The 57671-nt window shown below is 67.1% G+C and carries 43 protein-coding genes, 1 tRNA gene and 1 pseudogene (1 of these 45 running past the window's edge); 21 read left to right on the top strand and 24 right to left on the bottom strand.

Annotated features, from left to right (window positions below; all coding sequences use genetic code 11):
• The 7 genes from guaB to ACFQ4E_RS08705 form a co-directional block, all read right to left on the bottom strand.
• On the bottom strand, positions 1–256 hold the beginning of the coding sequence (gene guaB, locus ACFQ4E_RS08735) for an IMP dehydrogenase (RefSeq protein ID WP_386802625.1). It extends 1193 nt beyond the left edge of the window; 256 of the gene's 1449 nt are visible here — the first part of the coding sequence; the start codon lies at positions 254–256; its stop codon lies off the left edge, out of view.
• Between the two features lie 274 nt (positions 257–530).
• Positions 531–3419 carry an excinuclease ABC subunit UvrA gene (uvrA, locus tag ACFQ4E_RS08730; RefSeq protein WP_386802623.1) on the bottom strand — a complete coding sequence of 963 codons (2889 nt, stop codon included), beginning with the start codon at positions 3417–3419 and terminating at the stop codon, positions 531–533.
• 185 nt (positions 3420–3604) lie between these two features.
• Entirely contained in the window at positions 3605–4696 is a 1092-nt protein-coding gene (locus tag ACFQ4E_RS08725; RefSeq protein WP_386802621.1) for an ABC transporter ATP-binding protein, read from the bottom strand.
• Positions 4697–4726: 30 nt separating this feature from the next.
• Complete coding sequence (locus ACFQ4E_RS08720; RefSeq protein ID WP_386802619.1) at positions 4727–6382, bottom strand: alpha-amylase family glycosyl hydrolase; 1656 nt, start codon at positions 6380–6382, stop codon at positions 4727–4729.
• A gap of 7 nt (positions 6383–6389) precedes the next feature.
• The gene (locus tag ACFQ4E_RS08715) at positions 6390–7658 is read right to left on the bottom strand and encodes a carbohydrate ABC transporter permease (protein WP_386802617.1); all 1269 of its coding nucleotides are present in this window, start codon (positions 7656–7658) and stop codon (positions 6390–6392) included.
• Between the two features lie 14 nt (positions 7659–7672).
• The gene (locus ACFQ4E_RS08710) at positions 7673–8650 is read right to left on the bottom strand and encodes a carbohydrate ABC transporter permease (protein WP_386802615.1); all 978 of its coding nucleotides are present in this window, start codon (positions 8648–8650) and stop codon (positions 7673–7675) included.
• 96 nt (positions 8651–8746) lie between these two features.
• Positions 8747–10102 carry an ABC transporter substrate-binding protein gene (locus ACFQ4E_RS08705; RefSeq protein WP_386802612.1) on the bottom strand — a complete coding sequence of 452 codons (1356 nt, stop codon included), beginning with the start codon at positions 10100–10102 and terminating at the stop codon, positions 8747–8749.
• A gap of 265 nt (positions 10103–10367) precedes the next feature.
• Here ACFQ4E_RS08705 and ACFQ4E_RS08700 point away from each other — a divergent pair, with 265 nt between their 5' ends.
• From ACFQ4E_RS08700 to gghA, 11 genes are all read left to right on the top strand, one after another.
• Complete coding sequence (locus ACFQ4E_RS08700) at positions 10368–11411, top strand: LacI family DNA-binding transcriptional regulator (protein WP_386802610.1); 1044 nt, start codon at positions 10368–10370, stop codon at positions 11409–11411.
• Positions 11408–12733, top strand: coding sequence for a GH1 family beta-glucosidase (locus ACFQ4E_RS08695; protein WP_386802608.1), 1326 nt, complete (start codon positions 11408–11410; stop codon positions 12731–12733). Before ACFQ4E_RS08700 ends, ACFQ4E_RS08695 begins: the two co-directional genes overlap by 4 nt.
• Positions 12733–13701: a glucokinase gene (locus ACFQ4E_RS08690; RefSeq protein WP_386802606.1), complete on the top strand. Its 969-nt coding sequence runs from the start codon at positions 12733–12735 to the stop codon at positions 13699–13701. Before ACFQ4E_RS08695 ends, ACFQ4E_RS08690 begins: the two co-directional genes overlap by 1 nt.
• A 114-nt stretch (positions 13702–13815) precedes the next feature.
• Positions 13816–16218 carry a glycogen/starch/alpha-glucan phosphorylase gene (locus tag ACFQ4E_RS08685; RefSeq protein WP_386802604.1) on the top strand — a complete coding sequence of 801 codons (2403 nt, stop codon included), beginning with the start codon at positions 13816–13818 and terminating at the stop codon, positions 16216–16218.
• Between the two features lie 50 nt (positions 16219–16268).
• Positions 16269–18452, top strand: coding sequence for a 1,4-alpha-glucan branching protein GlgB (glgB, locus tag ACFQ4E_RS08680; RefSeq protein ID WP_386802603.1), 2184 nt, complete (start codon positions 16269–16271; stop codon positions 18450–18452).
• A 77-nt stretch (positions 18453–18529) separates the two neighbouring features.
• Positions 18530–19795, top strand: coding sequence for a glucose-1-phosphate adenylyltransferase (gene glgC / locus ACFQ4E_RS08675; RefSeq protein ID WP_386802601.1), 1266 nt, complete (start codon positions 18530–18532; stop codon positions 19793–19795).
• On the top strand, positions 19792–21195 hold the full coding sequence (gene glgA / locus ACFQ4E_RS08670; protein ID WP_386802599.1) for a glycogen synthase GlgA: 1404 nt from the start codon (positions 19792–19794) through the stop codon (positions 21193–21195). The genes glgC and glgA overlap by 4 nt, the downstream gene beginning before the upstream one ends.
• Positions 21192–23276, top strand: coding sequence for a glycogen debranching protein GlgX (gene glgX / locus ACFQ4E_RS08665; RefSeq protein WP_386802597.1), 2085 nt, complete (start codon positions 21192–21194; stop codon positions 23274–23276). The genes glgA and glgX overlap by 4 nt, the downstream gene beginning before the upstream one ends.
• A complete protein-coding gene (gene malQ, locus ACFQ4E_RS08660) occupies positions 23273–25156 on the top strand; it encodes a 4-alpha-glucanotransferase (protein WP_386802595.1) in 1884 nt (627 codons plus the stop codon). Before glgX ends, malQ begins: the two co-directional genes overlap by 4 nt.
• A gap of 10 nt (positions 25157–25166) precedes the next feature.
• A complete protein-coding gene (locus ACFQ4E_RS08655; protein WP_386802593.1) occupies positions 25167–26798 on the top strand; it encodes an alpha-D-glucose phosphate-specific phosphoglucomutase in 1632 nt (543 codons plus the stop codon).
• Between the two features lie 49 nt (positions 26799–26847).
• Complete coding sequence (gene gghA / locus ACFQ4E_RS08650; protein ID WP_386802591.1) at positions 26848–29217, top strand: glucosylglycerol hydrolase; 2370 nt, start codon at positions 26848–26850, stop codon at positions 29215–29217.
• A gap of 221 nt (positions 29218–29438) precedes the next feature.
• On the opposite strand, the gene ACFQ4E_RS08645 is transcribed toward gghA, so the two are convergent.
• From ACFQ4E_RS08645 to yajC, 6 genes are all read right to left on the bottom strand, one after another.
• The gene (locus tag ACFQ4E_RS08645) at positions 29439–31994 is read right to left on the bottom strand and encodes a penicillin-binding protein 1A (RefSeq protein WP_386802589.1); all 2556 of its coding nucleotides are present in this window, start codon (positions 31992–31994) and stop codon (positions 29439–29441) included.
• A 91-nt stretch (positions 31995–32085) separates the two neighbouring features.
• Positions 32086–33303, bottom strand: coding sequence for an N-acetylmuramoyl-L-alanine amidase (locus ACFQ4E_RS08640; RefSeq protein WP_386802587.1), 1218 nt, complete (start codon positions 33301–33303; stop codon positions 32086–32088).
• Positions 33304–33460: 157 nt separating this feature from the next.
• A complete protein-coding gene (locus ACFQ4E_RS08635; protein WP_386802585.1) occupies positions 33461–33814 on the bottom strand; it encodes an Mth938-like domain-containing protein in 354 nt (117 codons plus the stop codon).
• A gap of 119 nt (positions 33815–33933) precedes the next feature.
• Positions 33934–34905, bottom strand: a complete 972-nt coding sequence (secF, locus tag ACFQ4E_RS08630; protein WP_386802583.1) for a protein translocase subunit SecF — start codon at positions 34903–34905, stop codon at positions 33934–33936.
• Between the two features lie 13 nt (positions 34906–34918).
• Positions 34919–36577: a protein translocase subunit SecD gene (gene secD, locus ACFQ4E_RS08625; RefSeq protein ID WP_386802581.1), complete on the bottom strand. Its 1659-nt coding sequence runs from the start codon at positions 36575–36577 to the stop codon at positions 34919–34921.
• 36 nt (positions 36578–36613) lie between these two features.
• Complete coding sequence (gene yajC, locus ACFQ4E_RS08620) at positions 36614–36910, bottom strand: preprotein translocase subunit YajC (protein WP_386802579.1); 297 nt, start codon at positions 36908–36910, stop codon at positions 36614–36616.
• Between the two features lie 100 nt (positions 36911–37010).
• Between yajC and ACFQ4E_RS08615 the strand changes: the two genes are divergently transcribed.
• The 4 genes from ACFQ4E_RS08615 to ACFQ4E_RS08600 are packed head-to-tail and all read left to right on the top strand — an operon-like array spanning position 37011 to position 40701.
• Entirely contained in the window at positions 37011–37808 is a 798-nt protein-coding gene (locus ACFQ4E_RS08615; RefSeq protein ID WP_386802577.1) for a trypsin-like serine peptidase, read from the top strand.
• A gap of 54 nt (positions 37809–37862) precedes the next feature.
• Complete coding sequence (gene serS / locus ACFQ4E_RS08610) at positions 37863–39155, top strand: serine--tRNA ligase (RefSeq protein WP_386802575.1); 1293 nt, start codon at positions 37863–37865, stop codon at positions 39153–39155.
• A gap of 2 nt (positions 39156–39157) precedes the next feature.
• Complete coding sequence (locus tag ACFQ4E_RS08605; RefSeq protein WP_386802574.1) at positions 39158–40000, top strand: glycosyltransferase family A protein; 843 nt, start codon at positions 39158–39160, stop codon at positions 39998–40000.
• Positions 39997–40701 carry a hypothetical protein gene (locus ACFQ4E_RS08600; RefSeq protein WP_386802573.1) on the top strand — a complete coding sequence of 235 codons (705 nt, stop codon included), beginning with the start codon at positions 39997–39999 and terminating at the stop codon, positions 40699–40701. The genes ACFQ4E_RS08605 and ACFQ4E_RS08600 overlap by 4 nt, the downstream gene beginning before the upstream one ends.
• Before the next feature lie 4 nt (positions 40702–40705).
• On the opposite strand, the gene ACFQ4E_RS08595 is transcribed toward ACFQ4E_RS08600, so the two are convergent.
• Together ACFQ4E_RS08595 and ACFQ4E_RS08590 are read right to left on the bottom strand one after the other, a co-directional pair.
• A complete protein-coding gene (locus tag ACFQ4E_RS08595) occupies positions 40706–41608 on the bottom strand; it encodes an EamA family transporter (protein WP_386802572.1) in 903 nt (300 codons plus the stop codon).
• Positions 41609–41615: 7 nt separating this feature from the next.
• Complete coding sequence (locus ACFQ4E_RS08590) at positions 41616–42659, bottom strand: aldo/keto reductase (RefSeq protein WP_386802570.1); 1044 nt, start codon at positions 42657–42659, stop codon at positions 41616–41618.
• Positions 42660–43132: 473 nt separating this feature from the next.
• Between ACFQ4E_RS08590 and ACFQ4E_RS08585 the strand changes: the two genes are divergently transcribed.
• Both ACFQ4E_RS08585 and ilvN read left to right on the top strand, forming a co-directional pair.
• Complete coding sequence (locus tag ACFQ4E_RS08585) at positions 43133–44887, top strand: acetolactate synthase 3 large subunit (RefSeq protein WP_386802568.1); 1755 nt, start codon at positions 43133–43135, stop codon at positions 44885–44887.
• A 78-nt stretch (positions 44888–44965) separates the two neighbouring features.
• Complete coding sequence (ilvN, locus tag ACFQ4E_RS08580; RefSeq protein ID WP_386802566.1) at positions 44966–45526, top strand: acetolactate synthase small subunit; 561 nt, start codon at positions 44966–44968, stop codon at positions 45524–45526.
• A 169-nt stretch (positions 45527–45695) separates the two neighbouring features.
• On the opposite strand, the gene ACFQ4E_RS08575 is transcribed toward ilvN, so the two are convergent.
• Positions 45696–46757, bottom strand: coding sequence for a hypothetical protein (locus ACFQ4E_RS08575; protein WP_386802564.1), 1062 nt, complete (start codon positions 46755–46757; stop codon positions 45696–45698).
• Positions 46758–47069: 312 nt separating this feature from the next.
• Positions 47070–47399: a hypothetical protein gene (locus tag ACFQ4E_RS08570; RefSeq protein WP_386802563.1), complete on the bottom strand. Its 330-nt coding sequence runs from the start codon at positions 47397–47399 to the stop codon at positions 47070–47072.
• Positions 47400–47650: 251 nt separating this feature from the next.
• Between ACFQ4E_RS08570 and ACFQ4E_RS08565 the strand changes: the two genes are divergently transcribed.
• Positions 47651–48472 carry a helix-turn-helix domain-containing protein gene (locus ACFQ4E_RS08565; protein ID WP_386802561.1) on the top strand — a complete coding sequence of 274 codons (822 nt, stop codon included), beginning with the start codon at positions 47651–47653 and terminating at the stop codon, positions 48470–48472.
• 3 nt (positions 48473–48475) lie between these two features.
• On the opposite strand, the gene prfB is transcribed toward ACFQ4E_RS08565, so the two are convergent.
• The 3 genes from prfB to ACFQ4E_RS08550 all read right to left on the bottom strand — a co-directional run bounded on the left by prfB (position 48476) and on the right by ACFQ4E_RS08550 (position 50732).
• Entirely contained in the window at positions 48476–49597 is a 1122-nt protein-coding gene (prfB, locus tag ACFQ4E_RS08560) for a peptide chain release factor 2 (RefSeq protein WP_386802559.1), read from the bottom strand.
• A 73-nt stretch (positions 49598–49670) separates the two neighbouring features.
• Positions 49671–50519: an SMP-30/gluconolactonase/LRE family protein gene (locus tag ACFQ4E_RS08555; protein WP_386802557.1), complete on the bottom strand. Its 849-nt coding sequence runs from the start codon at positions 50517–50519 to the stop codon at positions 49671–49673.
• Positions 50520–50576: 57 nt separating this feature from the next.
• On the bottom strand, positions 50577–50732 hold the full coding sequence (locus tag ACFQ4E_RS08550) for a hypothetical protein (protein ID WP_386802555.1): 156 nt from the start codon (positions 50730–50732) through the stop codon (positions 50577–50579).
• Positions 50733–50997: 265 nt separating this feature from the next.
• Between ACFQ4E_RS08550 and ACFQ4E_RS08545 the strand changes: the two genes are divergently transcribed.
• Positions 50998–51071 (top strand) — tRNA-Gly (locus ACFQ4E_RS08545).
• Positions 51072–51087: 16 nt separating this feature from the next.
• Here the strand turns inward: ACFQ4E_RS08545 and ACFQ4E_RS08540 are convergent.
• A complete protein-coding gene (locus tag ACFQ4E_RS08540) occupies positions 51088–52203 on the bottom strand; it encodes an acetoin utilization protein AcuC (protein ID WP_386802553.1) in 1116 nt (371 codons plus the stop codon).
• A 76-nt stretch (positions 52204–52279) separates the two neighbouring features.
• Here ACFQ4E_RS08540 and ACFQ4E_RS08535 point away from each other — a divergent pair, with 76 nt between their 5' ends.
• Positions 52280–53350, top strand: a complete 1071-nt coding sequence (locus ACFQ4E_RS08535; protein ID WP_386802551.1) for an AbrB family transcriptional regulator — start codon at positions 52280–52282, stop codon at positions 53348–53350.
• Between the two features lie 15 nt (positions 53351–53365).
• Here the strand turns inward: ACFQ4E_RS08535 and der are convergent, their stop codons facing one another.
• From der to ACFQ4E_RS08520, 3 genes are all read right to left on the bottom strand, one after another.
• Positions 53366–54832 (bottom strand): ribosome biogenesis GTPase Der, encoded by a 1467-nt coding sequence (gene der / locus ACFQ4E_RS08530; protein ID WP_386802549.1) that lies wholly within the window; start codon positions 54830–54832, stop codon positions 53366–53368.
• Between the two features lie 92 nt (positions 54833–54924).
• Positions 54925–56244 carry an outer membrane protein assembly factor BamB family protein gene (locus tag ACFQ4E_RS08525; protein WP_386802713.1) on the bottom strand — a complete coding sequence of 440 codons (1320 nt, stop codon included), beginning with the start codon at positions 56242–56244 and terminating at the stop codon, positions 54925–54927.
• Between the two features lie 50 nt (positions 56245–56294).
• Positions 56295–56945: a tetratricopeptide repeat protein gene (locus ACFQ4E_RS08520; protein WP_386802547.1), complete on the bottom strand. Its 651-nt coding sequence runs from the start codon at positions 56943–56945 to the stop codon at positions 56295–56297.
• 263 nt (positions 56946–57208) lie between these two features.
• Between ACFQ4E_RS08520 and ACFQ4E_RS08515 the strand changes: the two are divergent.
• Positions 57209–57671 (top strand): annotated as a pseudogene (locus ACFQ4E_RS08515) (efflux RND transporter periplasmic adaptor subunit); the annotation flags it as partial.

Raw genomic sequence — 57671 nt, 5'->3', positions numbered from 1 at the left:
GCTTGACGCGGCGGACCTCGCGGGCCTGCTCTTCGACCGAGAGGTTCTTGTGGATCACGCCGATCCCGCCGGCCTGCGCCATGGTGATCGCCATCCGCGCCTCGGTGACGGTGTCCATGGCCGAGGACAGAAGCGGGATGTTCAGCGCGATGGACCGTGTGACCCGGGTCCGCGTGTCCGCGGTCGACGGGAGCACGCCGGATTCGGCGGGAACCAGTAGCACGTCGTCGAAGGTCAGCGCCTCGCGAATCTCCATGGGGGTCTCCTCGGGAGCGGTTCGGTTGGCGCGTCCCTATCGCATGGGTGAGCGGGATTGGAAAGACCGGTTCGGGGAAATGCGGCGCGCGCGGGCTGTGGCGGTCTGTCGCTGCGTCAGACGTGGGTGATCTTGTGAGCGGATGCGCCTTGGATCGCTGCGCGATGCGAGAGGCGCTGCCTCTCGCGCTCTCCGGGATATTTCCGGACAGATGAAACTCTGTGCGGGGTCGCCCGGCGCGTCGAGGTGGGACGCGCCGGGTGACATCGGGGTGTTATTCGGCGGCGACGGGGCGCGCGCGGAGCATGGGCGCGAGGTAGCGGCCGGTATGGCTTTCCGCGACCTCGGCCACATCCTCGGGCGTTCCCGTGGCGACGATCCGGCCGCCGCCATCGCCGCCTTCGGGGCCGATATCGATGAGCCAGTCGGCGGTCTTGATGACGTCGAGATTGTGCTCGATCACCACGACGGAATTGCCCTGCTCCACCAGCTCGTGCAGCACTTCGAGAAGCTTGCGCACGTCTTCGAAATGCAGGCCCGTCGTCGGCTCGTCGAGGATGTAGAGCGTGCGCCCCGTGGAGCGCTTGGCAAGCTCCTTCGAGAGCTTCACCCGCTGCGCCTCGCCGCCCGAGAGGGTCGTCGCCTGCTGGCCGACCTTGATATAGCCGAGACCCACGCGCATCAGCGCATCCATCTTCTCGCGGATCGAGGGCACGGCGGCGAAGAACTCCTGCGCATCCTCGACCGTCATGTCGAGCACATCGGCGATGCTCTTCCCCTTGAACCGGATCTCCAGCGTCTCGCGGTTGTAGCGCGCGCCCTTGCAGGTCTCGCAGGTCACGTAGACATCCGGCAGGAAATGCATCTCGATCTTGATGACGCCGTCACCCTGGCAGGCCTCGCAGCGGCCGCCCTTGACGTTGAAGCTGAAGCGGCCGGGCTTGTAGCCGCGCGCCTTGGCTTCGGGGAGGCCCGCGAACCAGTCGCGGATCGGCGTGAAGGCGCCGGTATAGGTGGCCGGGTTCGAGCGCGGCGTGCGTCCGATCGGGCGCTGGTCGATGTCGATCACCTTGTCGAGATGCTCGAGCCCCTTGATCGTCTCGCAGGGCGCGGGCGTCTGCCGCGCGCCGTTCAGCCTCATCGAGGCGGTCTTGAACAAGGTCTCGATGGTCAGGGTCGACTTGCCGCCGCCCGAGACGCCAGTCACGCAGACGAACTTGCCCAGCGGGAACTCGGCGGTGACATCGTGGAGGTTGTTGCCGCTGGCCTTGACCACGGTGATCTTCTTCTTGTTGCCCTTGCGGCGGGTCGTGGGCACGGCGATCTCGCGCGTGCCCGCAAGATACTGTCCGGTCACCGAGTTCGTGTCCGCTGCGATCTCCTCGGGCGTGCCGTGGCTGACCACCTGGCCGCCATGGACGCCCGCGCCGGGGCCGATGTCGAAGACGTAATCGGACTGGCGGATCATGTCCTCGTCATGTTCGACGACGATCACCGTGTTGCCCTGGTCGCGGAGGTTCTTGAGCGTGCCGATCAGCCGGTCGTTGTCGCGCTGGTGGAGACCGATCGAGGGCTCGTCGAGCACGTAGAGCACGCCGGTCAGGCCCGAGCCGATCTGGCTCGCCAGCCGGATCCGTTGGCTCTCGCCACCGGACAGCGTGCCCGCGTTGCGCGACATGGTCAGGTATTCGAGACCAACATTGTTCAGAAAGCCCAGCCGCTCGCGGATCTCCTTGAGGATGGCGCGCGCGATCTCGTTCTTCTGTGCCGACAGGCTGTCGGGCACGGATTGCGTCCAGGCATAGGCTTCGCGGATCGACATCTCGACGATCTGGCCGATATGGAGCCGGTCTTCGGGCGCGCCCTTGGCCGGGCCGATCTTGACCGCCAGCGCCTCTTCCCGCAGGCGGTAGCCGCCGCAGGTGCCGCAGGAGCGGTTGTTCTGGTAGCGCTCGAACTCTTCGCGGACCCAGCTGGAATCGGTTTCGCGGTAGCGGCGCTCCATGTTCGGGATCACGCCCTCGAAGCTGCGCGAGACATTGTAGACGCGGCCGCCTTCGTCGTAGCGGAAGGGGATCTCCTCGTCGCCGGAGCCGTAGAGGAACACCTGCTGGATATGGGCCGGTAGGTCCTTCCACTTGGTCGCGGCTTTGAACTCGTAATGGCGCGCGAGCGACTGGATGGTCTGGGTGAAATAGGGCGACTTGCCCTTGCGCCAGGGCGCGATGGCGCCGTCGCCGATCTTGAGGTTCTGGTCGGGCACGACGAGGCGCTCGTCGAAGAAGAGCTCGACGCCGAGACCGTCGCAATCCGGGCAGGCCCCGAAGGGCGCGTTGAACGAGAAGAGCCGCGGCTCGATCTCGGGGATGGTGAAGCCCGAGACCGGACAGGCGAAGTTCTCCGAGAAGGTGATGCGCTCGGGCTCGCCCTCATCGTCGCGCGGGGCGGTTTCGAGGATGGCGATGCCGGAGGCGAGATCGAGCGCGGTGCGGAAACTGTCGGCGAGGCGGGTCTCGAGCCCTTCGCGGACGACGATCCGGTCGACCACGACGTCGATGTCGTGGCGGAACTTCTTGTCGAGCGTCGGCGGCTCGTCGAGCTCGTAGAACTGGCCGTCGACCTTGACGCGCTGGAAGCCCTGCTTGCGCAGCTCCAGGAATTCCTTGCGATACTCGCCCTTGCGGTCGCGCACGATGGGCGCGAGGAGATAGCCGCGCGTGCCCTCCTCCATCTCCATCACGCGGTCGACCATGTCCTGCACCTGCTGCGCCTCGATGGGTTTGCCGGTCGCGGGACTGTAGGGGGTGCCGGCCCGGGCGAAGAGCAGGCGGAGATAGTCGTAGATCTCGGTGACGGTGCCGACGGTCGAGCGCGGGTTTTTCGAGGTGGTCTTCTGCTCGATGGAGATCGCGGGCGAGAGGCCCGAGATATGGTCGACATCGGGCTTTTCCATCATGTCGAGGAACTGCCGCGCATAGGCGCTAAGCGACTCGACATAGCGGCGCTGCCCCTCTGCATAGATCGTGTCGAAGGCCAGGGACGACTTGCCCGAGCCCGACAGGCCGGTGATCACCACCAGCTCGTCGCGGGGGATGTCGACATCGATGGACTTGAGGTTGTGCTCGCGCGCGCCGCGCACCTCGATCTTCTTCAGCTCGGCCATGATACCCCCGCTCACGAATGGTCAACAGATAGGGGATCGGCCCGGTTCCTCCAAGAGCGAAAAGAGAACGAAAGGGAAACGTGACCGGGCTTGCCCGGTTCTGCGGCACCGCGTCGCGGGCGGTGGCGGAAACCGGACCGGTTTCCGCGCGAATTCCGGTTCGGAATTCGGGGCAGAACGACCGATCAGCGGTATTTCAGCGAGACCCCGTCATGGAAGAGATGCACCTTCTCCGGCTCGGCGCCGAGCTTCACGGTCTTGCCGCGCAGGTCCTTATGGATGCCGGGCAGCTTGCCGATCACCGGCTCGCCCTTGTCGGCCTCGAAATAGAGCAGCGTCACCTCGCCGAGCGCCTCGATGATGTCCACCCGGCCCTCGTAGAGATACTCGTCCCCCGCCGCCTCGACCAGATCCTCGGGCCGGACGCCGACATTGACCTTGAGCCCCTTGTCGGCCTCGGTCGTCGGATAGAGCGACACCGCGGTGCCGCCGTCATGGTCCATCTTCACCACCGTGCGTTCGCCGGTCTCGGTGATCGTGCCGGGCAAAAGGTTCATCGCCGGAGAGCCGATGAACTGCGCCACGAACTCGCTGTTGGGCGTCTCGTAGAGCTCCAGCGGCGAGCCGACCTGCGCGATGCCCTTGTTGGCCAGCACCACGATCCGGGTCGCCAGCGTCATCGCCTCGACCTGGTCATGGGTCACGTAGATCATCGTCGAGTTCGGCATCTTCTCCTTGAGCTGCGCGATCTCGATCCGGGTCGCCACCCGCAGCGCCGCGTCGAGATTCGAGAGCGGCTCGTCGAAGAGATAGACCTTGGGGTCGCGCACGATGGAGCGGCCGATGGCGACGCGCTGGCGCTGACCGCCCGAGAGCGCCTTGGGCAGGCGGTCGAGATAGGGTTCGAGCTGCAGCATCTTAGCGGCGCGGTTCACCGCCTCGTCGATCTCGGACTGGCTCTTCTTGGCGATCTTCAGCGCGAAGCTCATGTTGTCGCGCACCGTCATGTGCGGATAGAGCGCGTAGCTCTGGAACACCATCGCGATGCCGCGCTGCGCGGGCGGCACGTCGTTGACGATCTGCCCGTCGATCTCGAGCGTGCCGCCGGTGATCTGCTCGAGCCCCGCGATCATCCGCAGAAGCGTCGACTTCCCGCAGCCCGAAGGACCGACGAACACGATCAGTTCGCCCTGCTTGATGTCGAGATTGATGTCGTTGAGCACGTTGACCGTGCCCCCGTAGGTCTTCTCGACATCGGTCAGTTTCAGGTTCGCCATATGTCCTCGTCCTTCCCCTAGTCGTTCGTCTCAGCCCGCGCGGACCATCAAGGCCGGCTGCCAGGGCCCCAGATGGAGCCGCCCGTCCGGCGCGGGGCCGGTGCTGCCCAGTTCCTGCCCGATCACCGTCCAGCGGCCCTCGGGCGCGTCGATGGCGCCGGGTTCTCCGCTCAGGTTGAAGGCGCAGAAGATCGTGTCGCCGCCGAGGCTCCGGCGGAAGCTGACGATGGTGCCCGAAGCCTGCATCCGCTCCTGGTCGCCCTGCATCAGCGCCGGGTGGGCGTGACGGAAGGCGATGGCGCGGCGGTAATGCTGCAGGATCGCGCCCGGATCGGCATCCTGCTCGTTGACCGCGCGGTGCAGATGCTGGTGGCTGACCGGAAGCCAGGGCCGGACCTCGGAGAAGCCACCATTATAGGCATCGCCATCCCAGACCATCGGCGTCCGGCAGCCGTCGCGGCCCTTGAAGGCCGGCCAGAACCGCTTGCCATAGGGGTCCTGCAGATCCTCGAAGGCGACCTCGGCCTCGTTCAGGCCCAACTCCTCGCCCTGGTAGAGGCAGCACGAGCCCTTGAGGCACATCATCAGCGTGGTGAAGGCGCGGGCGCCGTTTTCGGGCAGGTTCCAGCGCGAGATATGCCGCGGCACGTCGTGGTTCGAGAACGCCCAGCAGGGCCAGCCCTGCGCGGCCTTGTCCTCGACCATGTCGAAGACTTTCTTGACGTAAGCCGCGGTCGGCATCTTGTCGGACAAAAGCTCGAAGGCGTAGCTCATGTGGATGTAGTCCGAGCCGCCGGTATATTCGCCCAGCACCTCGAGCCCGCGCTGGTCCTCGCCGATCTCGCCGACCGCGGCGGCGTTGTAGCGGTTCATCAGCGTGCGGAGCTTCTTCAGGAACAGAAGATTCTCGGGCTGGGTCTTGTCGTAGAGATGGTTCTGCCAGGTATAGGGGTTCACCGCGGGCGCGGTGATCGGGTTGCGCTCTTCGGGCGGCAGGGCCGGGTTGTCGCGCAACTCCTTGTCATGGACATAGAAGTTGATCGTATCGAGCCGGAAGCCGTCGACGCCGCGGTCGAGCCAGAACTCGGCGGTGTCCAGAAGCGTCTTCTGCACCTCGGGTTCGTGAAAGTTCAGGTCGGGCTGCTCGGCCAGGAAATTGTGCAGGTAATACTGGCAGCGGCCCGGATCCCATTGCCAGGACGAGCCACCGAAGATCGACAGCCAGTTATTGGGCGGCGTGCCGTCGGGCTTGGCATCGGCCCAGACATACCAGTTGGACCTGGGATTGTCCTTGGACTGGCGGCTCTCGACGAACCAGGGATGGTCGATCGAAGTATGCGACAGCACGAGGTCGATCAGCACCTTCAGGCCCAGCCGGTGCGCCTCGGCGATCACCGTGTCGAAATCACCCAGCGTGCCGAACATCGGGTCGACATCGCAGTAATCCGACACGTCATAGCCGAAATCGCGCATCGGCGACTTGAAGAAGGGCGAGATCCAGATCGCGTCCACGCCGAGCGAGGCGACATGCTCGAGCCTCCGGGCGATGCCCAGAAGGTCGCCGACGCCGTCGCCGTTGCTGTCCTGGAAGCTCCGCGGATAGATCTGGTAGATCACCGCGCCGCGCCACCAGTCGGCGTGTTTGTCGAGCCCCGCCGGAACGGGACGCTTGGCCGTCTTGTTCATGATCGTCTCACTTGACCGAGCCGGCCAGAAGGCCGCGCACGAGATAGCGTTGCATCGCGAAGAACACGAAAAGCGGAACCGCGATGGAGATGAAGGCCGCGGCCGCCAGGATGCCCCAGTCGCCGCCGCGCGAGCCCAGAAGGTCGTCGGCGATCTTGACCGTCATCACCCAGCTCTCCGAGTTGGACGGCAGGAACACCTTGGCCACGAGAAGGTCGTTCCAGGTCCAGAGGAACTGGAAGATCGCGAAGCTCGCCAGCGCCGGGAAGGACAAGGGCAGGACGATCTTGGTGAAGACCTGGAAATCCGTGGCCCCGTCGACCTTGGCGCTCTCGATGATGTCGCGTGGCAGTCCGACCATGTAGTTGCGCAAGAGATAGATCGCGAGCGGCATGCCGAAGGCCGTATGCGCCAGCCATATCCCGAGGAAACTCTGTCCGATCCCGACCGCGTTGTGCAGTTGCAGGAGTGGCACGAGCGCGAGCTGCAAGGGCACCACCAGAAGACCCACCACCATCGCGATCAGGAACCCCCTGCCCGCGAAATCCATCCAGGCGAGCGCATAGGCCGCGAAGGCCGCGACGAGGATCGGGATGATCGTGGCCGGGATCGTCACCGTCAGCGTGTTGATGAAGGCCCGGTCCATGTTGTCCGAGGTCAGGATCTGCTCGTAGTTCTGCAAGGTGAACTCGGGCGGCGTCTCGGCGGTGATGTAGACGGACGGGTCGCGGCTGATCTCGTCCGCGTCGCGATAGACGAAATCGCCATTGGCCGCGATGCTGAGTGATCGGTCGAAGACCTCGGTGCCGGGGATGATCTCGTTGCCGTCCTCGTCGGTCTCGGGGAAGCTTGCCGCCTCGCCCAGGGGATGCTGGACCTCGATGCGGGTGTCGTCGATCTTGCCGTCTTCCTCGCGCACGTCGATGCGGTAGCGGGCATAGACCGTGCCCGGCTCCGCCGCGCCCGGCGCGGTGGCGGCGATCCCGAAGCCCGAGACCGTGCCGGAACCCGCGACATCGGGCGAGGAGAAGACATTGCCCTCGAGCACGAAGATGTCGCCATCGGGCCGCGCATCGGCGGCCGAAGGGTTGATGCGATAGGCCTGCTCGACCGGGAACATCGCGCTCCACCAGCCGGATTCCGAGATCTGTTCGCGCTCCCGGAACGACGAGACCAGAAGGCCCACGGTCGGGATCAGCCAGATCAGCACCAGAGCGATCACGCTCAGGTTGGTGACGATGGAAAGGCCCGATTTCTGTCCTGCGATATTGTCCATGTCCCTGCCCTCCCTCAGCGCATTTCTTTCCGCGCCTGGCGGATGTTCCAGACCATCACCGGCAGCACGATGATCATGATCACGAAGGCCACGGCGGTCGCCCGGCCGTCATCGCGGAACATGTAATCCATCATGTAACTCGGCAGGATCTCGGTATCGAAATTGCCCCCCGTCATCGCATAGACGATGTCGAAGACCTTCAGCACGAGGATGGTGATCGTGGTCCACACCACGACGATCGTGCCCATGATCTGCGGGACCTTGATCTTGAAGAAGATCTGGAACGGGTTCGCCCCGTCGATGATCGCGGCCTCGATGGTCTCTTCGGGGATGCCGCGCAGCGCCGCCGAGAGGATCACCATGGCAAAGCCGGTCTGGATCCAGACGAGGATCACCATCAGGAAGAAGTTGTTCCAGAACGGGATCTGCAGCGGGTCGATGGGCCCGAGCCCGATCACGTCGCGCAGCGCGTTGATGATGCCGATATCGGGGTCGTTGGCGTAGACAAACTTCCAGATCAGCGAGGCGCCGACGAAAGAGATCGCCATCGGCATGAAGATCAGCGATTTCGCGATGTTGCCCCATTTCAGCCGGTCGGTGAGCTGCGCCACGAGAAGGCCCAGGAACGTCGCCGCGGCGGGCACGAAGAGCGCCCAGAGCACGTTGTTGAAAAACGCGGTGCGGAAGCCCTCTTCCGAGAACATCTGGGTGTAGTTGCCGAGCCCGATGAACGTGTCGCCCGAGCGGTTGTAGAGCGAGCGCCAGAACGAGCCGACCACCGGGTAGACGAGGTAGAGCCCGAGCGCGAACATCGCCGGAAAGAGGAAGAGCCAGGGCCGGACCATCGTGGCGCGGTTGATGTTGCGCCCGTGGTCGTCGTCGCGGGGCGGGAAGATCACCTTGTCGAGGATCATGTTCGACAGGAAGAAATATCCCACGCATCCGCCGACGCCGATGATGATGGTGATGATGCCCTGAATGATCGGTGACATGGTCGGCCCTCCCCCTGGGACGCGCGCGGCTGGAACCCGCGACGGTCTTGCCGCCGCCCGGAGGGTCTCCGGGCGGCGAAACTGTCTGTCAGGCGATTACTGGATCGAGTCCCAGCGGTCCTGGATGGTCTGGGTGACGTCCTCGGCGGACGCGCCGGTGACGTAGTCGACCATGCCGCTCCAGAAGGCGCCCGCGCCGATCTCCGACGGCATCAGGTCCGAGGCGTCGAAGCGGAAGGTCGAGGCATCCTGGAGGATCTCGCCCATCGCGCGCTGGGTGTCGGTGGCATAGGCCTCGAGATTGACGCCCGCATGCGCCGTCAGGAAGCCGTCCTGCGCCATCCAGAGCTCATGCGCGATCGGGGTCTTCAGGTATTCCAGCACCGCGGTCGCACCCTCGGAGGGGTTGGTGATGCCGAAGAGCGTGCCAGCCCCCAGAACCGGGCTGCCCAGGTCCTTTTCCTCGAAGGCCGGGAAGTAGAAGAAGTCCACGTCCTGGCCGAGCTCGGTGCCATCCGGGAAGAAGGCCGGGATGAAGGAGGCCTGACGGTGCATGTAGCACTCGGGCGGGATCGCGAAGAGGCCCGCCGGGCTGTCGCGGAAGTCGGTGGTGGCCACGTTGGCCGCGCCGCCCTGCACGAAATCGTCGTTGCGGGCGAACCAGCCGAACTCCTCGATCGCGCCGATGACGGCCGGATCGGTGAAGGGCAGCTCGTTCGTCACCCACTGGTCATAGACCGACGGGTCCTGCGTGCGCAGCATCATGTCCTCGACCCAGTCGGTCGCGGGCCAGCCGGTCGCCGCACCGGATCCGAGGCCGATGCACCACGGCGTGCCGCCGTCGTCGAAGATCTCCTGTGTCAGTTCCTTCAGCTCTTCCATCGTCTCGGGGATGTCGTAACCTGCCTCGTCGAAGGCGGTCGGCGAGTACCAGACGAGCGATTTCAGGTCGACGCGGTAGAACATGCCGTAGAGCGCCTCGGTCCCGTCCTCGCCCGCATAGGTGCCGAGATCGACCCAGGACTGGCCGGCCGCGAAATTGTCGCGCACCCAGTCCGAGGTGCCCTCGGGCAGCGCGGTCAGAAGACCCTGGCTCGCCATGTCGGCGGCAAGGCCGGGCTGCGGGAAGACCGCGAGGTTCGGGGCCGAGCCCGAGCGCGCGGCGATCACGATGTCCTGCTCGAAGCTGTCCGAGCCCGAGTAGTTCACGGTCGCGCCGGTGGCCTTCTCGAAGAAGTCGAAGACGATGTCGACTTTCTCTTTCTCGTTGCCGGTCCAGGGGCCGGTGATCTCGATGGTCTCGCCGCTCAGGTCATGCGCGTCGGCAAAGGCGGTGTAGCTGTCCCAGTTGAACGGCCCCTCGCCCTCGGTGATCTGCAAATGCTCGGCGGCAAGCACGCCGGTCGCGCTGACGGCGAGCACCGCGGCGGTCGTAAAGAGTGTGTTTTTCATGTGAATTCCTCCCGGTTTCATCTCACGGGATTTGCAACGGCCCCCGCAAGTAAAATTTCGCCCGCACGCAATCCAAAGCGCTTTGGGTGCCGCGAACCTGTCTGGTTCTTCGCCACATGTCAATCGGATCACTCTTGCAAAGCCAGAATTTCATTGCCGCAGCGCGGCGAAGCCCTGCACCACTTGCCCCTTTCCTCGCGGAGCCGCATGCAGTATCCAAATCAATAATTGAAAGCGCTTTGGGCCACAGGGGACGCAAGCAGCGGTGAATCTCAAGCAACTCTCGGAACATCTCGGCCTCAGCCAGACGACGGTGAGCCGCGCGCTCAACGGCTATCCCGAGGTGCGCGAAGAAACACGGCGGCGCATCGTGTCCGTCGCCCGCGAGGTCGGCTATATCCCGAACGCCCGCGCCAAGGGGCTCGCCACCGGGCGGGCCATGTCCATCGGGCACGTGATTCCCGTCTCGAAGGCCCATGAGATGGTGAACCCGGTCTTCGCCGATTTCATCTCGGGCGCCTCCGAGGTCTACACCGCCGCCGGCTACGACCTGACGCTCTCGATGGTCGAGGACGGCGCGCAGGAGGCCCGCTACCGCGACATCCGCGCCAAGGGCAATGTCGACGGGCTGATCCTGCACGGGCCCCACCGCACCGATCACCGGATCGACCTTCTGAGCGAGCTCGGCCTGCCCTTCGTGGTCCATGGCCGTGCCAGCGACATGGACGCGCCCTACTCCTGGATCGACATGAACAACCGCCGCGCCTTCAAGCGCGCGACCCAGCTTCTGATCGAGCTCGGCCATCGCCGCATCGCGCTGATCAACGGACTCGAGACAATGGATTTCGCCTGGCGCCGCCGCGAGGGATACCTCGCCGCGCTCGAGGAGGCCGGGATCGCGCCGAACCCCGAGCTGATGGTCCAGGGCGAGATGACCGAGGAGCTCGGTTATTCGGCGATGCGCAAGATGCGGGGGATGGATGCCCCGCCCACGGCCGTGCTGACCTCGTCGGTGATCACCGCCATCGGCGTCCGGCACGCCCTCGACGAGACCGGGCTGACCCTCGGCCGCGACATCAGCCTCGTCACCCATGATGACGACCTGGGCTACCTGCGCAACCGCGCCGCCGTCCCGGTCTTCACCGCCACGCGCTCCTCGGTCCGCGAGCACGGCAAGCGCGCCGCGGAAATGCTTCTGAGCCTCATTGCAGATCCCGAGACCGGACCGGTACAGGAACTGCTCGAGGCCGACCTGATCATCGGCCGCTCGACCGGACCGGCCCCCGCCCTGGAAGGACCCGTTGTATGAAACACCGCCGCGCCGATTTCCCCGACGGCTTCACCTTCGGCACCGCGACCTCCTCGTATCAGATCGAGGGGCACGGCTTCGGCGGCGCAGGCTCGACCCATTGGGACACCTATGCCGCGACCCCCGGCAACGTGGTCCGGGCCGAGGACGGGCGCGTCGCCTGCGATCATTACCACCGATACGAAGAGGACATGGACCTTGTCGCGGGCGCGGGCTTCGACGCCTATCGCTTCTCGACCTCCTGGGCGCGGGTCCTGCCCGAGGGCAAGGGCCAGCCCAACGAAGAAGGGCTCGATTTCTACGACCGTCTTGTCGACGCGATATGCGAGCGCGGCGTGAAACCGGCGCTGACGCTCTATCACTGGGAACTGCCCTCGGCGCTCTCGGATCTCGGCGGCTGGACCAATCCCGACGTCGCCAAGTGGTTCGCCGATTATGCCGAGGTGATCATGGGCCGCATCGGCGACCGGGTCTGGTCGACGGCCACGATCAACGAGTTCTTCTGCGTCACCTGGCTGAGCCATTTCCTGGGCGCGCAGGCGCCGGGGTTACGGGACATTCGCGCCACCGCAAGGGCGATGCATCACTGCCTTCTGGCCCACGGCACCGCGGCCCAGGCGCTCCGCGCGATGGGCATCGACAATATCGGCGCGGTCTTCAATCTCGAATGGGCCGAACCGGCCGAGCGCGGCGCCAAGGCGCAGCAGGCCGCCGCGATCCATGACGGTTACTACAACCGCTTCTTCATGGACGGGGTCTTCCGCGGCAGCTACCCGCAGGTCATCCTCGACGGGCTCGAAAAACATCTGCCGAAAGGCTGGGAACAGGATTTCCCGACGATCCAGGCGCCGATGGACTGGTGCGGCGTCAATTACTACACCCGTGCGATCCTCGCGCCTTCGGGCGGAGCGTGGCCTGGTCTGACGCCGGTCGAAGGCCCCCTCGAGAAAACGGTGATGGGCTGGGAGGTCTATCCCGAGGGCCTTTACCGCTTCCTCAAGCGCACCGCGCAGGACTATACCGGCGACATGCCGATCTTCGTCACCGAGAACGGCATGGCAGCGCATGATCCGATCGAGAACGGCGCGATCGAGGACCCGCAGCGCATCGCCTATATCGAGGCCCATCTCGACGCGGTTCTGCGCGCCATCGACGAAGGCGTGCCGGTTTCGGGCTATTTCATCTGGTCGCTTCTCGACAATTACGAATGGTCCTTCGGCTACAAGGAACGCTTCGGACTGGTGCATGTGGATTTCGACAGCCTTGAACGCACGCCGAAAGCCTCCTACCACGCGATCAAAGCGGCATTGGGGAGAGCGTGATGGCGGATCAGACGGCGGTTGTCGCGGATATCGGCGGCACCAATACGCGCGTTGCGCTGGCCCACGGCGCCGAGATCGAGACCGGCTCGATCCGGCGCTATCGCAATGCCGAGGTGTCGGGGCTGGGCGAAGTGCTGGAGCATTACCTGGCCGAGATCGGCGCGTCGCCCGAGGCGGCCTGCGTCGCGATGGCAGGCCCGGTGCGCGACGGCATCGGCAAGCTCACCAATCTCAACTGGTCCATCGACCGCAAGGTGATCTCGGAGGCTTCGGGTGCCACCACCGTGGCGGTGCTGAACGACCTGCAGGCGCAGGGCCATGCGCTCGACCGGCTGGGACCTGAAAGCCTGGTCCCGCTCCTGCCCGGCCAGCCCGCAAGTCCGCAGGCCGCGAAGCTCGTTGTCGGCGTCGGCACCGGTCTCAACGCCGCTCCGGTCTACCGGCTGGGCGGCCAGACGCTGGTGCCGCCCTCGGAATCAGGTCACATCACCATGCCCACGCCCGATGCCGAAACCCGGGCGCTGCGCGACTGGATCGCCCAGAAGCATCCCCAGCCCGGGATCGAGGACGCCCTGTCGGGCCGCGGCTTCGAGCGGATCTACGCCTGGCTCGCCGAGGATGCGGGCGCCGCGCCGAAGGACGCCGCCGCGATCATGGAGAGCACCGGCGACGATCCTCTCGCGGACAAGGCGGTGCGCATCTTCACCCGCATGCTCGGGCGTCTCGTCGGAGATCTGGCGCTCGTCAGCCTGCCCTTCGGCGGCATCTATCTCTGCGGCGGGGTCGCGCGCCATTTCGAGCCTCATCTGAAATCGGGCACCTTCGAAGAGGCCCTGACCGACAAGGGGCGGTTCTCCGAGTTCATGCGCCAGTTTCCCGTCCACCTCGTCGCCGACGACTATGCCGCCCTCACCGGCTCCGCCTGCCACCTCGCGGAATTGATGGGCCAGCGCGAAGACGCTGCCTAATTTCGCGCCACCGGGCTGCGACAGCCGCGCGCGGCGCCGTCATTCGCGCTTGCCATTCACATGGGCGCGCTGTTGATAGCGGTAACGCCGCCTCGATTTCGAAAGGCCAGACAGATGAATATCGCGACCCCTCCCCGCACCACCGCCGACGCGTTTCGTGACGATATCCTGCGCCATCTGACCTATGAGATCGGCACCGACCCGTCCCATGCGCAGGTGCAGGACTGGCGGCTGGCGCTGTCCTTCGCGGTCCGCGACCGGATCGTGGATTCGTGGTTCGCGGCCACCCGCAAGACCTACGAGGCCGGGGCCAAGCGCGTCTATTACCTGTCGATGGAGTTCCTGATCGGCCGTCTTCTCGAGGACGGCATCGTCAACCTGCGGCTTCTGGACGAGGCGCGCGGCGCGCTCTCGCAGCTCGGGGTCGATTTCGACACGGTCCTTTCCGACGAGCCCGACGCGGCGCTCGGCAATGGCGGTCTGGGACGGCTCGCGGCCTGTTTCCTCGAAAGCCTCTCGACGCTTGGCTGCCCCGCCTATGGCTACGGCATCCGCTACGAGCACGGGCTTTTCCGCCAGAGCTTCGAGGGCGGCCGCCAGATGGAAGCGCCCGAGACCTGGCTCCTGCAGCGCCACGCCTGGGAGTTCGAGCGCCCCGAGGCGAGCTACCCGATCGGCTTCGGCGGCAGCGTCGAGACGAAGGGCGGAACCACCGTCTGGACGCCCTCGGAATGCGTCTTCGCCGAGGCGTTCGACACGCCCATCGTCGGCTGGCAGGGCCGCTGGGCCAACACGCTGCGGCTCTGGTCGGCCAAGGCCGCGAACCCGTTCGACCTGTCCTCCTTCAACCGCGGCGCCTTTGCCGAGGCCGCCCAGCCCGAGGCGCTGGCGCGCACGATCAGCCGCGTGCTTTATCCCGACGACACCACCGAGCAGGGCAAGGAGCTGCGCCTCAAGCAGGAGTTCTTCCTGACCGCCGCCGCGCTCCGAGACATCCTGCGCCGCTTCGACAGTGAGCATGACGACCTGGGCAAGCTGCCCGCCAAGGTGGCGATCCAGCTCAACGACACCCATCCCGCCATCGCCGGGCCGGAGCTGGTCCGCATCCTGCACGACGAGCGCGGCATGAGCTTCGAGGACGCGATGGCCACCGCTACGGCCTGCCTCAGCTACACCAACCACACGCTCCTGCCCGAGGCGCTGGAAAGCTGGGGCGAAGGTCTCTTCGGCCGCCTCCTGCCGCGGCATCTGCAGATCGTCGACCGGATCGACTCGGCCCATGCCAAGGCCAACCCCTCGCGCAGCCTCTCGGTCCGGGCGGATCACCAGGTGAAGATGGGCGAGCTGTCCTTCGTCATGGCCCACAAGGTCAACGGCGTCTCGGCGCTCCATACCGGGCTGATGAAGGAAACCGTCTTCGAGGAGCTGCACCGGCTCCACCCCGACCGGATCGTGAACCAGACCAACGGCGTCACGCCGCGACGCTGGCTTCTGTCCTGCAACCCGCGGCTCTCCGGCCTGATCACCGAGACCATCGGCGAGGGCTGGGTCGATGACCTGGAGCGGCTGAAGGAGCTGGAGCCCTCGATCGAGGACGCGGGCTGGCGCCAGCGCTATGCCGACGCCAAGCGCGGCAACAAGGCCGATCTCGCGGCCTGGATGGCCGAGGCGCACGGGCTCACCGTTGATCCCGACGCGATGTTCGACGTCCAGATCAAGCGCCTGCACGAGTACAAGCGCCAGCATCTCAACATCCTCGAGGCCATCGCGCTCTGGCAGGAGATCAAGGACGCGCCCTCGGGCAACCATGTCCCGCGCGTCAAGATCTTCGCAGGCAAGGCCGCGCCCGGCTATTTCTTCGCCAAGGACATCATCCGCCTGATCAACGACGTGGCCCAGGTGATCAACGCCGATGCCGCGACCCGCGATTTCTTCCAGGTGGTGTTCCTTCCGAACTACAACGTGACGCTCGCCGAGCGCCTGATCCCGGCCGCCGATCTCTCCGAGCAGATCTCGACCGCCGGCAAGGAAGCCTCGGGCACCGGCAACATGAAATTCGCCCTGAACGGCGCGCTGACCATCGGCACGCTCGACGGCGCCAATGTCGAGATCCGCGAGCATGTCGGTGCGGAGAACTTCTTCCTCTTCGGCATGACCGCGGACGAGGTCGTCGCGCGGCGGAAGGTCGAGAACCACGCCGCCCAGGCCATCGCCGCCGATCCGCGCCTGAAGCGCGCGCTCGACGCGATCAAGGACGGTCTCTTCTCGCCCGACGAGCCGGATCGCTACGTGCATATCGTCGAGAACCTGTCGGGACCGGACTACTTCCTCGTCTCCTCGGACTTCACCGATTACTGGCGCGCCAGCCGCGAGGTCGATGCCGCCTATGCCGATGCGGAGACATGGACGCGCAAAGCCGCTCTCAACACCGCGAGATCGGGTTGGTTCTCGTCGGATCGCACGATCCGTGGTTACATGAGCGACATCTGGAACGCGGAAAGCCTTCTGACAGGCTGAAAATCGGTCGATACGTTGAACGTCGGAAGCGGGGGTCTAAGCTAGGCAGCATGGCACAGAACAAAGACCTCCCCCCGCTCGACCGTCTCCGCAGTGTTTCCGAAGGCACCTGCGACGACGTCTTTTCCCTCCTCGGCCCGCGCGGCGCGGGAGAGACCAGGACCGTGACCGCATTCGATCCCGGAGCGGTTGAGATGTGGGCGGTGATCGGAAACCAGCAATACCCGCTCGCCCCGGTCGAGGGCGTCCCGGGAACCTTCCACGGACCGGTCCCGGGCGACGCGCCCTACGGGCTGCGCGGCGCCAATGCCGGCGGTGTCTGGGACACCGAGGACACCTACCGCTTCGGCCCGGTCCTGGGCGAGATCGACGAGTATCTCCTGGGCGAAGGCACCCATAAGCGGCTCTGGACGGTGCTCGGCGCGCATGTGATGGAGCACGAGGGCGTCTACGGCACGCATTTCGCGGTCTGGGCGCCCAACGCCCGGCGCGTCTCGGTCGTCGGCGATTTCAACCTCTGGGACGGCCGGCGGCATGTCATGCGGCGGCGCGGCGCGACCGGCGTCTGGGAGATCTTCCTGCCCGGTCTCGGCGAAGGCACCGTCTACAAATACGAGATCGTCGGCGCGCATGGCGCGGTCCTGCCGCTCAAGGCCGACCCGGTCGGCTTCGGCTCGCAGCACCCGCCGGAGAACGCCAGCGTCGTGCGCGACATCCGCGGCTATGGCTGGTCGGATCAGGAGTGGATGGAGACCCGCGCCAAGGCCAATGGCCGCGAGGCGCCGATCTCGGTCTACGAGGTGCATCTGGGCTCGTGGCGGCGAAAGGAGAACGGGCGGCGCATCTCCTATGTCGAGGCCGCGACCGAGCTGGTCGAGTATGTCCGCGACATGGGCTTCACCCATATCGAGCTGCTGCCGATCTCGGAATATCCGTTCGACGGCTCCTGGGGCTACCAGCCCGTGGGCATGTTCGCGCCCACCGTCCGCCACGGTCCTCCGCATGAGTTTCGCGATCTGGTCAACGCGGCGCACAAGGCCGGGATCGGCGTCATCCTCGACTGGGTGCCGGGCCATTTCCCGACCGATCCGCACGGGCTCGGCCAGTTCGACGGCACCGCCCTCTACGAGCATGCCGACCCGCGCGAGGGGTTCCACCAGGACTGGAACACGCTGATCTACAATTACGGGCGCACCGAGGTGAAGAACTACCTCGTCTCCAACGCCTTGTACTGGCTCGAGGAATACCACACCGACGGGCTGCGCGTGGATGCGGTCGCCTCGATGCTCTACCGCGACTACTCGCGCAAGGACGGCGAGTGGGTGCCGAACAAGGATGGCGGGCGCGAGAATTACGAGGCCATCGACGTGCTCCGCACGATGAACTCCGAGACCTATGGCGAATGCCCCGGGATCATGACGGTGGCCGAGGAAAGCACCTCGTTCCCCAAGGTCTCGCGGCCGGTCTATGACGGCGGGCTCGGCTTCGGGTTCAAGTGGAACATGGGCTGGATGAACGACACGCTCGAATACATCAAGAAGGACCCGATCTACCGCAAGCATCACCATCACCAGATGACCTTCGGGCTGCACTACGCCTTCTCCGAGAACTTCATCCTGCCGATCAGCCATGACGAGGTCGTGCATGGCAAGGGCTCGATGCTGAACCGGATGCCGGGCGGCGAATGGGAGAAATTCGCCAACCTGCGCGCCTATTACGGGTTCATGTGGGGCCACCCCGGCAAGAAGCTTCTCTTCATGGGACAGGAGTTCGCCCAGGGCCACGAGTGGAACCACAACGCCCAGCTCGACTGGGCGGCGGCCTCGGGCGGCTATCACAAGGGCATCCAGTCCCTCGTGCGCGACCTGAACCGGCTCTATGCCGACACGCCCGCGCTGCACGTCAAGGATTGCGACCCCGAGGGCTTCCAGTGGATCGAGGCCAACGATGCCGAGCGCTCGGTCTATGCCTGGATCCGGCGCGGCCATCCCGGCGACGCCGAGGTGGTGGTGCTCGCGAATTTCACGCCGGTCGAACAGACCGCCTATCGGGTCGGCATGCCGCAGGCCGGCACATGGCGCGAGGCGCTCAACACCGATGCCGGCCTCTACGGGGGCGGCGATCGCGGCAACATGGGCAGCGTGGAGGCCGTGGAGGACGGCTTCAACGGTCAGCCCGCGCAGGCGACGGTGGTGATCCCGCCGCTTTCGGCCGTCTTCCTGGTCAAGGAATGACGGCCCGCCCGCGACACATGCATGGCCGCAGCACCCGCGACAGCGGGCGCGGCGCAATAAGGGGGGGAGGAACCAAAATGAACGTGACCTCGGGACGGCTGACCAGCCGGACGATGGCCTTCGTGCTCGCCGGTGGGCGCGGCTCTCGGCTGAAGGAACTGACCGACCGGCGGGTGAAACCGGCGGTCTATTTCGGTGGCAAGACGCGGATCATCGATTTCGCGCTGTCGAACGCGATGAACTCCGGCATCCGCAAGATGGCCGTGGCCACCCAGTACAAGGCCCACAGCCTGATCCGGCACTGCCAGCGCGGCTGGAACTTCTTCCGCGCCGAGCGGAACGAATTTCTCGACATCCTGCCCGCCTCGCAGCGGGTGGACGAGAGCATGTGGTATCGCGGCACCGCGGATGCCGTCGCGCAGAACATCGACATCATCGACAGCTACGGCGTCGATTACGTGCTGATCCTCGCTGGCGACCACATCTACAAGATGGATTACGAGAAGATGATCCGTCACCATGTCGATGCGGAGGCCGACGTCACCATCGGCTGCCTCACCGTCCCGCGCGAGGAGGCCTCGGCCTTCGGGGTGATGGCGATCGACGAGAAGGACGTGATCACCTCGTTCCTGGAGAAGCCCAAGGACCCGCCGGGCACGCCGGACGACCCGTCCGTGGCGCTGGCGTCGATGGGCATCTACGTCTTCCGCTGGGATTTCCTGCGCGATCTCCTGACCCGCGACGCCGAGGACGACAATTCGAGCCATGATTTCGGCAACGACCTGATCCCCGAGATCGTCAAGAACGGCAAGGCGCAGGCCCATCGCTTCGAGGACAGCTGCGTGCGCTCGGTGCCGGGCGCACCCTCCTACTGGCGCGACGTGGGCACGGTGGACGCCTTCTGGAAGGCCAATATCGACCTAACCGATTTCGATCCCGATCTCGATCTCTGGGACAAGGACTGGCCGATCTGGACCTATTCCGAGCTCTCGCCTCCGGCGAAGTTCATCCATGACGAGGCCAACCGGCGCGGCAACGCGGTCTCGAGCCTCGTCTCGGGTGGCTGCATCATCTCGGGCACCGAGATCCGGCGCTCGCTTCTCTTCACGCAGGTCCACACCAACAGCTTCGCGTCGCTCGAAGGCGCGATCGTGCTGCCCTACGTCACCGTCGGCCGCCACGCGCGGCTGAAAAACGTGGTGATCGACCGGGGCGTCCACATCCCCGAAGGCCTCGTCGTCGGCGAGGACCCGGAAGAGGACGCCAAGTGGTTCCGCGTCTCCGAGGGCGGGATCACCCTGATCACCAGCTCGATGCTCGCCAGGAGAGACGCCGACTCATGACCCGCGTCCTGTCCGTCACTTCCGAATGCGTCCCCCTGGTCAAGACCGGGGGGCTTGCAGACGTGGCGGGCGCCCTGCCCGGCGCCCTGGCGCCTCTGGGCGTCGAGATGCGCACGCTCCTGCCGGGCTATCCGGCGGTGATGGGCGCGATTTCGGGCGGCGAGACGCATGACCTTGGCAAAGTCTTCGGCGCGCCGGCGCGGCTGGTGACGGGGCTTCTGGGCGAAACCAGGCTCTACGCGCTCGACGCGCCGCATCTCTTCGACCGTTCGGGCGGGCCGTATCTCGGACCGAACGGGCGGGACTGGCCGGACAATCCGGTGCGCTATGCCGCGCTCAGCCTTGTCGCGGCGCGGATCGCGACCGAGGGGGTCGGCGACTGGGTGCCGGACGTCCTCCATTGCCATGACTGGCAGGCCGGGATCGCGCCGCTCTACGCCCGCGAAAGCGGCGCCAAGGCCGCGAGCGTTCTGACGATCCACAACGTGGCCTTCCAGGGCCTTGCGCCCGCGGCGATGCGCGAGACGCTGCGCCTGCCCGAGAGCGGCTATACCAGCGAGGGCTTCGAATACTGGGGGCAGATCTCGGCGCTGAAGGCCGGGATGCTCTGGTCCGACGCGATCACCACGGTAAGCCCGACCTACGCCGCCGAGCTTCTGACCCCCGAATTCGGCATGGGCCTCGACGGCGTCCTGCGCGCCCGGGCGAATGTCCTGACCGGCATCCTGAACGGCATCGACCTCGAGGCCTGGTCGCCGCCCTACAAGAGCCCGCGCGGCAAGGCGCGCCACACCGCGGCACTCCGGCAGGAGTTCGACCTGCCCGAGAGCGACGGGCCGCTCTGCGTGGTGATCTCGCGGCTGACCGAGCAGAAGGGTCTCGACATGCTGCTCGACGCCCTGCCCGCACTTCTCGACCAGGGTGGGCAACTGGCGCTTCTGGGCTCGGGCGACGCCCGTCTCGAAGCCGCGTTCCGGCAGGCCGCGCTCCGCCACGCGGGCGTCGCCGTCCGCATCGGTTACGACGAAGCGCTCTCCAAGCGCATGATCGCCGGGGGCGACGCGATCCTCGTGCCCTCGCGCTTCGAGCCCTGCGGGCTGACCCAGCTTTACGGGCTGCGCTACGGCACGCTGCCGGTCGTGGCGATGACCGGAGGACTGGCCGATACGGTGATCAACGCGAGCCCCGCCGGACTGGACGCGGGCTGCGCCACGGGCCTGCAGGTTCTGCCGATCACCACCGCGGCCCTCGCTGGTGCGCTCACCAAGCTCTGCGCGCTCTGGCGCGACAGGACCGTCTGGCAGACGATGATGAAAAATGCCATGGCACAGCCGGTCGGCTGGGATCGTTCCGCCGCCGCTTACCGCGATCTCTACGAGGCGCTTACAGGACCCCGATGACACTCTCCTCCTCTCTCGCTCCGGGGCTTGCCGCGCCCCTGGGCGCTCGTTTCGACGGCGATGGCACCAATTTCGCCGTGTTCTCGCAACATGCGCGACAGATGACGCTCTGCCTCTTCTCGCCCGATGGCCGGACCGAGACCGACCGCATCGTCCTTCCCGAACGCGATGGCGATGTCTGGCACGGATACCTCCCCGGTATCCGTCCGGGACAGCTCTACGGCTACCGGGCCGACGGGCCTTACGCGCCCGAGCACGGCCACCGCTTCAATGCCAACAAGCTCCTGATCGACCCCTATGCCAAGCGCCTGACCGGGCATCCGCGCTGGCATGACGCGCTCTACGGCTACACCGTCGGGCACAAGGACGAGGACCTGAGCTTCGACACCCGCGACAGCGCGCCCTTCATGCCGAAATGCGTCGTGGAGGATCCGAGCTTTTCCTGGGGCGATGATGTGCCGCCCGCCAAGCCGATGGAGGAATCGGTGATCTACGAGGCCCATGTGAAAGGCCTGACGGCGCAGCATCCCGGCACGCAGGGCCTGAGCGGATTTCTCGCGCTCGCCTCCGAGCCGATGCTCGATCACCTGACCTGCCTGGGCGTGACCGCGATCGAGTTGCTGCCGATCCATGCCTTCGTCGACGACCGGTTCCTCGTCGACAAGGGCCTGCGCAATTACTGGGGCTACCAGACGCTCGGCTTCTTCGCGCCCGATCCGCGCTACCTCAGCGAGGGCCGTCTGCGCGAGGTCCAGCACGCGGTCGCCCGCCTCCATTCCGCCGGGATCGAGGTGATCCTCGACGTAGTCTACAACCACACCTGCGAAGGCGACCAGATGGGTCCGACCTTTGCCTACAAGGGGCTCGACAATGCCAGCTATTACCGGCTGGCCGAGGACCGGCGGCACTACATCAACGACACCGGCACCGGCAACACGGTGAACATGGACCATCCGATGGTGATGCGGATGGTGATGGACAGCCTGCGCTACTGGGTCGAGACCTTCCATGTCGACGGCTTCCGCTTCGATCTCTGCGCCACGCTCGGCCGGACCAGCGCGGGCTTCGACCCGGGCTCGGCCTTCTTCGACGCGCTCCGGCAGGACCCGGTCCTGACCCGCGTGAAACTGATCGCGGAGCCCTGGGATATCGGCCCGGGCGGCTACCAGGTGGGCGCGTTCCCGCCGCCCTTTTCCGAGTGGAACGACAAGTATCGCGACGGCGTCCGCCGGTTCTGGCGCGGCGACGACCTGATGGCGCCCGAGCTTGCCAACCGGATCACAGGCTCGGCCCAGCAGTTCGACCATTCGGGCCGTCCCGCGACCGCGAGCGTCAACCTCGTGACCGCCCATGACGGCTTCACCCTGGCCGACGTGACCTCTTACGTGGAGCGCCACAACGAGGCCAATGGCGAGGACAACCGCGACGGCCACGGCGACAATGCCAGCGCCAATTTCGGCGTCGAGGGGCCGACCGACGATCCCGAGGTCATCGCCGCGCGCGCGCTCCGTCGCCGCAACATGCTGGCCACGCTACTGCTGAGCCAGGGCACACCGATGCTCCTGGCCGGGGACGAGTTCGGCAATTCGCAGCACGGCAACAACAACGCCTATTGCCAGGACAACGAGATCGGCTGGCTCGACTGGGCCAATGCCGATTGCGAGATGATGCTCTTCGTCCAGAAGCTCATCGCCTTCCGCAAGGCGCATCCGATCCTGCGCCAGAAGCGGTTCCTGCATTCGCGCGAGCGGATCGTCGACGGGATCGAGGATCTGTTCTGGTGGCGCGAGGATGGCGAGCAGATGACCGATGCCGACTGGCTCGACGCCGACCGGCAGGTGATTTGCGCCGAGATGCGGATGGCCTCGGGCACGCCGCGCTACGCGCAGCGCGAAGAGGCTCTTTTCGTGGTGTTCAATGCCGGGGGCGAGGTCGCGCTGACCATGCCCGCGCCGCCCGAGGGCTGGCACTGGGTCAGCCATATCGACACCGCGCGCCCCAAGCACGGGACCGAGCCCGCAGGCGACACGGTCGCGCTGGCCGGAGCCTCGGTCCGGGTCTTCGTGCTGGAGGCCGCATGAGCGCGCGCTACGCTCTTGCACGGCGGCTCGGCATCCTGCCGGGCTATACCGACGCGACCGGCGCGCGGCATGACACCACGCCCGAGACCCGCGACGGTCTCCTCGCGGCAATGGGCTTCGCGCCTGCCTCCGAGGCCGAGGCGGAAGAGGCGCTGGCCACCCTGCCCGCGCCCGACACCTTGCCCGAATGGGTGATCTCAGAGGCCGGGAGCGCCCCTGTGCTCGACATCCCCGAGGGTCAGGACTGGCAGATCTTCCTTGAAAATGGCGAGGGCGACGAAGGCACCGGGCCGGAGCTGCCTGCCCTGCCGATCGGGCGGCACCGGCTGGAAAGCGGCGGCGCGACCTGCTGGATCCTCTCGGCGCCAGGGTCCCTTCCCCTGCCCGATCGCGGCTGGGGTCTCATGGTCCCGCTCTGGGGCCTGCGCGACGCGGCCACGGGCGGGATCGGCGACTACCGCGATCTCGCGCGCATGGCCGAGGGGGCCGCGCGGCATGGCGCGGGCTTTCTCGGGATCAACCCGGTCCATGCCGGGTTTCCGAGCGACGAGACGGCCTTCTCGCCCTACACGCCATCGCATCGCCGCCGCCTCTCGACGCTGCATATCGCCACCGGCATGCAGCGGCCCGAAAGCGGGCGGTTGATCGACTACTACACCGAGATCCCCGCGCAGAACGCCGCGCTCGAAGGCGTCTTCGAACGCGCGGCGCTGACCGGGTTCCTGCCCTGGCTTGCCGAGGAGGGCGAGGCGCTGACCCGCTTCGCCACCCACCAGGCGCTCTCGGAAATTCATGGGCCCTACTGGAACACATGGCCCGCGGCCCTGCAGGACCCGGAGAGCCCCGAGACGCGGCAGGCGGCGCGGGAGATGGCCGAGCGGCTGAGGTTCCACGCCTGGCAGCAATTCGAAGCCGAGCGGCAGCTCGACGCCGCGCAGGCGCGCGCCCGCGCGGCGGGCATGACGCAGGGGCTCTATCTGGATCTCGCGGTCGGCACCCATCCCCACGGCGCCGAAACCTGGGAGGATCGCGCGAGCTTTGCCTCCGGGGCCTCGCTTGGTGCGCCGCCCGACGCCTTCGCGCGCGACGGTCAGAACTGGAACCTCGCGCCCTTCAACCCCGCGCATCTGATCGCCACGGGCTTCCAGGCGCTGGCCGAGACGCTGCGGCGGCAGCTCCGCTTCTCGGGGCTTCTGAGAATCGACCATATCCTCGGCTTCGAGCGCGCCTTCTGGGTGCCCGACGGCGCGCCCGGCGCCTATGTGCAGATGCCGCGGGAGGCGATGCTGGCCGTCGCCCGGATCGAGGCCGCCCGCGCGGGCGCGAGCATCGTCGGCGAGGATCTCGGCAACATCCCCGAAGGTCTCGGCGAGGCGATGGCGCGCTCAGGCATCCTCGGCTGCCGCGTCTCGATCTTCGAGCAGCATTGGGGCGAGGACCGCTTCCGCGCGCCCGGGGACTACACCGAGGCCGCCATCGCCAGCTTCTCGACCCATGACCTGCCCACCTGGACCGGCTGGCGCGGCGCGCGCGAGATCGAGGCGCGCCGCCTCATCGGCGTCACGAGCGAAACCGATGCCGACTGGCTGAGCGGCGAACGCACAGCCGAGGTCGAGCGCTTCGACCGGCTGAGCGCCGGGTATTCCGACGCCGTGCCGGACAGCGCCGAGAGGATGCACGCCACCCTCGCCGCGGCCGCCTCGCGGCTTGTCGCGGTCCAGGCCGAGAACGTGCTCGAGGTGACCGAGCAGCCCAACCTGCCGGGCACCACCATCCAGTATCCGAACTGGCGGCAACGCCTGCCCAAGGGCCCCGAGGCGCTCGCCGCCGATCCGCGGCTCGCACGCACCGCCGCCATCCTGAAAGATCATGGTCGCTGAGGAGGACCCCATGGACATCATCACCGTCGAGACCTCGCCCATCGCCGGACAGAAGCCCGGCACGTCGGGACTGCGCAAGAAGACCCGCACCTTCATGGAGCGGCATTTCCTCGAGAACTTCATCCAGGCGATCTGGATCGGCATCGGCGGCGTCGCCGGCAAGACGCTCGTTCTGGGCGGCGACGGGCGCTACTTCAACGACCGCGCCGCGCAGGTGGTGCTGCGCATGGCCGCGGCCTCGGGCGCGACCAAGGTGATCGTCGGCCAGAACGCGATCCTGTCGACCCCGGCGGCCTCGAACCTGATCCGCCAGCGCAAGACCGATGGTGGCATCATCCTGTCGGCCAGCCACAATCCCGGCGGCGAGGACGGCGATTTCGGCGTCAAGTTCAACACCGCCAATGGCGGCCCGGCGCCCGAGGGCGTGACCGCGAAGATTTTCGAGGCCACGAAGGACCTCACCTCCTACCAGATCATGGAGGCGCAGGATGTCGACCTCTCGGTCCTCGGCACGACCTCGATGGGGCGGATGGAGATCGAGGTGGTCGATCCCGTCACCGATTACCAGGCGCTGATGGAGACGATCTTCGATTTCGACAAGATCCGCGCGCTGATCGCGGGCGGCTTCACCCTGCATTTCGACGCCATGCACGCGGTCACCGGGCCTTACGCCAAGGCGATCCTCGAAGGCGCGCTCGGCGCACCCGAGGGCTCGGTGGTCAACGCCGTGCCGCTGCCGGATTTCGGCCAGGGCCACCCCGATCCCAACCCGATCTGGGCCAAGGATCTGATGGACCGCATGTTCGGCGACACCGCCCCCGATTTCGGCGCGGCGTCCGACGGCGATGGCGACCGCAACATGATCGTCGGCAAGAACATCTACGTCACGCCGTCGGACAGCCTTGCCGCGCTGGCCGCCAATGCCACGCTCGCGCCCGCCTATGCCGACGGCCTCAAGGCCGTCGCGCGCTCCATGCCGACCTCGCGAGCGCTCGACCGGGTCGCGCTCAGGCTCGGCTGCGACTGCTACGAGACACCCACCGGCTGGAAGTTCTTCGGCAATCTCCTCGACGCGGGCCGCGCCACGCTCTGCGGCGAGGAAAGCGCCGGGACCGGCTCGGATCATGTCCGCGAGAAGGACGGGCTCTGGGCCGTGCTTTTCTGGCTTAACATTTTGGCAGAGCGCAAGATTTCCGTCGCCGATCTGATGGCCGACCATTGGAACAGCTACGGCCGGAACTACTATAGCCGCCATGACTACGAAGCCGTCGACAGCGACAATGCAGAGGCCCTGATGGAGGGATTGCGCGCCAAGCTTGCGGATCTGCCCGGAAAGAGCTTCGCCGGGCTCACGGTGGAATCCGCCGACGAGTTCGCCTATGACGACCCCGTCGACGGGTCGCGCAGCGAAGGCCAGGGCCTCCGCGTGACCACCTCGGGCGGCGGTCGGATCGTCTTCCGCCTGTCTGGCACCGGCACCGAGGGCGCGACGCTGCGCGTCTATCTCGAACGGGTCGAAACCGACCCCGCCGAGCTCGACATGGACCCGCAAGAGGCGCTGGCCGGCATCATCGCCGCTGCCGAGGCGTTGGCGGGCATCCGAGAACATACGGGCCGCGACGCGCCGGATGTCATCACCTGACACCGGCCGCCCGCGCCGCGGCCCAGACCGAACCGAAGAAGGACCCGACATGACGCTTTCCTCCCGGATCGCCTTTGACGAAGCCGCCGCCTCCGCGCGAGCCAGGGCCTGCGAACAGAGCCTGATGACCGCGCCGACCCGGTTCGACGCCGAGCGCGAGATCGCGCGCAGTCTCGGCGGCCAGATCGACGAGACCGGGCTGGCGAGCTTCGGATTCTGGGTGCCGGAGCTGCAGGATCAGCGGGTGCCCTCGGGCGATATCTTCCTCGAGATCCTGAGCCCCACCGAACCTCTCGACCTGACCCGCTCGCACCAGGAGCTCCGCTTCGAGCGTGCCTTCGTTCCGGTGATCCGCACCGAGAACCATTGCTTCGCCTGCGTCACCGGCATGAAGGCCGGAACGCGCGCGGAGATCGGCGATTTCTACTGCCTCGTCTGGCGCGACGCCGAGGATCGCTGGCACCGCATCCTCGACCCGCTCGCCATGTCGCTGCCCTTCGGCGCCTTTGCCCCGGCCGAGCTCTACGACGTCGCGGCGATGCAGGCCGCGCGCGGCGATACCGCCTATTGGGAGGCGCTGAAATCCGAGGCCCCGCACAAGTTCGGACCGGTCTCGAACATCCTGCAGGTCCACATCCCGACCGCCACCGCAAGCGGCACCATCGCCGGTCTCACCCGGCAGTTCGAACGCCTCGCCGCCCGCGTCAAGGCGGGCCTCGCACTCGAGCCCTCCGAGCAGATTTTCATGGGCTACGACGCCGTGCAGCTCCTGCCCGTCGAGCCGACCACCGTCTACGAGAAAGGCCCCGCCTTCTGGCAGGAGAGCAATATCACCGACGAGAGCGTCTTCGTCTCGCTCCTGCGCCCCGACACCACCAACTGGGGCTATGACGTGGTGATCTCCGGCATGGCGACGGTGAACCCGGTGCTCCTCGAGACCGGACGCCCCGACGAGCTGATCGACCTCGCCTCGGTTCTGCACAGCTTCCCCGGCGGCCCCAAGAAGCTGGTCTTCGACGTGGTCTACGGCCATTCCGACAACCAGGGTCTCGATGCGCTCAATGGCCATTTCTTCGCCGGGCCGAACATGTACGGCCAGAACCTCGACTACCAGAACCCCGCGGTTCGGGCGATCCTCCTCGAGATGCAGCGCCGCAAGGTGAATTTCGGCGCCGATGGCGTCCGGGTCGACGGCGCGCAGGATTTCAAATGGTGGGACGCCGCGGCGCAGGAGATGCGTCACGACGACGATTATCTACAGCTTATGGCCGATCTCGAACAGGAGGTCGCGGGCACCACCTACCGGCCCTGGTTCGTCTTCGAAGATGGCCGCCCCTGGCCCGAGGAGGACTGGGAGCTTTCCTCCTCCTACCGCTCGGTGATCGAGATGCAGCGCGACGGCGACGTATTCCAGTGGGGCCCGCTGACCTTCGCCCACAACACGCCGTTCCTCTACACCTTCTGGCTGGGCAAGTACTGGCGCATCCGCGAATGTCTCGAGGTCGGCGCGAACTGGATCTCGGGCACCTCGAACCACGACACGCTGCGCCGCGGCACCCAGGTCAGCCCGAAAATGAACATCAACACCCGCCTGGGCCAGACCCGGATGGAGATCCTCGACAAAGCCTATGACAACCCCGCGGTCCATGTGCTGACCTATGTGGCCCTGCCGGGCGTGCCGATGGATTTCCTCAACGCCATGGCCCGCGCCTCTTGGGGCTTCATCCGCAACCAAGACGACCGCTACGGCGTCAAGGTGGTGGCCGAAGAGGCGATCTCGCTCAAATGGCAGGTCGACGAATACGCCTATTCGATCCCGTCGAACTTCCGCCGCCTCAAGGAGCTGGGCTTCGAGACCCGGGCCGAGCTCGCGCGGTTCTGCGAGTTCCTGCCCGCGCTGGTCGAGGTGACGGAATACGACCTCGAAGACATCGCCCGCCTCCTGAACGCCACCGACCCCCAACTCGCGGGCCCGCATTACTCGGTCGACGCGCTGAAATCCGTGGCGCGGGCCTGGATGGACGACATGCATGACTACTGCAACGTCACCCACAGCTTCGGCGGTCTCGACCCGGCGCAATGCGCCTTCACCCTGGGCCTGCGCGAGTTCCGCGCCGCCCGACCGTGGCTGCGCGACAATTACGGCCCCGAGGATCACTTCTCCTACCGCCAGCCGCTCGAAGGCCGGACGCTCTTCACCGCGCTCCGCAACGGCCCGGACGGCGAACAGGTCTACACAGTGATCCACATGGAGGGGAAACCGACCCCCGATCTCGACCCGCTCCGCCTCGGCGTTCCGGGCACCGAGGGCTTCGGCTGGAAATGCGCGCTCCGCACCCCGGCGATCGGTCCGGACTACCTCTCGGGCCCGATCGTCCTGAAGGACTCCATGGCGCTGGTCTTCACCCGCAAACGCTGAGCCCCGAGGGCCCCGTCCGTCTCCACCCGGGCGGGTCCCGAACCCGCCGCTCCGCAGAGCCAACCGAACACGCCGGGCGCGCCACTCATGGCTCTCATCTGTCCGGAAATATCCCGGGGAGCGCGAGGGGCAGCGTCCCTCGCCCGCTTGATGATCGGAAACGATCAGCAAGCCAGACATGCGCGCGGCCCCAAAGGGCCGCGCTCCGCCTGACCGGAAATTCAGTAGAGCCCGCCCGAGGACATCGACCCGAAGCTCGCTTTCGGCCCGACGATTCCGGTCCGCCCGGACGAGGTCGTCACCCGCTTCGGACCCGCCCCGTTCGGCTGGATGATGTCGAACCCGGAGCCCATCGCGAAGCCGCCGTCGAACTGGATGCCGAAGAGCGGCTCCTCGCCTTGGCGGAAACATTCCGACACCACGTTCTCGCCCGAGGCGCCGTCGGAGAGGCGCGCGCCGGTGAAGCGGTCGATCTTGATGAACTGGCACTGGGTCGGCACCTTGAACTTGCCGCCGCCGTATTTCTCGACCGCCTTCAGCATGAACTGCTGGAAGACCGGCCCGCAGAGACCGCCGCCCGAGGCCCCTGACCCAAGGCTCCGCGGCGTGTCGTAGCCGATATAGCAGCCCGCGACGATGTTTGAGGTGAAGCCCACGAACCACACGTCCTTGGCGTCGTTGGTGGTGCCGGTCTTGCCCGCCGTGGGCACCGGCAGGTTGACCGTGCCGCTCGCGGTGCCGCGCTGGACGACGCCTTCCATCATCGAGGTCAGCTGATAGGCGGTCACCGGGTCCATCACCCGCTCGCGGTCCGACACGATGCGCGGGCTCGACCCCGCCGGGATCGCTGGATCGGAACAGGTCACGCAGGCGCGCTTGTCGTGGCGGTAGACCGTGTTGCCGTAACGGTCCTGCACCCGGTCGACGAGCGTCGGCTCCACGCGTTCGCCGCCATTGGCGAACATCGCGTAGGCGGCGACCATCTTGAAGACCGTGGTCTCCTCGGAGCCGAGCGCGTTGGCTAGCACCCGGCTCATGTTGTCGTAGACGCCGAATTTCTCAGCGTAGCGGCCGACGACGTCCATGCCGACCTCCTGCGCGAGGCGCACGGTCATCAGGTTCCGCGACCGCTCGATCCCGGTGCGGAGCGGGGTCGGGCCGTAGAAGGTGTTCGACGCGTTCTTCGGACGCCAGACGCCCTGCGGCGTGTTGATCTCGATCGGTGCGTCCACGACGATCGTCGCGGGAGAATAGCCCGAGTCCAGCGCCGCGGCATAGACGAAGGGCTTGAAGGACGAGCCCGGCTGACGCTCGGCCTGGGTGGCGCGGTTGAAGACCGAATGCTGGTAGGAGAACCCGCCCTGCATCGCCAGCACGCGGCCGGTATTCACGTCCATCGCCATGAAGGCGCCCTCGACCACCGGCACCTGCCGGAGCGTCCAGCGGATAAAGCTGCCATCCTCGTCGCGGGTCATCTGCCGCACGAGCACGACATCGCCCACATCGACCAGGTCGTCGGCCACCCGGGCCGCGCCCAGGAGCTTGTCCTGTCCGTAATCGTATTTCCGCGCCCATTGCACGTCTTCGGCCGGGATCCAGTGGCCGTCCTCGTCATCCGGAACGCCCTCGATGCCGATCCGGGCCGCGGTCTCGCCGACCTCCAGCACGACCGCCGGATACCACTGGTTTTCAAGAAAGATGTCGCGCGGCACGTCCACGTCCGACAGCGCCGCGCGCCAGGCGCTCTCGGTCTCGAGAGCGGCGACATCCACCGTCTTGCGGGTCCCCCGCCAGACGCCGCGCGCCCGGTCGAAATTCTCGAGCGCCTCGCGCAGCGCCTTCGCCGCCTCGACCTGCATTTCGGGATCGAGCGTCGCGCGCACCGAGAAGCCGCCCGAGAAGAACTCGCCCTCGCCGAAGTCGCGGCTGAGCTGGCGGCGGATCTCGTCGGTGAAATAGTCGCGCGGCGGCAGCTGCTTCTGGAACGGCTCGAAATCCCCGGCCTGCACCGAGCGCAGCGGCGCCTCGCGCTCGCGCTCGTATTGCGCCTCGTCGAGATAGCCGTTCTCGAACATCTCGCGCAGCACGAAGTTGCGCCGCGCGATCAGCCGGTCGGCATTGCGGACGGGGTGGTAATCCGACGGCGCCTTGGGCAGCGAGGCGAGGAATGCCGCCTCGTGCGGGGCAAGCTCGGTCAGGGCCTTGTTGAAGTAGGTCTGCGCCGCGGCGGTGACGCCGTAGGAGTTCTGCCCGAGGAAAATCTCGTTGAGATAGAGCTCGAGGATCTTCTCCTTGCTCAGCGTCTCCTCGATCCGCGTGGCGAGGATGATCTCCTTGATCTTGCGCTCGGCGCGGCGATCGCCGCCCAGAAGGAAGTTCTTCATCACCTGCTGGGTGATGGTCGAGGCGCCGCGCACGTCGCGCCCGCGGCTCTTGACCGCGTCGACCACCGCCGCGGCGATGCCGCGCGGGTCGTAGCCCTGGTGTTCGTAGAAATTCTTGTCTTCCGCCGAGATGAAGGCCTGCTTCACCAGGTCGGGGATCTCCGCCGCCGGAGTGAAGAGCCGCCGTTCCTGCGCGAACTCGTCGATGATCCGCCCCTCGACCGAGTAGATCCGGCTGATCGTCGGCGGCGTGTATTGCGCGAGGCTCTCATGGCTCGGCAGATCCCGTCCGTACATCCAGAACACCGCGCCCAGTGACAGCGCGAACATCCCGATCCCCAGCGTCAGAAGGCTGAAGATGCCGCCGAAGAAGGACATGATGAAACGGATCATTGGGACAGGCCCCTCCAGGGCAGGCTTTCCGATCGGCACGGGTTACACAATCCCGGGCGCCGGGTCAAAACACAGATCGGCCAGCGGCCGCTCACTGCCGTCGCAGCGCAGCTAGCGCGGCGTCCTCGACGGACCAGGCCTGAAGCCCGTCCCGAATGCCCGCGGCCATGCCCGCCCGCCAGGCCGGATCGCGCAGGTTTTTGAGGTCGGCCTGGGTCGACAGGAAGCCCAGCTCTATGAGCACCGAGGGGATGTCGGCGGCTTTCAGCACCGAGAACCCCGCCTGCCGCAAGGGGCGCTTGTGGACCTGGCCGGTGGCCGAGCGGATGCCGTCGACGAGGCTCGTGCCCAGGGCGACCGAGCGCGGCGCGGTGTCGAGCCGGGCGATGTCCATCAGGACCGAGGCGACGCGGTCGTCGGCCTCGCTCAGATCGACCCCCGAGAGGATGTCGCCCCGGTCGTGCCGCTCCGCAAGCGCGCGCGAGGCGGCATCGCTGGCTTCGTCGGAGAGCGTGTAGACCGTCGCCCCACGCGCCACGCCCTCATCGAGCGCGTCGGCATGGAGCGAGATGAAGAGATCGGCGCGCGCGGCATGGGCGGCGGCGACGCGGCCCTCGAGCGACACGAAACTGTCGCTGTCCCGGGTCAGCAAGACCTCGAACCCGCCCGCCCGGCGCAGCACGTCACGCAATTCGCGCGCAAACAGCAGCATCAGATCGGCTTCGGTGTCGCCATCGGCCTCGGCTCCGGGGTCGATGCCGCCATGACCGGGGTCGAGCATCACGCGCAGAACGCCGTCACGGGCAGGCTCGACCGAGCGTTCGGTGGCCCGCGGCAGGTCCCAGCGCGGATCGGAGGGCGCGCCGGCCTTCGCGGCAAAGCTCTCGGGATCGGTGGGCAGGAGCGCGACGCGCAGTCGCGCGGCGCCGGTCGGATCGTCGATGTCGAGCTCGGCCTCGGTCACCGCCATCGGCGCGCCCAGTTCGGCAACCAGCCGAGACCAGCCGCTCCGCACCTGACCGAAGCGCAGGCCGCGGATCGCGTCGCCTGAGCGCAGCGTCTCGGGATCGGCGCCGGACCAGTCGACCTCGCGAAACTCGAGCACGAGCCGCGCGGGCGCGTCGAGCGTATAGAGCCGCCACGGCACCCCCTGGCTCAGCGCCAGATCGATCTCGGCCCCGCCGCGCCAGCCGATATCGCGCACGACGCTGGCGCCCGGATCGAACCGGGCGAGCGCGCCCAGACCTTCGGCGCCAAGCGGCACGGCGGTCAGGACCCAGACAAGGGCCGCTCTCAGAAGACTGCTCATGTGACCCTGCGGGTGCGTTGTTGATTGCCGCCAGTCTAGCCCGAATCCCCTGCCCGCATGAAGCGGAAAGAGCCTATCGGGATCGTCAGGGGGTAAGGTTCTGCTGGCTCCGCGGGCGGAGCCATCCTGCCAGGCAATGAGGTCCGGCCCTAAGGGCTCAGACCGGAAGAGCCGCCAGCGCGACGCGCCGTCCCTCGGAGAGAAGCACGTTGTAGGTCCGGCAGGCGGCGGGCGAGTTCATGACCTCGACGCCGATCCCGGCGGCTTCGATCTTCTCCCTGAGGCTCGCCGGAAGATGGGCGATCTCCGCCCCGGTCCCGACGAAGAGCACGTCGATATCGGCGGCCATGTCGAGAAGCGTGGCTGCATCCTCGAGCCCGCCCCAGGCGCGCCGCCCATTGGGCGAGACGCACAAGGCGCCCTCGACCGCGCGGCCACCGATTCGGAAGAACCCCGGGCCGTAGCCCTCGACCGGAGATGCGTCTCTGAAGGCAATTTCGCTCAGCTGCATGATGGTTACTCCATCAAGGAATGAGCAAACCCATGTTTGCACATTGCGACTAAATCACCGCCCCGCAGAAATGGCAAACCGCTCCACTTCCGGCTGCAATACCCGAAGACACTCGCCTCTCAGGCGTCGATATTGGCGTATTGGTTTCCTGCGGTGCCCGAAGGTGTCGACCAGTCGCGCTTGACGCCGAGCCGGTGCAGCAGCGCGGAGGCCACGAAGATCGACGAATAGGTGCCGACGAAGATGCCCCACATCATCGCGAAGACGAAGCCGCGGATCACGTCGCCCCCCAGCGCGAACATCGCGATGAGCGCGAGCATCGTGGTGAACGAGGTCATCAGCGTCCGGCTCAGCGTCTCGTTAATCGAGATGTTGAGCACCTCTTTCAACGGCCGCGACTTGTACTTGATCAGGTTCTCACGGACCCGGTCGAAGACCACCACCGTGTCGTTCAGCGAGTAGCCGACGATGGTCAGGAGCGCCGCGATGATCGCAAGGTCGAACTTGATCTGCAGCTCAGAGAAGATGCCAATGGTCAGCACGACGTCATGGACCAGCGCCGCGACGGCGCCGAGCGCGAACTGCCACTCGAAGCGCAGCCAGATGTAGACGAGGACCGCCGCGATGGCCAAGGCGACCGCGATGACGGCCGTCTGGATCAGCTCGCCCGAGACCTTGGGCCCGACCGACTCGACCGAGGTGAACTGGATGTCGGGCGCGACCTCGGACAGGGCCTGCTGCATCGACTGGATGACCGCGGGCGACACGGCCTCCTGCTCGCCCTGCGCCTCGATGCGGATCATCGCGACGTTCTGGTCCGGTCCGAAGGACGGGTCGAACACTTCCGAGATCGCGGTGTCGCCCAGCTCCAAGGGCTGCAGCGCCGAGCGATAGGCGCCGACATCGACCGCCTCGGTCGACTGGGTCCGGATCGTGGTGCCGCCGCGGAAGTCGATGCCGTAGTTCAGGCCTTGCAGCAGGAACGAGGCGAAGGCGATCACCACCAGCACGGCCGAGATCCCGAGCCAGAGCTTGGACCGCGAGAAGAAGTCGATCTTGGTGTCGTCAGGAACCAGCTTGAGGCGGAACATCTGAGGTGTCCTTTCAGACGATGACGGTCTTCGGGCGCTTGCGCTCGAACCACATGGTGATGAGCAACCGGGTCACGAAGATCGCCGTGAAGACCGAGGTGATGATGCCGAAGCCGAGCGTGATCGCGAAGCCCCGCACCGGGCCGGAGCCCATGGCAAAGAGGATGATCGCGGTGATCAGCGTGGTGATGTTGGCGTCGGTGATCGCCGAGAGCGCCTTTTCGTAGCCAAGCTCGATGGCGCGCGCCGGGCCTTTCGCGGTTTTCAGCTCTTCCCGGATCCGCTCGAAGATCAGCACGTTGGCATCGACCGCCATGCCGACGGTCAGCACGATCCCCGCGATGCCCGGAAGCGTCAGCGTGGCTCCGATGGTGCTGAGAATGGCGAAGAGGAGCGCGATGTTCACGATCAGCGCGATATTGGCGAAAATCCCGAAGAGCCCGTAGGACAGCGCCATGTAGGCCAAGACCAGGACGCCCGCGACCGCCGCGGCAAGCTTGCCCGCGTCGATGGAGTCCTGACCGAGCTCCGGGCCGATGGTCCGCTCTTCAAGGAAGGTCAGCCCCGCCGGCAGCGCGCCTGCGCGCAACAGCACCGCGAGATTGGTCGATTCCTCGATGGTGAAATTGCCGGTGATGATGCCTGAGCCGCCGGGAATGTGGCTCTGGATCACCGGGGCCGAGATCACCTCGTCATCGAGCACGATGGCGAAGGGCTCGCCGATATTTTGCGCGGTGTAGTCGCCGAACTTGCGCGCGCCGGTCGCGTCGAAGCGGAAGTTCACCGCCGGACGGCCGTTCTGGTCAAAGCTCGGCTGCGCGTCGACCAGCTCGTCGCCGGTGACGACGGCGGTCTGCTCGACGATGTAGTAGACGTCTTCCTGATCGAGCGAGGGCAGCACCTCCTGCCCCGGATCGACCTGCGAGTCGGCGGAGTTCGCCCGGCCGACCACCGCCTGGAAGGTCAGTTGCGCGGTCGTGCCGATGATTTCCTTCAGCTCCGCCGCCGAGCCAATGCCCGGCACCTGGATCAGGATGCGGTCCGACCCCTGCCGCTGGATCGTGGGCTCGCGGGTGCCGACCTCGTCGATCCGGCGGCGGATGATCTCGAGCGCCTGTTGCAGCGTCCGCTCATCGGTGGCGATCCGCTCGGCCTCGGACAGGGTCACGACGATCTCGTCGGCGACGCCCGCCACCTCGATATCGGTCGAACCCGCGCCCGAAAGCGAGGCCACCGGCGAGGCCAGGTCGCGCACCGCGTCGAGCGCCGATTGCATGCCGTCGGGCTGCGAAATCTTCACGCGCAGCTCGGACGGATCGGAGGGCTGGAGGCGGATGGTGCCCACCGTGTCGCGCATCGGGCGCAGCACGTCGCGGATCTCAGGCCAGAAGCTTTCGAGACGCGTCTCGTACACGTCCTCGACCTGGACCTCGGCCAGAAGATGCGCGCCGCCGCGCAGATCGAGACCGAGATTGACGATGCCCGAGGGCAGGAAGGACGGCCAGGACGCGGCCTGCTCTTCGCGCTCGGGCGTCGCGCCCTGCCGCTCGATCGCGGTCACCGCGTCGTTATGGCTTTCGACGCGGCTGTAAAAGAGGTTGGGGGCAGCGAAGACGATCCCAAAGGCGATCACCGCCCAGATCAGCACGCGCTTCCACAGATCGATCTGCATTTAGTCCGCCTTCCCAGAGGGTTGCGCCCCGAGGCTTCAGTCGTTCGCGGCCTTGGCCGGTTCGGTCTTGGAGAGCACGTTGGCGATGGTGGACTGGACCACGCGCACCTTCACGCCTTCGGCCAGTTCGACCTCGACCTCGTTGCTTTCCTTGACCTTCACGACCTTCCCGATGAGGCCGCCCTGGGTCACCACCATGTCGCCGCGGCGCAGCGCATCGACCATTTTCTGGTGCTCTTTCAGCTTCTTCTGCTGGGGACGGATGAGCAGGAAATACATGATCGCGAAGATCAGGATGAGCGGCACGAACTGCGCCAGGGCATTGCCTTCCATGGGGACTCCTCTTGGGTTCGGGCCGCGAGGGGCCGAAATTTTCGCGGAACCTATGGGCGCGCGCCGGGCTTTGCAAGGCGGCTCGCGGCGGCAACCGGGTGTGGCAGAAGACCTCACGCACCCCGCACCGGACGCGGGCCTCGGGTCGTCCGCGCTCGCACGGAACCACAAGCGCAGCTTACCGCCGGTCGCGGCCAACGTGCCGCCCGAGCTTGCGGGCGGGCCCGGCGCCGCTACTCTTCCTGCCATGATGCGGCTCTGTCTTTGGTCTTTTCTCGCGCTTCTCGCCCTGCCCGCCTGGGCGCAAGATGCCATCGGCCGGGTCAACGCCGCCGGGTTCAAGACGCTCCGGCAATGCTCGGGCACGCTCGTCGCCCCCGACCGCGTCCTGACCGCGGCGCATTGTCTCGTGCGCCGCGACGGCGCGCCGGTGCCCCTTGGCGATTTCGTCTTCGTCGCGGGCTGGGACGGCGCGGGCCACGCGGGCGCCGCCGAGGTCACCGAGGTGACGCTCCATCCCGAGGCGCTGTCCGAGGACAGCGTCGTCCTTCAGCACGACCTGGCGCTCCTGACCCTCGCCACTCCGCTCGACATCACACCGCTGCCCGTCGGCCGCGCGTCCTCGCAAGGCCCGTTCGAGCTGCGCGGCTACCCGCGCTCCGCCCCGCATCGCCTCGCGGAGCGCAGCGACTGCGCGGGCGAGCCGATCCGCGGGGTCTGGCGGCTCGGCTGCGCCATCGAGCAGGGGTTCAGCGGCGGCCCGGTGCTGGCGGGCGATGGCGACACGCTCCGGGTGGTCGCGGTGCTGTCGGCCATCAACCAAGGCCGCGCGGTGGCCGTGCCCGTCGATGACTGGCTGATCCGCACCCTCGCCGGGGCGCGGCCCTCGCAACCCTGAGCGCTTTGGGGCATATAGCGAGCGACTCGACCGCAACCCCCGAGGAGTGAAGCGATGCATGACATCCGCGCGATCCGCGACAACCCGCAAGCCTTCGACGCCGCGCTGACGCGCCGGGGTGGAGACGCGGTGTCGTTGGAGCTTCTCGCCCTCGACGAGGCCCGCCGGGCCTCGATCCACGCCGCCGAGACCGCTCAGGCCGAACAGAACCGCGCCTCCAAGGAGGTCGGTCAGGCCAAGGCCAAGGGTGACGAGGCCGAGTTCGAGCGCCTGCGCGCCCTCGTCGCCGAGAAGAAGGCGCTGGTCGCAAAGATGCAGGAGGAGGCCAAGGCCAAGGACGCGGAGCTGACCGCACGGCTTATGGAGATCCCGAACCTGCCGCTCGCTGACGTGCCCGACGGGGCCGACGAGGACGACAATGTCGAGATCCGCCGCTGGGGTGAGCCTCGGAGCTTCGATTTCGAGCCCAAAGAGCATTACGAGCTCGCAGGCGTCGTGCCCGGCATGGATTTCGAGACCGCCGCCAAGCTCTCCGGAGCGCGCTTCGTCGTGCTTTCGGGCGCCGTGGCCCGCGTCCACCGGGCACTGGCGCAGTTCATGCTCGACACCCATGTCGAAGAGCATGGCCTGGCCGAGACCTGGACCCCGGTCCTCGTGCGCGACGAGATGATGGTCGGGACCGGCCAGTTGCCCAAGTTCGGCGAGGACAGCTACCAGACCACGAATGGCTGGTGGCTCGTGCCGACGGCCGAGGTGACGCTGACCAATATCGTCAACGGCATGGTCGTCGATGCGGGCTACCTGCCCCGCCGCTATGTCGCCCACACCCAGTGTTTCCGCTCCGAGGCAGGCAGCGCCGGGCGCGACACCGCGGGCATGCTGCGCCAGCACCAGTTCGAGAAGGTCGAGATGGTCTCGGTCACCCATCCCGACGAGAGCCTCGCCGAGCATGACCGCATGACCGGCTGCGCCGAGGCAATCCTGCAGAAGCTGGAGCTGCCCTATCGGACCGTCGTGCTCTGCACCGGGGACATGGGCTTCGGCGCGCAGAAGACCCATGACATCGAGGTCTGGCTGCCCGGACAGGACCGCTACCGCGAGATCTCCTCGGTCTCGGTCTGCGGCGATTTCCAGGCGCGCCGGATGAACGCGCGCTTCAAGCCAGCGGGCGGCGGCAAGCCGGAATACCTCCACACGCTGAACGGCTCGGGCCTCGCCGTGGGGCGCTGCCTGATCGCGGTTATCGAGAACGGTCAGCAGGCGGACGGCTCGGTCGATCTGCCCGCCGCGCTCCATCCCTGGCTTCGTGGCAAGACCCGCATCTCGCCCGAGGGCGAGCTGGTCTGAGGATGGACCTCGCGGCAGAGGGACGCGCCTGGCGCGCCGCGCATCCGCCGCGCCCCCCCTCGGACACGCCCGAGGTGGTCTTCGTGATTCCGCTGATCTCCAAGGCCCGTGCCCATGACTGGGCGCGGGTCTGCCGGACGCTCGCCGACACCCTGGCCAGCCTGCGCGCGCAGACAAGCCCCGCCTGGCGCGCGCTGGTCTGCTGCCAGGACCGCCCCGAGGGCATCGCCTTCGACGACACGGTGTCCTTCCTGCCCTTCGAACGGCCCGACGAGGTCTCGCCCGAGACGGTCACCAAGTTCGACAACCACGCCAAGAAGACCCAGATGATCCTGCATCTGGCCAAGACCCATGGCGGCGACGGCTATCTCTTCCAGCTCGACGCCGACGACATGCTGCACCCCGAGCTCGTGGCCCATATGGTCGGCGACAATAACGGCGCGGGCTACCTGATCCCCAAGGGCTACATGATGCATGCCGAGACCCGGGCGCTCGCCTATCTCGGCCCCAAACGCCTTCGCTATCCCTTCGCCAACCGCTTCGATCGCGAATGCGGCTCGTCCTCGGCGATCCGCTTCGATTTCCGCGACGGCGATGCCTGTCTCGAGCCGATCCGCAAGCGCGGAAAGCACAAGGAGATCGCGGATCACATGGCCGCCTACGGCTTCGAGATGACCGAAGTGCCCTTTCCTGCCGCGCTCTACGTGATCGGCCATGGCGAGAACATGCGCCAGCGCCGCGGCAAGATGGGCGCGAAGGAGCGCTACCTTCGCCGCAACCGCCTGTCGAAGGGCGACGACCGCGCGGCCCGCGCCGCCTTTGGATTGGCAGAGGAGATCCGATGAGACCGACGCTTCTCGCATGGGCTCTTCTGGCCGCGGCCATCGGCTTCGCCGCCTCGCCGCTTCTGGCGCCGGGCTTCAACGGGTTCGAGCCGGACCAGTTTCCGATCCCGCAGGACAACCCGCCAGTCCAGCCCGCAGGCTACGCTTTTGCGATCTGGGGGCTGATCTATCTCTGGCTCATCGCCGGGTCGGCCTTCGGCGCGCTGAGGCGCGCGAGCAGCGCGGATTGGACGCCAATGCGCGCGCCGCTTCTGGCAAGCCTTGGACCCGGCATCCTCTGGCTGCCGCTGGCGCAGGTCTCGGTCCTGGGTGCGACGCTCCTGATCTGGTGGATGCTGGTGATGGCGCTCGCCGCGCTGATCCGGACCGGAACCGAGGACCGCTGGTGGCAGGTCACGCCCGTCGCGCTTTATGCGGGCTGGCTGACCGCGGCGTCATCGGTCTCGATCGGGCTGGTGCTGGCGGGCTACGGGCTCCTGGGCGGCACCTGGGCCGCGCTGGTGTCGCTGGCCATCGCGCTGGCGATCGCGCTCGCGGTGCAGGCGCGCATGCAGAAGGCGCCGGAATACGGGCTTGCGGTGATCTGGGCGCTCGTCGGCGTGATCGTCGCCAATACCGGGCCGCTCAACTGGCCGGTCGCGGGTCTCGCAGGCTTCGGGATCGTGGCGATCTTGGCCCTGCGCTCGCAGGAGGCGGACTGAGCCGCTAGAGCGCCAGCACCAGGACCAGGATCGACAGCATCACCAGCGCCATCCCGGCCAGTTCGCGGCCCGACACCCGTTCGCGAAAGAAAAGCACCGAGGCCGCGAGCGAGAAGATCAGCTCCACCTGCCCGAGCGCCTGGACATAGGCGGCGGTCTGGAGCGTGAAGGCCGTGAACCACCCCAGCGATCCCGCCATCGAGGTCAGCCCCAGGGCCAGCGCCCCGCGCCGGGCGGTCCAGAGCGCGGCGAACTGCGCCGGATCGGCGCGTCCCAGATAGGCCGCCATGCAGATCGCCTGCGCCGTGGTCACGCAGGCCAGCGTCACGCCCGCGCGCGCCAGCGGATCAACCAGGTCGAGCGTCAGAGATGCGCCGCGATAGCCCACCGCCGAGCAGGCGAAGAACGCCCCCGCCGCCACGCCCAAGGCAATCGGGCGCGGCTCGAGTCTCGCATACCACGCGCCTTGGGCGGCGGGGCTTTGCGACAAAAGCAGAACGCCCGCCAACCCGATGCCGATCGCGCCCCAGCCCGCAGGCGAGATCGCCTCGCCCAGCACCACGACCCCCAAAACCGCCGTCTGCAAGGTCTCGGTCTTCTTGAAGGTGATGCCGGTCGCGAAATTTCGGGTCCGGAAGAGCGCGACGGTGCACATGGTCGCGAGAATCTGCCCCAAAGCCCCGCTCATCGCGAAGGCCCAGAAGCGCGGCGACAGGTCCGGGACCGCCTGCCCGGTCGCCGAGAGGTAGATCGTGACGAGGATCACCGCGAAGGGCGCGGCCCCGGCGAAGCGGGCGAAGGTCGAGCCGAGCGTCGTGAGGCCCGTCTCGCTCAGCCGCTTGTGGATCATGAAACGCAGGGTCTGGACCGCGGCAGCGAAGAGTGTGGCGGCGATCCAGAGCTCCATGCGCGGCTCAGATCGGCATGGGATGGGCGCGGTTGACCGCGTCGAGCCGTGCCAAGAGGTCGTCCTCGAGCGTCACCTCGGCCGCCCCGAGGAGCAGCGAGAGCTGCTCTGTCGTGGTCGCGCCGAGGATCGAGCTGGCTACGAAGGGACGCCGCGCCGACCAGGCCAGCGCCATCTGGGACGGATCGAGGCCGAACTCCCGGGCCACGGCGAGATATTCCTCGACCACGCCGAAGACGCGGTCGTTGATCCGGCCGCCGAGCGTCTCGTTGAGCGAGCGGCGGCTGCCCTCGGGCACGGCCCCGCCCTGGTACTTGCCGGTCAAAAGCCCCGCCGCGAGCGGCGAATAAGGCAGAAGGCCCACATCCTCGTTCACCATCAGCTCCGCGAGATCGGTGTCGGCGAGACGGCAGAGCAGCGAATACTCGTTCTGGATCGAAGCCACGCGCGGGGTGCTGGTCTCGGCCGCGATCCTGAGCCATTCCGAGGTGCCCCAGGTCGTTTCGTTCGACAGGCCGAAAAAGCGGATGGTCCCGCGCTCGACTTGGCGCTCCATCCAGCCCAGCACATCGGCCATGTTCTGGCGCGTCGCCGCTGCATCCTGATGCTCGGGCGCGTAGCTCCAGTTCTGGCGGAACGCGTAGCTGCCGCGGTTCGGCCAGTGCAGCTGGTAGAGATCGACCATGTCGGTCTGCAAGCGGCGGAGCGATCCCTCGAGCGCGGTGTCGAGCGTCTCGGGCGTGATCGGCGCGCCGTCGCGCACCGCCTCTTGCCCCTGTCCGGTGATCTTTGTCGCCACGATCCAGTCCGAGCGGCGGCCCGTCTTGGCGAACCAGTTGCCGATCACCTCTTCGGTGCGCCCGATGCTTTCCTTGCGCACCGGGTTGACCGGGTACATCTCGGCGGTGTCGAGGAAATTGATGCCCGCCTCGAGCGCCATCTCGATCTGGCTATGGGCATCGCTCTCGGGCGTCTGGTTGCCGTAGGTCATGGTGCCGAGGCACAGCTCGGACACGGAAAGGCCGGTGCGGCCAAGCGGGTTCATTTTCATAGACATATCCTCGGGACAGGGGCCGATCGTTGCGCCAGTGACTAGGACATTGACGTGGAGGAGAAAAGGCCCGCCCCGCAGCAGGGGGGCCGGCCCACGGGACTCCGGCACGCCTGCACGGGAAAGAGGCCGCCGCGGGCGAGTCGCAGGGCTCCGCGCCTGACGACGGGTCAATTTCCCGAACCTGTCCGATTGCGCGCCGATTTCGCAACTTTCGGGAAGGTTTACGCGCTCCGGGCGCAATATTTTCATGCCATTTGCGGTTGACGCTCCGAGACGGGCGCTCTAAGGCTGTCTGCGCACGCAAGCAGGAGCCACGAAGGTGACGTTCTTCCTCGTACTTATCGTAGGACCAAGGCGCATGGGCCGATAACTCGGACACCCTTCTGGTACCCCATGCGCCCCCGACACACCCTCGGGGGCTTTTTCATGCGTAACGCACAAGCACGACACGCCGCAGACGGAGCACAGACATGACCAAGGCGATGACCGGAGCGAAGATGGTGGTTCAGGCCCTGCGCGAGCAGGGTGTGGATACGGTGTTCGGCTATCCCGGGGGCGCCGTGCTCCCGATTTATGACGAGATCTTCCAGCAGAACGACATCCGCCACTACCTCGTGCGTCACGAGCAGGCCGCGGTCCACGCCGCCGAGGGCTATGCCCGCGCGACCGGCAAGCCGGGCGTCGTCCTGGTCACCTCGGGCCCCGGCGCGACCAATGCCGTGACCGGCCTCACCGATGCGCTGATGGATTCGATCCCGATCGTCGTGCTGACCGGCCAGGTCCCGACCTTCATGATCGGCTCGGACGCCTTCCAGGAGGCCGATACCGTCGGCATCACCCGCCCCTGCACCAAGCATAACTGGCTCGTGAAAGAGACCGAGAAGCTCTCGGCCACCATCCACGAGGCGTTCCACGTCGCCACCTCGGGCCGCCCCGGCCCGGTGCTCGTCGACATCCCCAAGGACGTCCAGTTCGCCAGCGCCGAGTACAGCCCCAAGGCGCGCGCCAACACCTCGCGCTACCAGCCGCAGGTCAAGGGCGACATGGAGATGATCACCCGTCTCGTCGAAGCCATCGAGACCGCCGAGCGGCCGGTCTTCTACACCGGCGGCGGCGTGATCAATTCGGGCCCCGCGGCCAGCCAGCTCCTGCGCGAGCTCGTGGAAGCGACCGGCTTCCCGATCACCTCGACCCTGATGGGTCTCGGCGCCTACCCGGCCTCGAGCCGCAACTGGCTCGGCATGCTCGGGATGCACGGTCTCTACGAGGCCAATCTCGCGATGCATGGCTGCGACCTGATGATCAATGTCGGCGCCCGCTTCGACGACCGGATCACCGGCCGGATCGACGCGTTCAGCCCGCGCTCGAAAAAGGCGCATATCGACATCGACCCGTCCTCGATCAACAAGGTGATCCGCACCGACATGCCGATCATCGGCGATGTCGCCCATGTGCTCGAGGACGTGCTGAAGATCTGGAAATCGCGCGGCCGCAAGGTCAACCGCGAGGGTCTCCAGCAGTGGTGGGCGAAGATCCAGGACTGGAAGAAGGTCGACTGCCTGGCCTTCAAACCGTCGGAGAAGACGATCCGCCCGCAGGACGCGCTGGCGCGTCTCGAAAAGCTCACCAAGGGCCGCGACCGCTACATCACTACCGAGGTCGGCCAGCACCAGATGTGGGCCGCGCAATACCTGGGCTTCGAGGATCCGAACCGCTGGATGACCTCCGGCGGCCTCGGCACCATGGGCTACGGCTTCCCCGCCTCCATCGGCGTGCAGGTCGCCCATCCCGAGGCGCTGGTGATCAACGTCGCGGGCGAGGCCTCGTGGCTGATGAACATGCAGGAGATGGGCACCGCGGTGCAGTATCGCCTGCCGGTCAAGCAGTTCATCCTCAACAACGAGCGGCTGGGCATGGTGCGCCAGTGGCAGCAACTCCTGCACGGCGAGCGCTACTCGCACAGCTGGTCCGAGGCGCTGCCCGATTTCGTCAAGCTGGCCGAGGCCTTCGGGGCCAAGGGCATCCACTGCCAGGATCCGGCGGATCTCGATGATGCGATCATGGAGATGATCAACCATGACGGCCCGGTGATCTTCGACTGCCTCGTCGAGAAACACGAGAACTGCTTCCCGATGATCCCGTCGGGCGAGCCGCATAACAAGATGCTTCTGGGCGACGTGGCCGCGACGGATGCGATCAAGGGCAAGGGCGCGGTGCTGGTGTGATCCTGACCGGATCCGCCGCCCGCTGAGGGGCGTCCCTGCGGCGCCCCCTCCCCAGACAAGACCAGAAGGATGACATCCATGTCCCCGCTACAGATCAAGAAGGGCTCGACGAAGCACTCGGCCTACAACCTACGCCCGACCTTTTCCGAGCATCTCGAAACCCACACGCTTGCGGTGATCGTCGACAACGAGCCCGGCGTCCTCGCCCGCGTCATCGGCCTCTTCTCGGGCCGGGGCTACAATATCGACAGCCTCACCGTGGCCGAGATCGACCACAAGGGCCACCAGAGCCGCATCACCATCGTCACCACCGGCACGCCGCAGATCATCGAACAGATCAAGGCGCAGCTCGGGCGCATCGTGCCGGTCCACGGGGTCCATGACCTCACCGTCGAGGGCGCCTCGGTCGAACGCGAACTGGCGCTTCTGCGCGTGGCCGGTCAGGGCGACAAGCGGGTCGAGGCCCTGCGTCTCGCCGACATCTTCCGCGCGCAGGTGGTGGATTCGACGCTCGACAGCTTCGTGTTCCAGATCACCGGCACGCCCGAGAAGATCGACGCCTTCGCCGACCTGATGCGCCCCCTCGGTCTGGAAGAAATCGCCCGCACCGGCGTCGCGGCCCTGGCCCGCGGTCTCTGAGCGTCAGTCGCGCCGCTCCGGTCAGGCCACCGGCACAGATCGGACGATCCTGACGCAGCGCAGCTGTCGCGATTTCCGCGATGAAAAAGGGCAGAGGCCGTGGCCCCTGCCCTACGCTTGTCGTCCCGGGCTCTGCGATAACGCAGCGCCGCCGGTCAGCGGTCTGAGGTCAGCCGAACAGGCAAAGGTCCAGATCGTCCTCCATCTCGAGCTCGGCCTCACAGGGCGCATCGTGTTCGCACGCGTCGCCGAAGCCGCCGGTCAGAGCCGCCATCAAGCGCTCGCCCTCCGACATCCCGTCCTCCGGATCCGAAGCAAGGGCCTGCCCGCCGTCAGCATCGCCGCCGACCGAGACCTCCTCCAGCACATCCAGCCGCAGCCCATCCTCGTCGATATCGAGATCGACCAGTTCGTCCATATCGACGCCCTCGTCGCCGCCGACCGAGGCCTCGTCGAGAACGTCCAGCCGCAGCCCGTCCTCGTCGATATCAAGATCGACCAGCTCATCCACGTCGATCCCCTCGTCGCCGCCGACCGAGGCCTCATCGAGCACGTCCAGCCGAAGCCCGTCCTCGTCGAGGTCGAGATCGACCAACTGGTCCACGTCGATCCCCTCGTCGCCACCGACCGAGGCCTCATCGAGAACGTCCAGCCGCAGCCCGTCCTCGTCGATGTCGAGATCGACCAGCTCGTCCACGTCGACGCCCTCGTCACCGCCGACCGAGGCCTCCTCCAGCACGTCCAGCCGCAGCCCGTCCTCGTCGATGTCGAGATCGACCAGCTCATCCACGTCGATCCCCTCGTCGCCGCCGACCGAGGCCTCATCGAGCACGTCCAGCCGAAGCCCGTACTCGTCGATATCAAGATCGACCAGTTCGTCCACGTCGATCCCCTCGTCGCCGCCGACCGAGGCCTCGTCCATGACATCCAGCCGCAGACCGTACTCGTCGATGTCGAGATCAACGAGCTCGTCCACGTCGATCCCTTCGTCGCCGCCGACCGAGGCCTCATCGAGAATGTCCAGCCGCAGACCGTCACCGTCGATGTCGAGATCGACAAGCGTATCCAGGTCGATACTCAACGATTGGGCGTCTCCCGCCTCTTCGCGCGGCGCGTCGGTCTTCATGTCGGTGTCGGCTTTCTCCGTTACCGCCAGTTCCTCCGAAACTTCGGACCCCTCCTTCTCCGAGGACGCGAAAAGCTTCGTGATGCTTGCGAGTGATTTGAACACTGTACCCTCCATCGTGGTTCAATTTCACGATCAAAGACACGCAGAGAGGGCGCGGGACGGTTTCAGGAGTGCCGGGAACGGTCTGTTTCCCGGTCCGAAACAAAGAAGGGCAACAGGCAAGCCGCGCCGCTAGACCGGAGGCGTTCGCCCCTGTCCCAGACGACGAGCGAACCGGGTCCGGCCAGTCAAGCGAGCCGGGACCTGAGCCCAATGGTTACGGACAACCATGTCACGAAAAGGCTGGAGACTTCAAAAGACCACGAGCACGCCCCGGATCACCGGACGGATCGCACCGCTGCCCGGGCGCTTGGGTCAGGCGGCCGGAGCCTGCCTGCGAAACTCGATGATCTCGGCCTCGTCCTGCGAGTTTGCATTGGCCGCGCTCGGCGCGCTGCGGAGCTTCTGAGGCAGGTCGCAGAACGTGCCCGCCACCACGCGGCGCGGGTTGATCGCGCGACGGAGACCCCCGGTCCTGCGGTCGTCGAAGGACACCAGATCGCCAGCCTCGAAGGTCTGGCTCTCGAGGTCGCCGGGCTGCCCGTTGAAATACGCAAGATCGCCGTGATCCTCGCACCAGATGACAGCCAGCGCCTTAGCGCTGTCCCACCAGATAACCACACCGTATGTCTGTCGCTTCGACATTTTACCTGAACCACCTATCTGAAGGTTGGGCTTATGGTGCGGTAATTGTTAAGGAATTGATATGTCGGAGATGCGGATGCGATGAACGGAATTGTGTCGGAAGACCGCCGAGCTGACGTTGATCCGCGTCAGGTATGACGCTTGTTAGCGTCAACATTGACGCTAGTTAGCGTCACATTCAGCGGTTATGAGGGGTTCGGCCCTGCGCAAGAAAAGGTTTGCGAAGTAACCATGTTCAGTCAGACCGTCCGATGACATACACTCAAGACGTGAAAAGTCCCTCGCCAAATCCCGCCGAACTCCGCATGGTCTTCGGCGAAAATCTCCGGCACTTGTCGGCGCGGGCAGAGTCAATCTCGGCGCTGTGCCGCGCCCTCGGAATCAACCGCACCCAGTTCAATCGCTACCTGACCGGGGAGAGCTTTCCGCGGCCCGATATCCTCTACCGCATCTGCCAGCATTTCGACACCGACGCGCGCATCCTTCTCGAGCCGCTGCACAGCCTGGGCGACGAGGAAGACGGCAGCCTGTTCTCGCTGCCCTTCCTCAAGGATTTCGCCGGCAGCGGGTTCACCAGCGTCAACGAGATGCTCTTCCCGGTTGGCTTCTACCGGTTCTCGCGGGTGAGCTTCTTCGATCCCGGCCGCTACACGATGGGTCTCGTGCGCGTGCATCGCGACGGCGACCTGGTGATGCTGCGCGGTTTCGAGGCCAAGGAGGCCACCAGCCGTCAGGGCCTGCCCACCGCGCCCCGGACGCGCGAATATCGCGGCCTCGTCATCGCGCAGGAGGGCGGCATCTCGATCATCGCCAGCCGCCGTAACGCGCTGACCTCGTCCTACAGCTTTCTCAGCCGCGCGCCGTCCTTCGAGAACAATCACTGGGTCGGCTATGCCACCCGCACCGTGGCCGAGACATCGCTCGTCCCGCGCGTGACCCGGCTGGTCTACGAGCATCTGGGACACGACACCGGCAAGATCCTCGCGGCTGCCCGAAAGCAGGGCATCTTCGCGCTCGAAGAACTGCCCGCCTACCACCGCACCCAGCTGAAACCGAACGAGCCCTTCGCCTGAGGATCAGTCGGCCTGGGCGTCGGCGCGGCTCTTGCCCGCGACCTTCAGCGCCAGCGTCGCCGCCATGAACCCATCGAGATCGCCATCGAGCACGCCTTGCGTATCGGCGGTCTCGTGGTTGGTGCGCAGGTCCTTCACCATCTGGTAGGGCTGCAGCACGTAGGAGCGGATCTGGTTGCCCCAGCCGGCATCGCCCTTGGCTTCGTGCAGCGCGTTGACTTCGGCGTTCCGGCGGTCGAGCTCCATCTGGTAGAGCCGCGATTTCAGCGCCTTCATGGCGATGTCGCGGTTCTGGTGCTGCGACTTCTCCGAGCTCGTGACCACGATGCCGGTCGGGTGGTGGGTGATCCGCACCGCCGAGTCGGTGGTGTTGACGTGCTGGCCGCCCGCGCCCGAAGAGCGGTAGGTATCGACGCGGATATCGGCGGGGTTGACCTCGATCTCGATATTGTCGTCGATCACCGGATAGGCGCCCACGGCGGCAAAGGAGGTCTCGCGCGTGCCCTTGCCGAACGGCGAGATCCGCACGAGCCGGTGGGTGCCGCTTTCGGACTTCAGCCAGCCATAGGCGTTGTGGCCCTTGATCTGGTAGGTCGCGGACTTGATCCCGGCCTCGGCTCCGGCCTGCTCTTCCTGCAGTTCGACCTCGAAGCCGCGCTTCTCGGCCCAGCGGACATACATCCGCGCCAGCATCGCCGCCCAGTCGCAGGCCTCGGTGCCGCCCGCGCCCGCCTTGATCTCGAGGAAGCTGTCATTGCCGTCGGTCTCGCCGTCGAGAAGCGCCTCGAGCTCTTTCTTCGCGGCTTTCTCGGCGAGGGATTTCAGCGCCTTCTCGGCATCCGAGACGACCTCGTCATCCTCTTCCATCTCGCCCAGTTCGATCAGTTCGACATTGTCCCGCAGATCGCGCTCGATGGAGCGGTAGGTTTCGATCGCGTCGACAAGGCTTTGCCGGTCGCGCATCAGTTTCTGCGCGTTGGCGGGATCGTCCCAGAGCGTCGGATCCTCGACCCGGGCGTTGAATTCCTCGAGCCGGTGCTCGGCGGTCTCCCAGTTCAGGCGCTGGCCGAGCAGAGCGAGCGATTTTTCGATCTTTTCAACGGTGTTTTCCGTCTCGGCGCGCATTCTCTCGGTCCTCGTCTGGGGCGGGCTGGCGCGTCTGATACCGCATGGCCGGAGGCCCGGCAAGGCAAGCGGATCAGAGCAGGACCCGATGCTCGCGCTGGCCGCGGAACCCGGTCTGGAAGACGAAGGTCTGGCCCGCCGCGCGGTCGTCCTCGGGGGCGCCATGGGCGGCCGATGTCACATGCAGCACCGAAAAGTCGCCGCCGCCGAAGGCCGGACAGGTGGTCTGCGTCGCGGGCAGCGCCACCTCGGTCAGAAGCGCGCCCTCGGAGCTGTAGGCCGCGACCCGCGCGGCCCCCCATTGCGCCACCCAGAGATTGCCCGCCGCATCGACCACCGCGCCATCGGGGTAGAGATCGGCTTCGGTGAGATCGAGAAAGACCTCGCGGTCGCCATCGGGCCAGCCGTCCTCGTCGAGCGCAACGCGCCAGACGGTGTGCCGCTCGGTATCGGCAAAATAGGCATGTCCGCCGCCCGGAGCGAAGGAGATCGCGTTGCTCACGGTGATCCCGTCGAAAAGCCGCGTCACCTCGCCCTTGTGGAAGCGGTAGATCGACCCCGCCTCCGGCTCGGCATTCTTGCCCATCGTTCCGATCCAGAACCCGCCCCAGGGATCGGCGCGCCCGTCATTGGAGCGCGTCACCGGGTTGTCCTCCTCGAGCGCGACACACCGCGTCTCGGTGCCGGTCGCGGTGTCGAAGCGGAAGAGATCCGTCTCGCTGGCGATCAGGAGAACGCCCGGCTCGACCCAGCCCGCCGCCGAGACATGCCGGTCGAAGGACCAGCGCCGCTCCTCTGCGCCGCCACGGCGGAAGAGGGTCTTTCCGAGGATGTCGAACCAGTAGAGCGCCCCCTCTTCGGGGTGCCAGAGCGGTCCTTCTCCTAGCGCGCAGCGGGTGTCGCTGAAAATCATCTCAGACATGTCGGTCCTTCGCATCGTCGCGCCAAGAGTGCCGCGCGCGCGGGCGAAAGGCCAGCCTCAGACGGCGGCCTCGGTCACAAGCTCGTCGCAGAACGCCCGCTGCGCAGGGCCCGCGTCGGCGCGTGCCGTTTGGGCCCAGTGTCCGAGCAGGATGAGCGTCGACAGCAGCACCGCGTGGCACAGGGTGAAATCGCGTCTCGTCGCGTGTCGCATGGCTCTGGCTCCTCTGTCCCGGCCCTTGCCGTCCGATCCGGCCCGTCCTGGATCGTCTCTCTCGGTCACAGCGTTTGTGAACCGCTCGGTTCAGAGAGTGCCGCGAGATCATGTTTCAGACAACACACATTCCTGCGCGCTGGCGCAGGTGCTCGGCGCACCCCGGGGCATCGCGCGGGCCGGTCGCATCCCGGGACAAGACCGTCCGGAGACCCTGCGATAGCGCTTGAAGCAGGCACGAGCGCGGTGGTATGTGAAACGCGTCGCGGGTGTAGCTCAATGGTAGAGCAGCAGCTTCCCAAGCTGACGACGAGGGTTCGATTCCCTTCACCCGCTCCATCCTCTCAAGACCCCGTCACACGATCCGCTCGGCCAGCAGGCGCGCGCGCCAGACGGCGATGGCGCTGCGCACCTCGTCACGGATCGCGCCCTCGCGCGGCGCGTCGATCAGCGTCGTCAGGAGTGGTTCGCTCGGCCGCGTGCCCCGCGCCCAGCTCAGATCGCGCAGCACTGCTTGTGCGGCCTCTGGCAGACGGTCGGGCAGATCGACGCCAGAGAGCCGTCCCCAGATCGCCGTCCAGAGACGCCCGCAGCTCCACGGGTTGTAGCCCCCGCCACCCGATACGATGAGCCGCGGGCTGAGCGGTCGGAGCGCGTCGAGCGCAGCGAGATGGGAGCGGTTCGAGAGCGCCAGCCGTGACAGCGGGTCCTCGGCGACCGCATCGGCCCCGCATTGCAGAAAGATCGCCTCGGGGCGGAACGCGGCCACCGCGGGCAGGACCGCCTCGTCCAGCACGGCGCGGAACTCGGTGTCGTTGAAACCGCGCGGGACCGGCAGGTTCCACGCCGCCCCGCCCGCCCGGTCCTCGAGCGCGCCGGTGAAGGGCCAGCGCCCCGCCTCGTGGACCGAGATCACCCGGACAGTCTCGGACCCGGCAAAGCCATGCTCGACCCCGTCGCCGTGATGGGCGTCGATATCGACATAGGCGACCCGCGAGAGCCCCATCGCCAGAAGCCGCCGGATCGTCAGCACCGGCTCGTTCAGATAGCAGAAGCCCGAGGCCCGGTCGGGCATCCCGTGATGGGTGCCGCCGCCGGGGTTGTGGACGACCCCGCCCCGCGCCACCAGCTCGGCAGCCAGGAGCCCGCCGCCGACCGCCGTGGCCGGGCGGCGATACATCTCGGCGAAGACCGGGTTCGACAGCGTGCCGAGACCGTGCCGCTGCCGCATCTCCTCGCTCACCGATTGCGCCGCCTCCGCCGCCTGCAAGGCCGCCACATAGTCGGGCGTGTGCCAGTCCACGAGCGCGCTCGGCTTGGCGCGGGGCGAGACCCTGTAGCGCGCCTCCGGCAACCAGCCGAGCGCCCGCGACAAAGCGATCACCGTCGGCACCCGGGGAATCGAGAGCGGGTGCAGCCGCCCGTAGCTCGAGCCGCGATAGATGCTGGAGCCGATGAAGAGCGCGCCCATGCGCCCTCAGGTAACCCCCTGAAGCAAAGCCGCAAGTGCGATTGCCGCCGCGGCAGCGCGGGTCTAGGTCTCGGGCATGCTCCCGCCGCTGACCCTTCGCCACGTCGTGACCACGCTCGCGCTCTATGCCGCGGGCGGCGCGGGCGGGTGGCTGGCGAGCCGCTCGGGCATCCCGATGCCCTGGATGACGGGAAGCCTCGGCGCGGGCGCTCTTGCGGTGGCGTTCCTGCAGCACGGGCCGCTCGACGGCTACCGCTATCCGCAACGGGTGCGGAACGGCTTCATCGCGCTCATCGGCGTGATGATCGGCACGCAGGTGTCACCGGCCCTGCTCACCCATCTCGAGACCCTGCCCTGGCTTCTGGGCGCTCTGCTGGTCTTCGTGCCCGCCGCGCATCTCGGCAATGCGTGGATTTTCCGCCGTGGCGGGTACGACCGGACGACCGCGCTCTATGCCGGGACGCCGGGCGGGCTGATGGAATCGATCGCGCTCGGGGAAGCCGCCGGAGGCGACATCTCGCGGATCACGCTCCAGCATTTCCTGCGGGTGATCCTCGTCGTGGTCGCGATCCCCGCGGCGCTGTCGATCTGGACCGGACATCCCGTCGGCAGCGCCGCGGGCGCGGTGCCGGGCGACGCGAGCCCGATGACCGGCCTGGAGTTTCTCAAGGTTCTCGCCTGCGCGGGCGCGGGCCTCGGTCTCGCGCGGGTCATTCGCCTGCCCGCCGCCCAGATCCTCGGCCCGCTTCTGCTGACCGGGGCGCTGACGCTCTCGGGCGTGATCTCGGTCCATCTGCCCTTCTGGCTGCTGGCGCTGGCGCAGGTCGTGGTCGGAACCGGGCTCGGCCTGCGCTTCGCCGGGGTGACCGCCGCGACGCTCCTGCGGGCGATGACGCTCTCGGCCATGTCGGTGGGCTTCATGCTGACGCTGGGACTGACGCTGTCGCTCATGCTCGCCGCGCTCACCGGCACCGAGTTCCTGCAGCTTCTCCTGAGCTTCGCGCCGGGTGGCGTCACCGAGATGAGCCTCGTGGCGCTCAGCCTCTCGGTCAATCCGGCGATGGTCAGCCTGACCCATGTGGTGCGGATCGTGCTGACGGTCGGAGAGTTGATCCTCGTGGCCAAGCTGATGCCGGGGACGCGCTGAGACTGCGCCGTCCCCTCAGCCTTTCCCGAGATGCTTCTTGAGCGCGCCCGCGTTCTTGGTCCGCCGACCCTTGTAGGGGTTGCGGTCGCCCTGCCCGCGCAGCGACAGCCGGATCGGCGTGCCCGGCATGTCGAAATCGATGCGGAGGCCGTTGACCAGATAGCGGCTGTAGCTGTCGGGCATCCGGTCGGGATGCGAGCACATGACCACGAAATGCGGCGGCCGGGTCTTGGCCTGCGTCATGTAGCGCAGCTTGATCCGGCGGCCCTGCGGCGCGGGCGGCGGATGCGCCTCGACCATCTCGCCGAGCCAGCGGTTGAGCCGCGCGGTCGAGATCCGGCGGTTCCAGACCTCATGCGCCGAGAGCACCGCTTTCCTCAGCCGGTCGAGCCCGCGCCCGGTGCGCGCCGAGACGGTGACGAGAGGCGCGCCGCGCAGCTGCGGCAAAAGTCGCTCGAAGGCCTCTTTCAGCGCGGAGAGCTTCTCGCCCTTCTCCTCTTCGAGATCCCATTTGTTGACCGCGACCACGACCGCGCGGCCCTCACGCTCGGCGAGGTCGGCGATGCGCAGATCCTGCTGCTCGAAGGGGATCGCCGCGTCGAGAAGCACGATCACCACCTCGGCGAACTTGACCGCGCGCAACCCGTCCGAGACCGAGAGTTTCTCGAGCTTTTCCTGCACCTTGGCGCGTTTGCGCATCCCGGCGGTGTCGAAGATCCGGGTCGGCACGCCTTCCCAGTCGAGCGTGACCGAGATCGCGTCGCGGGTGATTCCGGCCTCGGGTCCGGTCAGGAGCCGGTCCTCGCCCAGAAGCTTGTTGATCAGCGTCGATTTCCCGGCATTCGGACGGCCGACCACGGCGATCTGCAGGGGTTTCTCGAGCGTCGGCACCCGGTCGGGCGCCTCGCCCTCCTCGTCGACGGCGACATCTGTGTCGGGCATCGCCTCGAGATCGCGCTCGGCGCGCGCCTCGGCGGCAGCCTCGAACTCGTCCGAGATCGGCAGGAGGCGCGAATAGAGATCGGGCATCCCCTCGCCATGCTCGGCCGAGAGCGCGATGGGCTCGCCGAGGCCAAGGGTCCAGGCCTCGATCAGCCCGCCTTCGGCGGCGCGCCCCTCGGCCTTGTTGGCCGCAAGGAGCACGCGGTCGGCGCGCTTGCGCAGGATCTCTGCGAAGACCTCGTCGGTGGGCGTGATCCCGGTGCGCGCATCGACCATGAAGAGGCAGACATCGGCCATGTCCACGGCCCGCTCGGTCAGCTTGCGCATCCGGCCCTGAAGGCTCTCGTCGGTCGCCTCTTCCAGACCGGCGGTGTCGATCACGGTAAAGCGCAGATCGCCGAGCTTGCCCTCGCCCTCGCGCAGGTCGCGGGTCACGCCGGGCTGGTCATCGACGAGCGCGAGGCGCTTGCCGACCAGCCGGTTGAACAGCGTCGACTTGCCCACATTGGGTCGGCCGACAATGGCGAGGGTAAAGGACATCAGACATGGCTCCGGGCGCTCAGAGGCGCCCGGTTAGCCGAAATCCGCGCGACTGAAAAGGGCGCGCGGTGTGACACGCGCCCCGGGATGGCTCAGCGATAGGCGTGAAGGACGCCGCGCGAGGAGACGACATAGAGCACGCCGCCCGCGACGATGGGCGCGGTGGTCGCCCCGCCCGCGATCTCGGTCTGCCCGGTCAGCGCGCCCGAGGCCGGGTCGAAGCTGCGGATGAACCCGTCCGAGGAGGCGACGATCACCTGCCCGCCCGCAAGAACCGGGCCGTAATTCGCGAAGGACCGGTCGCGCTGACGCTGCGGCTTGCGGCGCGGCACCCAGCCCGGAAGATCGACCTCCCAGATCTGCGCGCCGGTCTCGGCATCGACCCTGAGAAGCGTGTTCTCGTCCGAGATCGCGTAGACCGATCCGCCCGCGACCCAAGGCCGGTCGAGCGCGCCGGAGTTCAGCGTCCAGAGCCGGTCGCCGGAATAGAGATCGAGCGCCACGAGCCGCCCGGTATGGGTGCCCGCATAGACCCGTCCGTTGGCGATGACCGGATCGCCGGTCACGTCGTCGAAGGCGCTCATCGCGCGGCCCGGACGCCCGCCCGCAAGCGTGGCCGACCAGAGCGTGAGCCCGCCTTCGCGGAAGGTGCTCTGCAGGGTGCCGTCGCCGAAGGCGAAGACCACGCGGTCGCCCGACACCGCCGGAGCGGGCGCGCCCGCGACGTTGACGCTGTCGCCAAGACCGTCGAGCTGCCAGCGCACGCGGCCATCGCTGGCCTCGACCGCCCAGCCGGTGCGGTCCCCGGCGGTCAGATAGACCAGATCGCCGACGACGCTCGGCGCGCCCGAGGCGGTGTTGTCGACCTCCTGCACCCAGAGCTCGGAGCCGTCGGCGGGATTCAGGGCGCGCAACTCACCGAAACCGGTGGTGACGAACAGCCGTCCGCCTGCGAGCGCCAGACCGCCGCCCATCGCCTGGGCCGAGGTCTCGCTCAGCGGCACCACGGCCCGGGACCAGAGCGTCTGACCCCCGGTCGAGGTCGCGGTCAGCTGGAAATCCGAAGACAGCGTGAAGATGCGCGTGCCATCCGTCACCGGATCGGCGATCAGGCGCTGGCGCTTGCCATCGCCGCCGCCGATCCCGCTCTGCCAGAGCGGCGACAACGGCAGGGACAGGGCGGCGTGATCGGTGCGGACACCGGGCGACACCGGGCTCTGCGTCCAGCCCGCATTCGCCTGCATTCCAGGCAGGGTCGCGGCGCGGCTGACATTGACCGCAAGCGGCGCCTCGCCGCCCTGGGTCTGCAGCGCCTCGCGCAGTTCCAGCCGCTCTCCGGGCAGGATGCGCTCTTCTTCCGCGCAGGAGATGAGTGCCAGCGAGGCGGCAAGCGCCAATCCGGTCCTGAACATCGCCACCTGTCTGCTCCCGTCCGTTCCTGCCGTCCGCGGGTCCCTAAGGCTCACGCCGGTTCGAGGTCTCCGCCGAGTGCGACAATCAACTGTGCGGCGCGGCGGCGCAAGCCCCGGTCGACCTCGGAATCCGAAAGAATGGCCTGAAGACGGGTGATTGCGGCCTCCGTCTCGCCGGACTCGACCTCGAGAAGCGCCAGCTGTTCCTCGGCCAGAAGCCGCAGGGGATTGCCGGGCTGGGCCAGAGCTTCGAGCGCGATGCGGCGCTCGTCGGGCGAGAGCGCCCCGCCGCTCAGCGCCTTGTAGCTGGCGATCTGGCGGTAGATCTGGTCGGTCTCGCCATCGGTGCCGATCGCGGTCAGCGCGGCCGCGGCGTCGGTGTCGGAGCCCGCCTCTTTCCGCTCGGAGGCCAAGAGCAGCGCGCGCACGGCGGCGGCATCGGCGCTCGGCGGCTCGATGTTCTCGAGCGCGTCGGCCCGCTCCGAGGCGTCTTCGGTGTCGAGCGCGGCCAGAACGGCGTCGCCGAAGGCCTGCGCCTCGGCTTCGGCACCGGCACGGGACCATTCGCGCCAGGCGGCACCGCCGACCAGAAGCAGGACACCGAGGACCGCGATCCAGCCATAGCGCTTCATCGCCGCGTAAAGCCGGTCGCGACGGACCTCTTCGCTGACCTCGTCGATGAAGGAATCGGAATTGCTCACCGGATGCTCTCCCTGCCGTTTCAGCCCGCGCATGGGGCCTGGTGCCTGTGGCGGCACTCCTTACAGAAGGCCGACGGGCGTGCCAAGCGCCCCCGCAAAAGCGGGCTCCTTCGGCAAGGTCAGGCACCGCGGAGCGAATTGCCGCACTGCGGACCGCACGGCCTTGAAGCGTTTCGACAACACGCATAAACTGAACTACGCAGTTTACCCGTGCTTCGGCCACGCTCTACGGCATCAGGTCTTGCCGATAAGGACATTCTGAGATGCGCATTTTTTCCATTCTGACCGCTCTCGCCGTGGCCGCCGTCCTCTACGCCTTGGTCTTCGAGCGCGATCAGCTTCTGGTCCTGGCCGGGCTGAACGACACCGCCCCCGCCGCCGAGACCGCCGAACCGCAGGCCGAGGCGGCCGAGACGCCGGACGAAGCGCCCGCCGATGCGGTGCGTGTCATCGCCACCCGCAGCAGCGTCGAAGAGGTGCCGAGCCGCGTGATCCTGCGCGGCGAGACCGAGCCCGCGCGCCAGGTCGACATGCTGGCCGAGACCGCGGGCCGGGTGATCTCGGACCCGCTGCGCAAAGGCACCTTCGTCAACGCCGGCGACATGCTCTGCGAGCTCGATCCCGGCACGCGGCCGCAAAGCCTCGAAGAGGCGCAGGACGCGCTGACCGAGGCGCGCGCGCCGGTGCCCGAGGCCGAGGCCCGCATCCCCGAGGCCGAGGCCCGCG

The sequence above is a fragment of the Litorisediminicola beolgyonensis genome, from assembly GCF_042679605.1.
Classification (GTDB): domain Bacteria; phylum Pseudomonadota; class Alphaproteobacteria; order Rhodobacterales; family Rhodobacteraceae; genus Litorisediminicola; species Litorisediminicola beolgyonensis.
The sequence above is the reverse complement of the archived record's forward strand: the minus strand, read 5'-3'. Positions and strand labels throughout refer to the sequence as shown.

Excerpts from the sequence above, each read along its gene's own strand:
- glgA (WP_386802599.1), top strand. The coding sequence starts at position 19,792 with ATGACCCGCGTCCTGTCCGTCACTTCCGAATGCGTCCCCCTGGTCAAG.
- ACFQ4E_RS08690 (WP_386802606.1), top strand. The coding sequence starts at position 12,733 with ATGGCGGATCAGACGGCGGTTGTCGCGGATATCGGCGGCACCAATACG.
- ACFQ4E_RS08590 (WP_386802570.1), bottom strand. The coding sequence starts at position 42,659 with ATGAAAATGAACCCGCTTGGCCGCACCGGCCTTTCCGTGTCCGAGCTG.
- ACFQ4E_RS08540 (WP_386802553.1), bottom strand. The coding sequence starts at position 52,203 with ATGGGCGCGCTCTTCATCGGCTCCAGCATCTATCGCGGCTCGAGCTAC.
- ACFQ4E_RS08655 (WP_386802593.1), top strand. The coding sequence starts at position 25,167 with ATGGACATCATCACCGTCGAGACCTCGCCCATCGCCGGACAGAAGCCC.
- ACFQ4E_RS08705 (WP_386802612.1), bottom strand. The coding sequence starts at position 10,102 with ATGAAAAACACACTCTTTACGACCGCCGCGGTGCTCGCCGTCAGCGCG.
- uvrA (WP_386802623.1), bottom strand. The coding sequence starts at position 3,419 with ATGGCCGAGCTGAAGAAGATCGAGGTGCGCGGCGCGCGCGAGCACAAC.
- ACFQ4E_RS08555 (WP_386802557.1), bottom strand. The coding sequence starts at position 50,519 with ATGTCTGAGATGATTTTCAGCGACACCCGCTGCGCGCTAGGAGAAGGA.
- ACFQ4E_RS08695 (WP_386802608.1), top strand. The coding sequence starts at position 11,408 with ATGAAACACCGCCGCGCCGATTTCCCCGACGGCTTCACCTTCGGCACC.
- ACFQ4E_RS08720 (WP_386802619.1), bottom strand. The coding sequence starts at position 6,382 with ATGAACAAGACGGCCAAGCGTCCCGTTCCGGCGGGGCTCGACAAACAC.
- yajC (WP_386802579.1), bottom strand. The coding sequence starts at position 36,910 with ATGGAAGGCAATGCCCTGGCGCAGTTCGTGCCGCTCATCCTGATCTTC.
- ACFQ4E_RS08710 (WP_386802615.1), bottom strand. The coding sequence starts at position 8,650 with ATGTCACCGATCATTCAGGGCATCATCACCATCATCATCGGCGTCGGC.
- ACFQ4E_RS08635 (WP_386802585.1), bottom strand. The coding sequence starts at position 33,814 with ATGCAGCTGAGCGAAATTGCCTTCAGAGACGCATCTCCGGTCGAGGGC.
- ACFQ4E_RS08550 (WP_386802555.1), bottom strand. The coding sequence starts at position 50,732 with ATGCGACACGCGACGAGACGCGATTTCACCCTGTGCCACGCGGTGCTG.
- malQ (WP_386802595.1), top strand. The coding sequence starts at position 23,273 with ATGAGCGCGCGCTACGCTCTTGCACGGCGGCTCGGCATCCTGCCGGGC.
- ACFQ4E_RS08715 (WP_386802617.1), bottom strand. The coding sequence starts at position 7,658 with ATGGACAATATCGCAGGACAGAAATCGGGCCTTTCCATCGTCACCAAC.
- ACFQ4E_RS08565 (WP_386802561.1), top strand. The coding sequence starts at position 47,651 with ATGACATACACTCAAGACGTGAAAAGTCCCTCGCCAAATCCCGCCGAA.
- ACFQ4E_RS08570 (WP_386802563.1), bottom strand. The coding sequence starts at position 47,399 with ATGTCGAAGCGACAGACATACGGTGTGGTTATCTGGTGGGACAGCGCT.
- glgX (WP_386802597.1), top strand. The coding sequence starts at position 21,192 with ATGACACTCTCCTCCTCTCTCGCTCCGGGGCTTGCCGCGCCCCTGGGC.
- ACFQ4E_RS08685 (WP_386802604.1), top strand. The coding sequence starts at position 13,816 with ATGAATATCGCGACCCCTCCCCGCACCACCGCCGACGCGTTTCGTGAC.
- gghA (WP_386802591.1), top strand. The coding sequence starts at position 26,848 with ATGACGCTTTCCTCCCGGATCGCCTTTGACGAAGCCGCCGCCTCCGCG.
- ACFQ4E_RS08595 (WP_386802572.1), bottom strand. The coding sequence starts at position 41,608 with ATGGAGCTCTGGATCGCCGCCACACTCTTCGCTGCCGCGGTCCAGACC.
- prfB (WP_386802559.1), bottom strand. The coding sequence starts at position 49,597 with ATGCGCGCCGAGACGGAAAACACCGTTGAAAAGATCGAAAAATCGCTC.
- ACFQ4E_RS08605 (WP_386802574.1), top strand. The coding sequence starts at position 39,158 with ATGGACCTCGCGGCAGAGGGACGCGCCTGGCGCGCCGCGCATCCGCCG.
- ACFQ4E_RS08640 (WP_386802587.1), bottom strand. The coding sequence starts at position 33,303 with ATGAGCAGTCTTCTGAGAGCGGCCCTTGTCTGGGTCCTGACCGCCGTG.
- glgC (WP_386802601.1), top strand. The coding sequence starts at position 18,530 with ATGAACGTGACCTCGGGACGGCTGACCAGCCGGACGATGGCCTTCGTG.
- ACFQ4E_RS08585 (WP_386802568.1), top strand. The coding sequence starts at position 43,133 with ATGACCAAGGCGATGACCGGAGCGAAGATGGTGGTTCAGGCCCTGCGC.
- glgB (WP_386802603.1), top strand. The coding sequence starts at position 16,269 with ATGGCACAGAACAAAGACCTCCCCCCGCTCGACCGTCTCCGCAGTGTT.
- ACFQ4E_RS08525 (WP_386802713.1), bottom strand. The coding sequence starts at position 56,244 with ATGTTCAGGACCGGATTGGCGCTTGCCGCCTCGCTGGCACTCATCTCC.
- ACFQ4E_RS08645 (WP_386802589.1), bottom strand. The coding sequence starts at position 31,994 with ATGATCCGTTTCATCATGTCCTTCTTCGGCGGCATCTTCAGCCTTCTG.
- ilvN (WP_386802566.1), top strand. The coding sequence starts at position 44,966 with ATGTCCCCGCTACAGATCAAGAAGGGCTCGACGAAGCACTCGGCCTAC.
- ACFQ4E_RS08725 (WP_386802621.1), bottom strand. The coding sequence starts at position 4,696 with ATGGCGAACCTGAAACTGACCGATGTCGAGAAGACCTACGGGGGCACG.
- secF (WP_386802583.1), bottom strand. The coding sequence starts at position 34,905 with ATGTTCCGCCTCAAGCTGGTTCCTGACGACACCAAGATCGACTTCTTC.
- secD (WP_386802581.1), bottom strand. The coding sequence starts at position 36,577 with ATGCAGATCGATCTGTGGAAGCGCGTGCTGATCTGGGCGGTGATCGCC.
- ACFQ4E_RS08535 (WP_386802551.1), top strand. The coding sequence starts at position 52,280 with ATGCTCCCGCCGCTGACCCTTCGCCACGTCGTGACCACGCTCGCGCTC.
- serS (WP_386802575.1), top strand. The coding sequence starts at position 37,863 with ATGCATGACATCCGCGCGATCCGCGACAACCCGCAAGCCTTCGACGCC.
- ACFQ4E_RS08600 (WP_386802573.1), top strand. The coding sequence starts at position 39,997 with ATGAGACCGACGCTTCTCGCATGGGCTCTTCTGGCCGCGGCCATCGGC.
- der (WP_386802549.1), bottom strand. The coding sequence starts at position 54,832 with ATGTCCTTTACCCTCGCCATTGTCGGCCGACCCAATGTGGGCAAGTCG.